Origin of the sequence: Bacillus sp. SORGH_AS_0510, assembly GCF_030818775.1 — a bacterium.
Lineage (GTDB): Bacteria > Bacillota > Bacilli > Bacillales > Cytobacillaceae > Neobacillus.
In genome coordinates this window covers 1,350,686-1,407,145 of sequence record NZ_JAUTAU010000001.1, presented here as the reverse complement: position 1 = coordinate 1,407,145, position 56,460 = coordinate 1,350,686, and the positions used below count along the sequence as shown (strand labels likewise).

The following is a 56,460-nucleotide window of genomic DNA, read 5'->3' as shown; positions in this document are numbered from 1 at the left end:
GTTTTGATAACGTGGTTCTGCCATCTTATGTTCGCGTGGCAGGTTCACCCAAAGCTGCAAAGAGTGAACGGTTTCTCCTTCTGCCGGGTCCTCGATGTGAATAACACCTCTCCCCGCAGTCATCCACTGAACGTCTCCTGGTCCAAGTTCCCCTTTGCCGGCTTTACTATCTTGATGCTCGAGTTTCCCCTCGATGACATAGGTTACGGTCTCGATTCCGCGATGTGGATGAAAATCAAATGTTCCTTTTTGAAACCAATCCTCCGCTAAGAAAAGAAAAGGGTCTGATTCTTTCATTTTATTTGGATCTAATACCATTCCTGCTATATGAATCGGACTATTTTGGCGATGATCAACCGTCCAAATTCGTTCAATGCCCCTTTGGTGTATTGAAGTCATCATTCTTCCTCCTTTGATATTCAAAATAATGGTAGCGCTGATTGGTGGGATTAGCAAATTAAATGACTGTGTCGGGGATTCGCCGATAGAATGCGGAAATTCGCCGATAGAACCCATGAATTCGCCGATAGAATGCGGAAATTCACCGATAACTTGGGCAAATTCGCCGATAGAAAAAACTATGTAATATTTTTTACAATAACCGATGAATTTCAGCAGGATTTTTAGAAACCTTTTAGAATTTATTAAGTTAATATGAAAGGAGTGATCATGTTTGATTATAAAAGAAAGGTCTATTCCTCTTAAGTTACTCATCTTACAGGCTTTATTGCGTCGTCTTCCTCTAAATCACGAGAAATATCAGCAAATTTTAGAAGAAGCGGGAAGACGCTCTGCTGGCTATCAAGGTGAAAAAGCTCTGGATTACTATTATCGGTCCCTTCCACAACAAAAGTACATGATTTTCCACGATTTAAACCTTCCTGATGGTGAATACAACTGTCAAATTGATACTTTTCTATTAACCCCAGAATTCGGCCTAATTATTGATGTAAAAAATATGGCTGGAAAATTAACTTTCGATACGGATAATGAACAGTTTATCCAAAATAACAATGACAAAGAAAAAGGTTATGATTATCCGATTGCACAAGCCGAACGTCACAAAAAATATATCCAAGAACTGCTTAAAGCCCATCATCTCCCACCTGTTCCAATCGATTATTTAGTCGTCATTAGCAACAGTTTTGCTTCCTATTTCGTTACAGGAAAAAATTCTTATAAAGTTAAACCTCGGATTTGTAAAGCTGATGTTATGCTACATCGAATTGAAAACGTGGAGAAAACGTTTACTACTCCCATCCTCACCAAAAAAGATCTCCGGAAGCTCAGCAGACTCCTACTAAAAATGAATACTCTCCCTACTTTTCAAATCCTTCAAAAATATGGTATTCGAAAGGAAGATTTGTTAACCGGTGTTTACTGTCCTTTCTGCAAGCATCTGCCTCTTGTTCGTAAAAAACAGCAGTGGTACTGCCCTGCGTGTGACTCCTATTCGAAAGATGCTCATATCGCTGCACTTATGGACTATTTTTTACTGGTTGATTTGAAAATAACTAATATGGAGTTTCGGAGGTTTGTTCGTTTAAATTCGATTCACATTGCAAGTAGGCTATTGCTTGCCTCAAATTTAGATTACACTGGGAAAAATAAAACACGTGTCTACTTTTTAAAGAATTTCCCTGCTTAAATCTCGATTCGCGAATAAACTACTAAGATTCGCGAATATCTGTTATTGATTCGCGAATAACCAACCCAAATTCGCGAATAAACGTTGAAAATACGCGAATAGAACAATTATTAATAAATCAAAGTCTCTTTTTAACTTCCTAAACCTCTGAAAAAGCACAAAAAGGACGCCACGACCGGCGTCCTTAACTTATTTTGCAAAAATTCACTTCTTAAACCTTCAAATCTCTACCCTCTTCAACGATATGGAAGATTAAATGCGCTAGATGCTGCATGGCACCGTATTCTTGCTCTTCTCCTTCGACTTCCTCGTAATCGATGTCATTTAAGTAGAGTGCCATAAATTCGTAGAAATCCTTTAACTGGAAAGAATAGCATGCAGATGGCTCCTCATTTTCCTCTTCATACTGCAGCACCATGTACGATAGATTTCCATCTGCATCCGCGCCATCAAAAAACACAAAAAGTCCGATGTTGGTGTCGATTTCAAAGAGATGTCTTGTTCCGCCTTCGGTCGCTTTCTCAAACTCCTCTTGATTCAGCTTTTGAATTTGCATTGCATCCACATTATCTTCTTGGTGAAAACTAACAATAAATGATTTCATATTTCCTCCTTACCCTTCTACTGTAATTTAAACACATATTCATAGGATACCCAGTAAAAGGCAGGATTCATTCTTTTTTCTAAAAATAACTATTCTTCTTCATTTCTCTCTTCACCATATTCCGCTAAGAGTGCATTCTCAGTTGTTGCAAAACGAGCCGTTTGGAGACTCATTTCGGGTTCCATCCCAAATAACTCTTCCATCGCCTTTTTCTCCCACTCTTGCTCTACACTCTTCCGTTCATTTTCTTGATTTTTCATTTAAATCACCTCTCTCAATCCTACTATTCATTCACTACGGTTATAAAAAATAGTTTCCTCTATTGTCTGCATCCCTCAGGCGTTACATTCCAATAAATAAAAAAATCCCTGAATTTTTCAGGGATTCCGCTTATCAACCTACTGGTGGTTGAATCGGATGATCACATGGTGTGGAATAAGCTACATTGTTTGATAACTTTTCGCTTTTTATATCAGCGTTAGATGTAAAAAGAATAAGCATTGAAACTGAAAATAGAAGTACAATATACTTTTTCATAGTATACCCCCTGTTATCTTATTTAAATATTTGACTGCTTCATTGACCAATCCGTTTTCATGGTAGTAATCTGAAAGCATTTTATAAAAACGGGTTAAGTCATCTGTATGTTCCTTTGCCTCTTCAAAATAAGGTATTACTTTTGTTTCTAAGTATTTAAACGCTTTTTGCGGTGAGGCCATATAAAATAAATAAAAATCTGCAAGTAGTCTATATTTTTTATTACCCAGCTCTTTTGATAGCGAGGCTACTTCTTGAAGACACTCTTTCGCTTTATCAAATTCTTTAAGATAATATTGCATTTCTCCAATTGAATAGAGCGTTACCAGATAGTGCTGATTAAAGTTAGATTGTAGATCCAAGCTTTTTTCATAGTAATATAATGCTTCCTTCACATTCTTCATCTTATTTTGTAGGTAGCCCATGTTATGATAAATTTGTGGGAGCATTTTTTCCTGTCTTAATAATTCTGCATTTCGGATTAAATGACGAAAACATCCTTCTGCTTCCTCATAAATCTTTGAATGAGTATAATTAATGCCTAAAAGCATCAGTGTGTGTAAAATACGTAAGAAGTTATGCTGATTCATAAAAATTTGTAGTGCCATTTTACCAAAGTGAATAGCGTGACCTGATTGTTCAAGGGAACTCTTTACAAGCGCTCGATGGTAAAGAAATTCACCACTGGTTGTTTCATGATCGTTTTCGGAATATAACGCTTCCAATATATAATCGGCATTTTTAAACTGACCTCTTAAGATTAAGAATATCGCATTAAAGTATCTAAATAAATAGTCCTCATGTTGGGAAAAATTCTTCTTTTGCTTGTATAATAAGTCACGTTGAAGCTCTGCCTCTCCAAACAATCCCTTGAATAATAGGTACCTATATTTATGTAATTCGCAGATATAAATATGCTTAGAGAAAGGAATAAGATGTTCTATCTCTTTAAATTTTTGGTAGGTTTCATCGACTTCGTCCCTAAGATAGAAATTAATACTTGCATTCAGTTCTCTTAAAAGAAGCTTAATCTGATCCTCCTTCTCTTCCATCTCCTCCAAACTAATATCCAACCGTTCCAGTAAAAGAGAAACTGTTTCCTCATTTGCTTCTTTGGAGTTATTTTCTATTTTGCTTAAGTGCGGGACAGAGCAAATCCCTTTTGCAAGCTCTGCTTGTGTGATTCCTCTTTGAGTTCGATAAAACTTAATCAGTGCCCCGAATTCCATATTAACCACCAGCATACCTTTCGTTTTTTTTACCATTTTACTACTATAGTAACTTTTTTTACAGATATTTTTCAGATAATTTTTAAAAGATTGAATAATTCATTCAAAAGCCACCTGGACACTACATCCAGATGGCCTTAATCATTATTTTACTCTAGGGAAGCCAAAGCCGGAGGCGTAATCATCGCCTGTAGCTGAGCCCGTTCCACCTTTAATATCATTTGCTTTTGCTCTGTTCTGCAGTTCAGCACGGAGCTGGCTGGCGGACCATGATGGGTTGGCAGACCAAATCTTTGCCGCAAGACCTGAGATGTGAGGAGTAGCCATTGATGTTCCGCTTATGGTGTTATAGCCTCCATCCTTCCATGTCGATTCAATCGCACGTCCTGGTGCAGAAACCTCTACATCCCGTTCTTGGATCACAAAGTCACCATCAGTTGCTGGATTCCCTCTTGATGAAAAATCAGCGACACGATACGTGCCATTTTCTTGTACATTTTCTAAAGCAGCAACGGCAACGGCATTAACTAATGCTCCAGGGTAACCTATCGTATTGTCACCAGGACCGTCATTCCCTGCCGCAGCGACAACAAGTACGCCCTTTCCATACGCATAATCAACGGCATTAGAAATTAACGAATCCTTCGAGCTTGATCCAAGTGACATCGAAATCACCACTTTAGAACCTGTACGAACAGCTTCATCAGCTACTTTATTAATAGCTGCTGCAATATCATCAGAATAACCGCTGCCACGATCATTCAATACTTTATAGGACCATAGTTTAGCTTCAGGAGCTACACCGTAAATTCCTTTTCCTGTGCTGCCGCCGTTAGCTAATACTGTTCCGGAGACATGTGTTCCATGTCCGTTACCATCTGAACAAGTTCCATCTACCCAAGATGTTTTTGTTTGCGAAAAATCCTGACATTGTTCAACACTGCTCGCTAAATCGGCATGATTTTTATTAACACCAGTATCGAGAACAGCTACTTTAATTCCACTTCCTCCGGATGTCTTTGTAATAGCAGGATCATTATAAATTGCCTGAATTCCCCAAGGTGTTTGATCACTTGGAACGCCGCCTGTTGAACCACCCGGTTTAGCTGCGGCTTCTTCCCTCATTGTTCCAATACTTATTGCAGGAACCTTTTCGATTGTTAAATTTTTGTTGTGTAAAAGTGCTTGATATTGCTGTGCATTGACTGTTGTTGTAAACCCTTTGGTGTCAAAATCCCAGCGTACCCCATAGTTCGCTTTCGCTTTTGCCTTTTCGGAGGCAGGTCCTTGAATTAATACCCTGTATGTCTCGTTACTGTTTGTTTGTTGGCCAAATGCCCCCGTTGCAAACATTGAAATTCCCATTACCACACTCATTACCGTAGCCCCAAGAACTCTCTTTCTCTTCATCAAGTTACTCCTCTCAAAATATGTTTACAGCACAATCACTGCCCCTTTATTTTATTTTGACTTTTCTGAAAATATAAGGACAAATAGTCCCACAAGAAGTTGGGAAAATTTTTGTGCTTACTACTAAAAAGACTCGAAAAAAATAAAAAAACCAGCCCAATAAAAGGCTGGCAATCTAGAAGTATTTCTTTTTCCAAAAGACGAATGCTGTTAAGCTAGCAAAAAAGACGGAGATCGTGAGTGGAATCACATAGGGGTGACGTATATGTTGAAACGGTATGTCTACGTTCATTCCATAAAAGCTTGCTACCATCGTTGGTAAGGCTAATATGATTGTAATGGAAGTTAAGAACTTCATCACGATGTTCAAGTTGTTTGAAATAATGGAAGCAAAAGCATTCATCATCCCGCTTAAAATTGAACGGTAGGTTTCAGCCATTTCTATTGCCTGTGTTTTTTCAATTATTACGTCTTCCAATAAATCCTTATCTTCCTCATACATTTTTAAATAGTTAAAGCGCAGAATTTTATCCAGGACGACCTTATTGGATTTTAGAGAGGTCGTAAAGTAAACCAAACTTTTTTCTAACGCTAGAAAGGCATATAGTTCTTTATTCTTCAATGATTGGTGAACGACACGTTCAATTTCATTTGTTTTCTTGTTAATTTGTTTTAAGTACCTTAGATAATAGGACGAAATGACAAATAAGATCTGCAGAGCGAAACGAGTTTTCTTAAAAGTAAAGAACTCTTTTACTCTGTTTTTCTTAAATTCTTCTAAAATCGGTGTATCCTTCAGGGAGACCGTGATAATACATTCATCTGTAAGGATAATACCAATCGGAATGGTCTCATAACCAGCAAAACCATTTTCATCATGAACGATATACGGAAAATCCACGATGATGTACACTCTGCCGTCATCTCGTTCTATCCTTGGACGTTCTTCATCATCCAATGCGTCTTTAATAATATCAACGTCTACCTGCGCATCATTAGAGACTCGGTTAATTTCTTCTGCTGTCGGAGCATGCATATTGACCCAGCAGCCTTTTGAAATCACATCAACTTTTTCTAACACTTTTGATTCTGTACTTTTAAAAATTTCTAACATGCAAAAACCTCCTCGCCTACTTGTTTTGAGGAAGCCAACAACCTTTTTTAGAGTTGATATTCTTGCTTTTATTCAATTCAATCCATTCAAAGACATTGACTTCCCCTCGCCTACTTGGGTCCGGGTCCACGGAATAACTCAAAAATATCAACTCCCTCTAAATTTTATATATCCTTACCTATCATATACCCTTATGCGCGAAAGTACAAAGGAGTTTTTTTATTTCTCTTCTGGAAAATACGGGTTTAAATGAATTAATACCTCTTCAATATTATCATATTGATTCATAAGCTTCTGTTTTATCGTCTTTGCCAGGTCGTGCCCCTGCTTGATTGTTTTAAAATGATCAATGGAAATTCGTAAATCAACCAAGACGTAATGTCCATGCTCTCTCGCACGAATACGATCAATCCGTTTCACCTCTTCAAACTGATTAATCACTGCGATATATTCCTGCAATGTTTCCGAGTTGATATTACGCTCTAATAAGATATCAAATGCTTCTGTCAACATTTCTTTGGCAATCTTAAAGATTAAGTATGCTACAAATATACTGGCTGCTTTATCACCATAGAGTAAGAAATGAATATCCATTCTCTCCCCAATAATAGAAAGCAAGACCCCAATGGCCGCTGCGATGGATGCCACAATATCTGCTTTGTGATCGAAGGCAATGGCCTCAATTGCCTTGCTTTTATGCTGTTTAGCAACCCTTAATGAGCTCCTGTATAAAATAATTTTAGTAATATAGGAGAATAAGGCAACCCACATAGCTAATAAGCTCGGTGATTCCACTTCATGGAAGAAGCCGCTAATTCCTTCATAAACCACATAAATGGAAACAAGGAAAAGTAAGATACCAATAACTCCTGAAACGATGACCTCTGCTTTTCCATGACCATAGGGGTGTTCCAGGTCTGCAGGCTTATTTGCAATTTTTATGACCAATAGCACGATGATGGACGCAAAGACATCGGCAGCAGAATGAATCCCATCAGCAAAGACAGCATCACTATTTCCATACCAACCGATCGCTAACTTCCCTACAGTCAAGATAATATTGCTGATTACACTGATCCAGGCAATTTTTTTAGCCAATGTTTCTCTCATTTCCATACAAAACCACCTTTTTATGCCTTATCCTTTAATATTATCCTTATCTTCCTTCATCATTTCAACTTCCTCAACCACTGAAATCCTGTTAATTTGATCATGTAAAAAATGAAATGCTTCGTCTAATTCTTCCCGTGATGGAAATTCGTTTTTTTTGTTCATCTTTTTCACTCCTTAGAAATTTATTTTTTTATGTGTAATCCATGAGTCAAAAGGGAAAAAATACCGATGTACTATATTTATTGAAGGAGTGGTTCATTTGGAAAAAAAGAGTACGAATAACAAAAGTGCAGAAATTGCAGGCCGAGTTTTTGATACAAGCGATTATCAAAAAGGGGATGCCCTTTCATCTGGACTTGCAACCACACATGAACAAGTAAGTGACACCTATATGGAAGGCGAAATTGGTGCCGTTGTTGATGGTGCTAAAGAACAGGAAACCAAAATCCCTCATAAAGGCTACGACGAAGAATAAACATCAGAGAAAACAGCTCTCAATCGAAAGCTGTTTTCTTTTTTTCGGGAGAATCATTTTATTTATCATCATCAACATATGGGTCATGTTCAAAAGCAGGTAAATCGCCGAAACTGGTCATGATCCCCTCTTCATCCAGTGCATTTTCGTATTGTTCATGCTGTGGATTAGGGTAAACCGTAATATTCTTTCCGTATATGTCGGTGCCAACAAAATTTTCATAATCTTCGACATAGCTGATGTTTTCATTTGCTTCCTCATATATGTCCTGATAGTCACCTTTTGGGAAGGCTAAATCAGATGGCGTCTCAGAGGTTCCCCATTGAGCAACGGTCTGCCATGAGTCTTCTGCATCAAAAGCAACGTTTTCGTCCTTTTCGTCCATATCAAACTTCCCGAAATCAGGCATCAGTACTCCTTCTTCAACGGGTCGATTATGAGAAACAATTTGGTCCGGACTATGTTCAATACAATAAGTGGTGTTTGGCAGAGCCTCTAATCTCTCGATAGGAATTTCCTTTCCACATACTTCACATGTACCATACGTTCCATTTTCCATTGCTTCAAGAGCATGATTGATATTTCTTAGCTGCAGCTCGTAATGTTCGTTTAAAGCGATATCCTTCTCGCGTTCATAAAGCTCTGTTCCCTCATCAGCAGGATGGTTATCATAACTGGACAACTCTCCCACCGATTCATGTGCATGACCTCTCTCTAACCCAAAGTGATCATTTTGATCTAAATGCTCTTCCACATCATTCTTTTCCTGCAATAATTGTAACCGTAACTCAGCTAACTGCTGTGTAGATAACATAGGATAAGCTCCTTTCATGAAAAGCGCATGTGAATCTGTTTTTCATTAAACATTTATACTTTATATTTTCATTTGTTTAGCGTTTGTTTATGTAACAAAAAATTGAATTCCATCAAAATCCAATCTTTCTGACTTCGATAAGTCAGAATAAGATTTGCTTGTGCGCGCATGTTAAAGGATATAATCCATGTGAAAGAGGAGATTGTAATGGTAAATGAAAATTTTCGTAAATTTAGAAATGTGCAGCAAAAACATAAGGGGGAATATCTCGGTTCAGATAAAGAACAAAAGCCTGGTTTTAATGACTCTGAGTATAATAACCAAGACAATACCGATAAATCACCAGGAGCGACTGGCCGTGACCTTCAATGAGTAAAGCAAAAACGGGTGGAGAAGAAAGCACTAACATGAAATGGTGGCAGCTTTCTCTATTCGGAGTGGGATGCACCATTGGAACCGGTTTTTTCCTTGGTTCCAGTTTAGCTATTAAGATGACGGGGCCCTCCATCCTAATCGCATTTGTGATCGCTGCAATTGGAACATACTTTGTTTTTGATGCTTTGTCTAAAATGACTTCCAAGGAACCTCTTAAAGGCGGTTTTAGATCCTATGCAAAAAAAGCGTATGGCCGATGGGCTGGATTTAGCAGCGGCTGGGTGTATTGGAGTTCGGAGGTACTTATTATGGGGAGTCAAATGACGGCGTTGTCGATCTTTTCCCGCTTTTGGTTTCCTAAAATCCCCTTGTGGATTTTTGCATCTATTTACGGCATTTTAGGAGTAACCGTAATACTAATTGGAATCGGACTCTTAAATAAAATAGAAAATATCCTTGCAATTTTAAAAATATCTGCTATTTTGATGTTCGTGATTATTGCCGCTCTAGCTATTTTTGGTGTCATTGATGGTAACAGGCCTATTTCCTATCCAAATAGCCAAAAAGATTTTTTTCCTCACGGGTTAAAAGGTCTATGGTCTGCGGTTATCTTTGCTTTTTATGCATTCGGGGGCATCGAGATTCTAGGATTAATGGCGACCAACTTAAAAGATCCAAGCGAAGCACCGAAAGCAGGAAAAGTAATGTTATTTATGCTCACCATCATTTATGTCCTTTCCATTGGATTAGCCGTACTCATGATACCGTGGAATGATGTTAATACAAAAGAAAGTCCGTTTGTCATTGCTTTAGATGCCTATCATCTTTCATTTGTGCCTCATTTTTTTAATGGCGCCTTAATTATTGCCGGATTTTCCACCATGACTGCTTCGCTATATGGGGTTACAAGCGTGCTAGTGACCTTAGGGGAAGAAGGAGATGCTCCGGCTTGCTTCGCTAAGAAGGGCAAACTAAAGGTACCTTTTTTCACCTTGCTTATTACCCTGTTAGGGGTCACAGCCTCCATCGTGGCAGCCTTGTTGATGCCAGATAAGATTTACGAGTACGTGACAACAGCGGCAAGCTTGATGCTTTTATATAATTGGATTTTTATCCTAGCTTCCTCTAGAAAAATATTGAAATTGAAGACCAAGGAAAAGATTTTATACTCCATTGGAGGGCTATTTATTTTAGTCGCAGTCACTGGTACCTTGTTCCATGATACAAGCAGACCGGGATTTTTTATAAGTTTGGTCTTTCTAGTTGTTATTGGTGTCATCACCTTTATTATGCAATTTAAATGGAATAAAGAAAGAAATAAAAGCAAGAAGAAGGTACTCAAACCTTGGCCGACTGCATAGAAAAGCCAGCGAACATTCGCTGGTTTTTTTAATTTATCCAAATATCACTTGAAAAGCCTGCATTCCAAAATAAATACCAAAACCAATTAAGGATACGCCTGAAAGAAGGGAGATCCCCACTAATAATTTGGAGGTTAAGAATGTGCGGAAACTGCTAGAAACGCCGGCCATCGTTATATCCCATAACAAAAGTCCAATGAAAATGGCACTGCTGTAAAGAATCAAATCGCTGCGGTCATAGGTAGCCGCTGTTTTGGCAAGTACCGAACCGTAAATACCCAACCAAAACAAAATCGTTAATGGATTGGATATCGACATAAGAAATCCAGAGAAAAAAGATTTTATCAGCGGTTCCTTTTCCCTCGTGTGCTCAAGGTTGATTTTTCCTGCATTCATAAAGGTCTCTATGCCCGTATACATTAGAACAAAACAACCAAAAAACCAAAGAAACGTTTGCATAAAGGCTGTTTCCAGAAACTGAACGACTCCTATGTAAACAACAAGCATATACACGCCATCTGCCACAACGGCTCCAACGCCAATTAACCAGGAGTGCATAAAGCCATTTCTTATTCCTCTGTCAATTTGAGCAGCATTGATGGGACCTATAGGCGCAGCTAGCGACAACCCCAATAAGATATAGCTTAAAAATACGTTCATTTTTATCGCTCCCCTTAATTCTAAACATAAAAAGCCTGTCTACCCATTTTTATTCAGAAAGGGAGGGTTGTACGACAAAAAAATAAAAAAGAGCCTTCCTTAGGAAAACTCTTTGCGAGACTTTATTTTAAATACAAAATATTTTTGTCCTAAATAATTACTTATCGTGTAAAAGATACTGCCTAAAAGCACCGAAACATTTTTTTCCGTTTCGGAACTAATGATTAACACCCTGCTTGTCCATTCTCCCACTTTTTCACTAACAAAATAAGAGGAAAAATAGCATAATAAAATTGTGATAAAAAAACGGGTCAGGCCTTTATGGTAAGCAACCGTGCTTTTAAAGGTAAAGGACCTGTTCAATAGAAAGCTCACACAAGCCCCTACCGCATTTCCTGTGAAGGTAGAAATCCAATACGAAGCTTCGGCTACATTTAGTAAAAACAACATTATAGCCAAGCCAACAGACGTATTCACCATGCCCACAAGCAAAAAGCGGACAAGTGAGTTATTAGTTAGAATCAGATACTTTTCTAAAATCAAGACTATATCCCTCATCTTCTATTGGCTGATTCAGCAAATGATGTCTTGCTTTTGCCAAATTAAAGGAATCGATATCCACGATGTACTTTGGTCGTTGCTTGGTTTCCTTATAGATTTTACCGACATACTCACCAATTAAGCCAATGGCGATTAATTGAAGACCACCAATTAACCAGATGGATGTGATAAGAGATGTCCAGCCCATTGTAGTATGACCCAAAAATTTCAGAGTTAAAAAATATCCTCCGAACAAGAGGCTCAAGAAAAAGGAAATGAATCCTGTTAACAAAACAAAGCGGATCGGTGAAATTGAAAAGGAAGTGATTCCATCAAAAGCAAAGCTAAGCATCTTTTTCAACGGGTACTTGGTCTCACCTGCCTGTCTTTCCAAGCGATCATAATAAACAATTTCCGATTGAAAACCAAGGAGCGGAACAATCCCCCTTAAAAACATATTTACTTCCTTAAACCGCTCTAACTCCTTTATGGCCCTTTTACTCATTAAGCGAAAATCTGCATGATTATAGACAAGGTCAACCCCCATCTTTTTCATAACTTTATAAAATCCTTGTGCGGTACTTCGTTTAAAAAATGTATCTGAATCCCTGCCTTTACGGACTCCATAAACAATTTCAAACCCTTCTTGAAACTTCTTGATAAAATCACGAATGACTTGGATATCATCTTGTAGATCTGCATCGATGGAAACTACACAATCCGAAAGTTCATTTGCGGCAAATAATCCCGCAAGCAGGGCATTTTGGTGGCCAACATTTCGCGATAATTTTAATCCTCGTACAAACTCACTCCGAAGTCCTTCTTTATAAATCATCTCCCATGTGCGGTCCTTACTGCCATCATCCACAAATAAGATTCTACTTTTTCTAGAAACAAGTGACTCATTGATTAAATCATGTAATAACCACTGGAGTTGATCCATTGTATCAGGCAAGACTTCTTCTTCGTTATAGCATGGTACAACTATAGTAAGGACTGGTTCCATCATCTGTTCAAAACCCCCGGTGTCTACAAAGTCTTATACAAGTAAATTTTCCATGCTGATTTTTTTGAAACAAATACTCGTTCCAACGAAAGCTGAATTTCTTCGGCATTATCGATTGGTAAAGCTGAAAAGATGTAGCGGCCGCCCATTTCTTTAAACACTTTTGTATTCAGCTGTAAATGTTTCAAATGTCGTTTTGAATCTTTTTTAATCATGTATCTCTTTCCCAGCTGTCCTGTAAACAGATAACATCGGCCGCCCCATTGGTCGAAATACTTACGAATGATTTTATTTTTAGCTAATTCCTTTTCAATTATTTTCCTAAATTGATGTTTATAGCTTAAAGGATAAAAATTATTATAGGTATCGAGAGTGTAAAATCCATTATACTGTGAGATTGCTGGATGGATACCGATACTTGCCACCCGGTACTCCTCTTGCCGAAGACCGATATGCTCCTTAATGTCCTCGAACAAATCCTCCGCAAAAAATTCCTGGACAGTCGGCTTTTGTTGATAAATGATTTCATCGTTAAACAAGCCTAAAACAAAAATTTGTAATAGAAGGAACCACTTTCCTGTCTTCCTCCAGCTTATACCTTGTAAAGAGATAATTTTTAAGGAAAGGGCAAAGCTGCTATAAATAACCATCGGTCTCAAAAAATGATAGCGTGCAAAATTAAAGGTATCCATGAAATGAAATCGTCTGGTTAATGGAAGCCAGCCTTCATAAAACCAAAAAGCATACCAAATGGATAACATGATATTCAACGCAAATAAAAACACAAACAGTCTTTCCTGCTTCCATAGGTTTTTTTTAAAAACAAAATACATAGCAATAAATGTGGCAGGAAGAATGAATAAGGTATGTACGGTCATGACATGAGTATGACCTAGCGTGTAGTTTTTTAAGGTGAGCCTTACTGCTTTCCAAAAAGATAAGTGGGCATGAAAATATTCATCCCTACTATTTGGCTCTGTTGTATACAGAAAAGAATAAACGAGACGATACTCCACAAGCATAAAAATAATAGTCATATAGGCAATGGCCGCCAAAAATCGAAGATTCCAACCCTTCCCCCGTAAACCATCAACTAGCCAGAAGAGGCCCATGGCACTTAAAAAAAAGAAGAAGCCTAAGACAATACTTGCGTAAAACGGAAGTAAAGTGAGGACAAGATAATCCTTCCAACTGCCACTTCCAGCTCGAATATTTAAGAAGGCCCACAGTGCTAATGGCATCCCTAAGGTGCTTAGCATTCCTGACGGCCAAAAAGGGGTTAAGGCAAAGGCAAGTGCACATCCGACCTGCAGATCTAACCATTTTTCACCCGGTAAAATATGTTTCTTTAACAATACATACATTCCGATAAAGGCAACCACTCTTGTTAATGCCTGACTGAGTCCATAGGCAATCATTGTTGGAAAAAGATCGTATAACCATACTATAATGCTGTATTCCGTCCCAAAAGCATTCCTCTGAAGTTGCCCGTTGATAATTTGAGGAATGGTTGCATCGACCTCACCAAACATTTGCCCACTTCTCGCAAGCACCTTATACCAAGCCAGATTAGAATCTAAGTTATCATGGACCCGGATATGTGCATGTTCCTGCAGAATAAATAGCGGTGAGAGATAGATCGCTAGTACAAGGAATGCAAAGAGGATTCGTCTCTGCTCTTTTTTCGTTTCAATACCCACTCTTCTACACCTCAAAATCTTCTTCTCAAAGAGACCTCCGTATTAAATTTTGCTGCATTGATGAAAATTATTCCTTTATCCTTACAAGTTAGGGAAAATGAGGATAATTCACATTTAAAGAAAATTATCATTAACGACAAAACTAGACAATTTCCATTATTTACATATTGGTGAGGTTACGTTAAAATAAATTTAATCACTAAAAATTATTTTAACGGTAAAATATATTTTGGAAGGATGAACATTCATGTTAAAGCTTCTTAATAACCGAGCTTATTTTCGATTTTGGGTTGGCCAAATTATTTCCCAACTTGGTGATGGATTTACACGGATCGCCATTGTCTACTTAGTCGCCACATTAACAAATGATCCTTTAGCCATCGGATTAGTGATTTTCGCTCAACTTCTGCCCACGGCCTTCTTTGGTATTTTCTTAGGGCCATTAGCGGATAAATACAACCGTAAATGGTTAATGGTCGGAGCTGATTTCTACCGTATGATTATCGTACTTCTCATGATCCCCTTCCACCACTCTGCCGCGGCATTAATTTTACTAATAGCTTTCCAAGGTCTTGGTTCCGCTCTTTTCGACCCAGCCCGTTCCTCATCCATTCCTGACCTAGTGGGAGAAGAAAATATTCAACAAGCCATTTCTTTGTCCCAATCGACAAGAGCCGCAATGGATATTATTGGTCCTTCCGTTGGTGCCTTATTAATGATGACAAACAATTATGATTTCATCTTTACCATTGATGCGGTTACTTTTGGTCTTTCAGCTCTTTTCATTCTAACTCTCCGAAATCTTGGAAAAGTAAAACATCCCAAAGACAACCATAAAGAAACTTATTTCAAGTCCATTCAATCCGGTGTTAAAGAAGTGTTAGGAATGCCGGCTTTACGATTTTTACTGATTCTTTTGTTTCCGATTACCTTTGTATGCGGAATCTTAAACACCAATCTTATCGCTGTGCTCACCAATCAATTTCATGTGTCCGCTTTTCACTTTGGTTTTATTGAGGCTGCTACCGCATTAGGAGTTATTTTTGGTGCAGGCTTTGCGGCACCTTTTGCACTAAAGAGGTTTAAACCAAGTACCATTTTTTTAGCCGGTACTGCAGTAATCGGCCTTTGGATGGTCGTCATCATCCCTGTAGACACCTTCCGTTTCCAATTTGGCCTTCTGCCTGTCTATATTTGGAGTATAATGGTAGGTATATTAAATGCCTTTTTGAACGTCCCATTGAGCAGTTTATTTTTAAAAGTTACACCTGCTGCCTTTAGAGGGAGGGGCTCCTCTTTATTAGGAATTACGGCAAGCACCTCCTCTATTATTGGCATTTTAGTAGGCGGGTGGTTGTCCAAAGAAATAGGTGTATTATATGGAACTGCTATTTCAGGCGGCCTTTTAATCATAGTAGCGGTCTTAATGCCACTACTTAAGGGATATAGAAGCCTTTCGGAACACAGTGAGGTAGACGCTGTCGGAAAAGCCAAGCAGCCTGCTGCAGTGAATTAATGTTGGAGGTACGGTTGTGAAAAAGATAGATGATATTGAAATTGCTAAGATGATGCTAGATGTAAGGAAACGGAGTATTCTTGATATTGCTGGCGAACCTGTGACCGTCAGCCAAATGGCGGAGGAATTAAATGAAAAACAATCACGTTTATATTACCATGTTAAAAAACTTGAGGAAGCTGGATTATTAGAGTTAGTGGAAACACGTCAGCACGGCAACTTAATTGAAAAATACTATCAAAGGACCAAGATTGCAGGAAAGAGATTTGAATTAGATGAAGCCTTGTTAAAAGACCATCATGATGCGGTTATGGAAGAAATCATGAAACTTCTTGAGCCTGGTCTAAAGCTGCTTCAATCGGAATTAAAAAAAGGGAAATCTGATCTTGATAAGCAAGTGAATCTAATGATTAGTTTGCCCACCATGACAGGGAAAGAGTGGGAATCTTCCCACGGGCGAATGCTTCGGTCGATCCGCGAAGATAATGGAGGAAAAGAACCCTTTGATGAATCAAACCTGCCGAAGCTCTCAGAAGAAGAACGTAATAAGAAGTCCAAATATGCTTATATCATGTTAAGCTATCGGGTCGAGGATGCTGAATAACCTTCTCTCAGGAAAGAGGCTGGCTCATTGGGGTCAGCCTCTTTCTTTTTTTGCGGTTAATGAGAACTGCCATTTTGGATAATAATAGGTACTATCGAATGGGAGGTGAAGAATATGTCAAACAAAGTTTATATAAGCTTTTTACGAATGCCGATCCTGATCCGGATACTATTAATGGCCATGCTTGTATTTCTTATTTTTGGCATTTCCATTCACTTTTTAGAACCTCAAACCTTTCCTACTATTTTTGATGGTATTTGGTGGGCCATCATTACCGCTTCAACTGTTGGATATGGCGATTATGTACCGCATTCTTTTTACGGAAGAATGACAGCATTAATTTTGATATTACTTGGTGCAGGATTAGTTTCCTCCTACTTTGGAACATTAGCTGCTACTGCTGTAACTACACAGAATGCCTTTTTCGAAGGGAAAATTCCGTTTAAAGGAAAGGGTCATATAATTATTATCGGCTGGAATGAAAGGTCGAAAGGATTAATCCATAGTCTGATTGAATTCCCACAGATGGTTGTTCTAATTGATGAAACACTTGCAACAAATCCTGTTAACTCAAACTATGTTCATTTTATCCAAGGTAAAGGCCATGTTGATGAAACGATAATAAAAAGTGATATAGTAAATGCTGAGAGAGTACTAATTACAGCCGACAGAGGAAATGATGAGCTTCAGGCGGATATGAATAGTATATTAACATTACTAACCATAAAAGGACTTTGTAGTGATGTTAAATGCATTGTTGAGATTCTAACTGCCGAACAAGTCGTTAATGCGTATCGCGCTGGCGCTGACGAGGTCATACAATCCAATAAACTGACAAGTGTTTTTATGATTCATAGTCTACATTCCAATGGGGGAGGGCTCTTGTCCAATGTAGTTCACCAGCTTCAGGAAAGGAGGTTTTCCTCGCGGTCAGTTGAGGAAACGTTAGTAGGGAAAACCTTTGGAGAATGCAATCAAGAATTAATGCTGAAAGGATTTCTTTTATTTGGAGTAAAAAGAGGGGAAGATATTGTGTTGAATCCTTCCCACTCCATTTTAATTGAGAAAAACGATGAATTGTTATTATTTAAATAAAATTACTCTTCTAAAAGAATCATTTCTAATTCTGAAACAAGGGACTTCCCGGTGTCTACATACTTTTTAGGAAAGCTCGCATCTTTATCAATTGGATCCTGAAATTGATTAATAGAACCTGAAAAGGTTCCTGTAGATGCATCATCGTCTAGATTTCCTTCATATATATGTGACAACAGAAACGGTCGTCCTAATTCTACGGTACAATTCCTAGCATCAAGCTGCCCGTCGATTGCAGAAAATGGTAACCTTAAAAATTGGTATCCATCTTCATCATTCAACTTATAGTCAAAAGCACCATGATCATAATCCCAGTTGCCGCCAATTGAATAGCCAATTGGCTTTAATTTTTGCTCGAGTTTAAATAAATCGAACTGCAACCCTTCAACCTTTGATGGTAATTCAATCATATTTACTACCCCCTTTAGTCATTAGGGTTAGTTTCTCCAAACAAAAGCGTTTCATAACAAAAGAGTACTGACGCATTATTTGCATCAGCACTCTTTCTCCACCTTATTTCAAACGCTTTTCTAATTCTGCTTTCTTCTCTTCAAATCCAGGCTTGCCTAGAAGGGCAAACATGTTAACTTTATATGCCTCAACACCCGGCTGGTCAAATGGATTGACACCTAGAAGATAACCGCTCATCGCACAAGCCTTCTCGAAGAAGTAGACTAGGTATCCAAACGTGTATTCATCCATTGCAGGGATAGATACAATTAAGTTTGGCACGCCACCGTCTGTATGTGCAAGCATTGTCCCTTCAAATGCTTTATTATTGACGAAATCCACTGTTTGTCCTGCCAAATAATTAAGACCATCCAAATCATTGTCAACCGCTTCAATTTTCAACTCATGACGAGGCTTTTCCACCTTAATAATGGTTTCAAATAAATCGCGGCGACCTTCCTGAACATATTGTCCAAGGGAGTGAAGATCGGTTGAGAAATTCGCTGAGGATGGGAAAATTCCCTTTTGATCCTTTCCTTCACTTTCTCCAAATAGCTGCTTCCACCATTCTGAGAAATACTGAAGGCCTGGCTCATAGTTAATCAGCATTTCAATCGTTTTCCCTTTGTTATAGAGGGCATTTCTAACGGCTGCGTACTGATAAGCAGGATTCTCTTCAAGCTCTGAATGTCCAAAGTCCTCTTGAGCTTGAGCAGCACCTTCCATCATTTTTTCGATTTTAGCGCCACTTACTGCTATTGGAAGAAGTCCTACAGCTGTTAAAACAGAATAACGACCACCGATATCATCTGCAATGACAAAAGTTTCGTAGCCTTCTTCTGTCGCAAGGGTTTTTAATGCCCCTCTAGCTTTGTCTGTTGTCGCATAGATTCTTTTGCGAGATTCTTCTACCCCATACTTTTCCTCAAGAAGCTTGCGGAAGATACGGAAGGCGATAGCAGGTTCTGTCGTGGTGTTCCAGATTTAGAAATCACGTTGATTGAAAAATCTTTACCTTCAAGAAGATCCATTAAATCTCTCATATAGGTGGAACTGATATTATTACCAACAAAGATGATTTGTGGGGTTTTACGCTGTTCCTTTGTTAGAGCATTATAAAAACTGTGCTGAAGCATTTCAATGGCTGCTCTTGCTCCAAGATATGAACCGCCAATTCCAATGACAAGAAGAATATCGGAATCGCCTTTAATTTTCTCAGCAGATTTCTGAATACGAGCAAATTCTTCTTTATCATAATTGGTTGGCAGGTCAATCCATCCTAAGAAATCATTTCCTGCTCCCGTTTTCTCATGTAAAGAATGGTGTGCTACTTTTACTGCATCACGCAGATATGTAAGTTCATGTTCCCCAAAAAAGGTTAGTGCTTTTGAGTAATCAAAACGAACGTGTGTCATGTATGATCCTCCATAAATTTATTTTTCAATAACCACTTTAACCAATGACGAGCGGATAATCAAGAAAGGTATCCTCTTGTAAGCGTACCCATTTTCGACAGTTTTAAAAAAATTGTCATTTTCCGTAAAAATTGAAAGAAAAAACTCGGACAATCTTTGTCCGAGTCTTCCTTCATTATAGTGATGCACGATAAATGGCTAAGGTGTCTTCTTTGTTCAACTTTTTAAAGTTACCGAATTCACCGTTTGCCATTGCACGGTCAGCCATTAATTCCAACTTGCTGTCATCAATGTCGTAATCTGCTAAACGAGCAGGTGCTTCAATGCTATTCCAGAATTCACGCAGCTTTTGAATTCCTTCAAGACCTGCTTCTTCAGCTGTCTTTCCTTCAGGGTTTACACCAAATACTCTTACTGCTAGCTGCTTAAATCTTTCTGGTTTTACTTCTAAATTGTGTCTCATCCAGTGTGGGAATAGGATAGCCAATCCGCCACCATGCGGAATATCATATACCGCTGATACCGCGTGTTCCAGATTGTGAGTGGCCCAATCCCCTCGATATCCCATATTTAAAATTCCATTTAATGCCATTGTACCGCTATATAAAATGGTTGCTCTATAATCGTAATTTTCAAGATCAGCTAATAATTTAGGTGCTGTTTCCATAATCGTCAATAGTAAAGACTCACACATACGGTCTTGGAAATCAGTATTTTCTTCCAAATGGAAGTAATGTTCAAGTACATGGGACATCATGTCCACAATTCCATAAATTGTTTGGTTCTTCGGTACTGTATATGTGTGTACAGGATCTAGAATGGAGAATTTCGGGAATGTTACTGGACTTCCCCAGCCGTATTTTTCATTTGTTTCCCAATTTGTGATAACCGATCCTGCGTTCATTTCCGAACCTGTTGCAGCAAGAGTTAGAACGGTTCCAAATGGAAGTGCTTCACGTGCGAACGCCTTCTTAACAACCAAATCCCAGGCATCGCCATCATATTTAGCCCCTGCAGCAATCAGCTTTGTACAGTCAATTACACTGCCTCCACCCACGGCTAAAAGAAATTCAATACCTTCCTTTTTACAAATCTCTACGCCTTTTCGAGCAGTAGAAATTCGTGGGTTTGGTTCCACACCTGAAAGTTCAAATACTTCTGCTCCTATTTCTTGTAAAAGTGCAGTAACCTTATCGTATAAGCCGCTCTTTTTAATACTCCCCCCGCCATAAACAAGTAATACTTTTTTTCCATATGCCGGTACTTCCTTTTTTAATTGTTCGAGTTGCCCCTTACCAAAGATTAACTTTGTTGGATTGTAAAAAATGAAATTTTCCATCGTATGCACTCTCCCTTTCATTAAACATTATTAGTTATTATCTTTTTTTTTGCAAAAATAATGATTATTAATTCATGAATAGTTTTGAAATAAATGATTCAAACTATTAAATGAAACCATCCTAAAGGAGGAAATTTTGATGAGTTCTATTCAACGTATTGCACTAGTTCTTACTATTATCGGCGCCATTAACTGGGGGTTGATTGGCTTCTTTCAATTTGATCTTGTTGCTGCAATTTTTGGAGGCCAAGATTCAGCTATCTCCAGAATTATTTACGGTTTAGTAGGTATTGCAGGTCTCATTAACCTTGGTCTACTCTTTAAACCAAATGAAGAGCGTGTAAGAGAGCCTGAAACTGACAGAGTTTAAGCACTACCGCAAAAGAGGCTGACCCAAGGGTCGGCCTCTTTTCTTATATCAATCCTCTAAATAAGGATGCCTCTGCCATTTTTCGTACCCCAACCATATATGCGGCTAACCGCATATCGATATGTCGTGTCATTGCCAAGTTAAAAATTTCATGGAAGGACTGTATGACTCTTTCACGCAGTCTGTTCTCAACCTCTTCCTCACTCCAGTAATATCCTTGGTTATTTTGAACCCACTCAAAATAGGAAACCGTAACACCACCTGTCCCTGCAAGGACATCCGGTACAAGCATAATATTTCGATCTGTTAATATTTTTGTTGCTTCAAGTGTCGTTGGACCGTTCGCAGCTTCTACTACAATTTTCGCCTTGATATTATAAGCATTTTCAACAGTGAGTTGATTGGAAACGGCAGCAGGTACTAAAATATCACATTCCTGTTCAAGCAGTTCTTGATTAGTTATTGCCCCTTCAAACAGGGTAGTCACTGTACCAAAACTATCTCGTCGATCCAGCAGATATTGAATGGGCAACCCGTCGGGATTGTAGATTGCACCGTAAACATCAGAAATCCCAACAATATTTGCACCTAACTCATGAAGAAACTTAGCAATAAAACTTCCAGCGTTCCCAAACCCCTGAATAATCACCCGTGCACCTTTAATAGAAATTCCTTGTTTTTTGGCAGCTTCTTCAATGCAAATAGTGACACCCTTAGCTCCTGCCTGTTCCCGCCCCTCTGATCCTCCAAGAACAAGGGGTTTACCAGTGATAAACCCAGGAGAATCGAATTGACGTAGTCGGCTGTACTCATCCATCATCCAGGCCATAATCTGTGCATTGGTATACATATCTGGCGCAGGTATATCCTTGGTCGGTCCGACAATTTGGCTAATTGCACGAACATATCCACGACTTAAACGTTCAAGCTCACCAAAAGACATCGTTCTTGGGTTACATATGATACCGCCCTTACCCCCGCCAAATGGTAAATCGGCAATACCACATTTTAAGCTCGTCCACATGGACAGTGCCTTGACTTCTTGTTCACTAACCTTAGGGTGAAAGCGGACACCGCCCATAGTCGGTCCAACCGCATCATTATGCTGGGCACGGAAACCTGTAAAGACTTTTGTAGAACCGTCATCCATCCGAACAGGGATACGTACCGTCATCGTTCTAAATGGCTCTTCTAATAAATGATACATTTCTTGATTAAGCCCTAGCTTTTTTAATGCATCGTGGATAACAATCTGTGTTGATGTAAGAAGGTTTACTATTTCCATTTTACCCTAGCACTTTGGCAATCCGCTCAATTGCCCAATTTAGCTCTTCCTTTTTGATGACAAGCGGAGGTGCAAATCGAATGACAGTATCATGGGTTTCCTTACATAGTAAACCGAAATCTTTTAGTTGCTCACAATAAGGACGGGCTGCTTCCGTTAATTCAACACCAATAAATAATCCTCTTCCGCGAACTTCTTTTATTTTTGGATTTTTAATCTCTTTTAGTTTGTTAATAAAATATTCACCGAGTTCTAACGATCTTTGAGCAAGCTGCTCATCAACTAGTACATCCAAGGCTGCAATTGAAACCGCACAAGCCATTGGGTTTCCTCCAAAGGTAGAACCATGTGACCCAGGATTAAATACCCCCAAGATGTCCTTATTTGCCACAACGCACGAAATTGGGAACACACCGCCACCTAATGCCTTGCCTAGGATATACATGTCAGGTTCAATATCTTCCCATTCACAGGCAAACATTTTACCCGTACGTGCTAATCCTGCTTGAATTTCATCTGCGATAAAGAGAACATTATTTGCCTTACATAGGTCCATTGCTTCTTTGATAAACCCTTCTGGTGGAATAACGATTCCAGCTTCTCCTTGAATAGGTTCGATTAAGAATGCAGCTGTATTTGGGGTAATGGCAGCTTTTAAAGCATCTAAGTCAACGTAGGGAATGAGCTTTATTCCCGGTAGCATCGGACCAAACCCTCGTTTATATTCTGGATCCGATGATAGCGAGACCGCCGTCATTGTTCTCCCGTGGAAGTTCCCTACACAAGCAATGATTTCAGCCTGATCTTCAGCTACCCCCTTGACATCATAGCTCCAGCGACGTGCTGCTTTTACAGCCGTTTCCACTGCTTCTGCACCCGTATTCATTGGAAGAACCATTTCTTTATTCGTTAATTGGCTTACTTTTTCATACCATGGGCCCAACTGGTCATTATGGAAGGCACGTGAGGTTAAAGTCACCTTGTCAGCCTGATCCTTTAATGCTTGAATGATTTTTGGGTGGCGATGACCTTGGTTTACGGCAGAATAGGCACTAAGCATATCCATATATTTGTTGCCTTCCGGATCTTCTACCCATACGCCTTCTGCATATGAAATGACAATTGGCAGTGGATGATAATTGTTTGCACCATATTTTTCTGTTTTTTCAATCAGCTCATTTGTATTGACGTTCGATTCCATAATTCATTCCTCCGATTCGATCCTGAAATTATGTATGTACACTACTATTGTAGCCGAGCCTAAAAAAAGAATGAACACTTCTATTAAACTTTTTCTTTTTTTTTATTTACTATGCTTTGTTAAACTGTCTGTTGATTTCCGCTCCAGGCGCGAACGGTTCGTGGGTGTTTAGCCTCCTCGGCGAAACGCGCCTGCGGGGTCTCCCCTGAACCATACTCTCACAGGACATTGAGTATGCTTCATCGAATCGACACCGCACGAAGGAAATGCGCTAGCATTTTCTAGAATCTTCGCCTTCCGCTCCAATCAACAGGATTTAAAATCAAAAATGTTCTTTAACATAGCCATTTAATAAAAAAGAAAGCCCAGGGCTTTACTATTTTTCATAGTAGGTCCTGGGCTTATAGAATCTTATTTTTTAATTAAATCTTCACGTTGTGATTGATCAATCCACTCTTGTAGCTTATCTTTTAACGTGTTAAAGCCTTGTTGGCCGTCAGCTTCAGGAATAATAGCTGCTGCTTGGCGCTTACGAGGTTTCTTCGCTTTCACTACTTGCTGTTGAACAGGTGCTTCTTCTGTTGCACGAATAGATAAACCGATCTTACCAGCACTTTCGTCCACCGATAATACCTTAACCTTGATTTCATCTCCAACTTTAAGGTGCTCATTAATATCCTTTACATAACCGTGCGTGATTTCAGAAATGTGGACAAGACCTTGTGTATTTTCGTCTAGAGCAACGAACGCTCCATATGGTTGAATACCTGTTACTTTACCCGTTACAATGCTGCCTGTTTCGATTTTTTCTGACATGAAAACACTCCTAAGAATTAAATTATTTATACCCTTATATACGCATTAAAAGATTATATCATAATAAATAGGTTTAATCAAAAAAGCTTATTGACCTAGAAGAAACTTTTAACAAAATGTTCATGAAGAGAATTAGTAAAAAATTTAGACAATGATATACTAAAGGTGAGAATAATAAAAGAGGTGAACGGTATGAGTACAATCGGCCACACCATTAAAACTTACCGGGAAAGGCTGAACATGAGCCAAGAGGAGCTGGCACAAAAGGTAAGAGTGGGGACACAGACTATTGAAAATTATGAATCTGGGGAACAGATTCCCAGCAACCAAACGATTTTAAAATTATCGACTGTTTTAGATATCCCTGCTTCTGAGTTATTAGCACATAATAATGAGAAATGATAACATTACCGCTTTTTTCTTTTTATCCATGTATAAATAAAGGAGAAACTGGAAAAGCTTATGACATAAAGCTTTCTAGTATTCCCCCTTTTTGAGAGGACAACCACTTTGGATTGTCCTTTTTTTTATTTGGCTCTGTTAAACGTTCCTGTTGATTTCCGCTCCAGGCACGAGCGGTTCGTGGGTGTTTCGGCGAGCCTCCTCGGAGAAACGCGCCTGCGGGGTCTCCCCTGGACCCATACTCCCACAGGAGTCTTCGTGCCTTCCGCTCCAATCAACAGGGTGTATAAATCAACACTGTTCTTTAACACAGTCTTTTATTTAGATTGAACATGATTCATTGGCTTTAATGAAGAGTAATTTCTCTGCTATGTACAAGCAGCTTTCCATTGGGATTAGCTTTTCAAATGAGAACTCGTAAATGGCTTGAATACGTGCTGCCAACTTATTCAAGTCGTCTAATTCATGGACAGCTTGAATAGTGTCAGCAATTTCCGTTTCATAGCCGCCCAGTTTTAATTGAAATGGATCCCACTCATTTAATGCGTCTACATATTGCAAATTTGTTTGAATCTCTTTTCTCATATTTTATCCCCAGCTCATCTTAGAAGTTTATTTTAATACATACTCAGCGAGCACACTTTGAAGTTCATAGATGTTTAAGTTTTTATTAAACTGTTTTTGTAATGGCAGGGCATTTCCTGAAATCCAGATTTTTAATTCAGCATCTAAGTCAAAGTTACCCGCAGTTTCAATACTGAAATGAGTAATGCTTTTATAAGGAATAGAATGATACTCAACCTTTTTACCGGTTAAACCTTGTTTGTCCACTAATATTAACCGCTTATTCGTAAAAATAAACATGTCACGAATCAGTTTATATGCTTTCTCAATTTGTTCATTTGGTGCAAGAACTCGTCCAAATTCTCTTTGCACTTCTGCAGCGCTCACTTCGGATGCATTTCCCATTAATCCATCTAAAAATCCCATGAATTTCACCCTCTCATGTTACTATTCTAAGTATACAAAATTATCTTAGTAAAGAAAACTGACAACAAAACTACTTCAAACAGGCTACAATTTGCGTTAGAATTTCTCCTGCCGGTATATAGGCATCCCCTCCACCTTGTGCAAAGGATTCATTTCCTCCGCCCTTTCCATTTATTTTCGGCAAAATTTCCCCAATTAATGTTTTCATATTTTCCTCTCTAGCTGCCCCCCTTGCACATACCAGTTGCATACGAGAATCATTAGTAGAGACAAAAATAGCGATTGCCTTATCATTTTCTGAAATTACCAAGCGGGCAAGTTTTTGAAGCTCTTGTATCGTTCGATTTTCAAATACCTCATCCACTATTGGTTCATTTTCTGATGCTTTCTTAACCAACAAATCTTTTGCTTCAAACTCAATCAGCTTCTCTCTTGCTTGCTCCAAATTCTTTTCCAGGCTTTTCCTATTCTCAATTAACCTAGCAGCAGCAACTGCCATCTCTTTTTCTGGAGCATTCAGTAGCTTAGTTAGTTCAAGCAGCACTTTATGTTTTTTCTCCAGCTGCTCAATTACTCGCGTGCCGCATACAAATTGGAGCCGAATCTTTTTCTTCTGTCTTTCCCAATCCAATATTTTTATAGCGCTTACTTCACCGGTTGTTTTCGGGTGTGTGCCACCACAGCCGTTATAATCAAAATCAGGGATAATAACAAGCCGAATATCCTCTTTTACCTTAGTCTCTTTTCGAAGAGCATATTGGGATAACTCTTCTTCTGTTACCCACTTCACGATAATATCTCTATTTTCATAGATGATGTTATTGGAAAGCGCCTCTGCCTTTCTCACTTCCTCTTCTGTTAGCTTTTCTGTTTCAAGATCAATGGTCACAATTTCTGAACCTAAGTGAAATCCAACCGTTTTGTATTGAAAAAGGTGGTCGAATGCTGCTGATAAGATATGCTGCCCACAATGTTGCTGCATATGATCGAACCGTCTTTCCCAATCAACTTCTCCTTCCATTACTCCTTCAGTATTCTGTAGTGGAGCTTCTAGGTAATGGCGAATTTCTCCGTCCTTTTCTTCAACATTTATAACCTTTTTTCCCGCTATTTTTCCTGTATCATACGGCTGGCCACCACCTGTTGGATAAAAAGCAGTCTGATTTAAAACAACATACCATGATTGATCCTCTTCCTGCTGTTGTTTTATAACTTCTGTAGAAAATTTCTTTATGTAAGCATCTTGATAATATAATTTTTGCTCCATTTACTAAACACTCCAATAGTTTATATTCATGTCGTAAATTTATTGTCTTGAAAAATCAGTCAAAAAGCAAGAAATAGAAAAAACCTGTCCCTTATGTGGACAGGTTTTCCCTCCTTCACTGTGACAGTTTCAATTACTTGCTATCTTTTTTCCGTTGACCTGTTGCTGGTGGCTTCTGACCTGGCATGGAACCACTCATCATCTGGGGAAATCCTGCTTGCTGTCCACCCATCATTGGCTGTTGAAAACCACCCATTTGCGGGTATCCTCCCATCATTTGTGGATACCCATGTTGATGATATCCGCCCATCATCTGAGGGAATCCTGCTTGCTGTCCACCCATCATTGGCTGTTGAAAACCACCCATTTGTGGGTACCCTCCCATCATGTGTCCAAATCCAGGTTGTTGGAAGCCTCCCATCATTTGTGGAAAGCCTGTTTGCTGTCCACCCATCATTGGCTGTTGAAAGCCACCCATTTGTCCTGGAAAGCCCATTTGTCCTGGAAAGCCCATTTGTCCTGGAAAGCCGCCAAATTGTCTTTTTTCCATATAATCGCCTCCTTACCGTCTCTCTGTAGTGTATGTCTCATTTATTGGATAAGCTTAGATATATGCCCAAAGTATAATAATTTTTTCCAAATAAAAAGCTACCCTATATGGGCAGCTAATCATATTATTCTTTTTCATCCTGCGCCTTTTTTTGTCCCTTTTTATTCTTAGATATTTCACCACATGCAATTCGGTTTCCTGAGTCCCCTGCTGGTTGGGTCATACCGTCATCTTTCCCTTCGGTAACTACGATAGCAGTACCTTCTTTTGTAAACAATGATTTCTTTCCATTCTTCAACGTTACATTTGGTGCCATGAGCTCCGCTGAAACTGACCCACTATCGTCAACAATTAAGTTTGGTAAATCACCCGCATGTGCGCCTTTTGGGTGTAGAAGCCCATGCTCTTTCTTTTCTGGATTAAAGTGGTTCCCCGCAGATTTGAAATCTGGTGCAACACATTTTCCCTTTTCATGAATATGAATCGCATGCTCTCCTGGTGGAAGTCCTTTCAAACTCACGGTCATTTTTATACCGCTTGATTGCTCCGCCATTGTCACCGTTCCTAAGGAATCCCCCGATGCATTGAACATTTCAACATCCAGTTTTTTTACTTCTTTTTCCACACATCCTGTCAGCAAAAGGAATGGAATTATTAACCAACTTTTTTTCATATGTATCCCCCATTGATAGGCAATTTGCACTTAGTATGGGCTTGAGGTATCGGACCTATTCACTTGGGAGAAAAGAAAAGCGCAAGCGCCTTGGTCAGCCCCGACAGGCAAATGTTCTTCGGCAAGGAAAGTCCGCCTTTTGACTTTTCTTGCCGAAGGTTATTTGACCCGAGGGGCTAGGCGCTGGAGCTGGCCAATTCTCGAAGTCGAAATATATACTTTCTTAAAATTTAAAAAGAGAAACAGCTAGGGTTAACTGTTTCTCTGTTCGGACTGATTATTTTTTAGAATTTGTTCTTCTAATTCTTTGGTCTTTTGAGCCTCACGTTTGGAAATTTTAATGATGAATCTCATTGTAAGAAGCGCACCAATCAAAAAGATGGTAAACGTGATCATTGCTGGAATATACTCTGATTTATCTTCTGGAAAGTATAAAAATAAGGCTAAAACGGATGGTAGAAACATTTTTCTTCTCCCTTTCTAAAAGGAATAGCTCTAAAAGTTAATTATAGCAAAAAAAACGTTTCTTACCAATGAATCATTTTACCGTTCATTATTAGGCCATGGTAAACTTGCGTGTTGATTTCCGCTCCAGGAGCGAGCGGTTCGTGGGTGTTTCGGCGAGCCTCCTCGGAGAAACGCGCCTGCGGGGTCTCCCCTTAACCATACTCCCACAGGAGTCTTCGCTCCTTCCTCTCCAATCAACAGGGGATAAAACTAACAATGGTCTATTACACAGCCTTATTTTATAACGTTAATTTTTTTGATGATTACGTCTTTTTCAGGCTTGTCTTTTGGGTCAACGGGTGTGCTGGCGATCTTATCAACGACATCCATTCCCTCAATCACTTGCCCGAATACGGTATGGCGATGGTCGAGCCATGGCGTACCACCGTTTTTATCGTATGCCTCAATCATTTCTTTCGGATATCCAGCCTTTTCCATTTCCGATTTCATAGCTGGATCGAGTGATGTCTTTTGTACGATGAAGAATTGACTTCCATTGGTATTCGCTCCAGAGTTCGCCATTGAAAGAGCTCCACGAATATTAAAGAGATTATTAGAGAATTCATCTTCAAAAGGGTTGCCGTAAATACTTTCTCCGCCTGTTCCGTTTCCGCTAGGGTCTCCGCCTTGTATCATGAAATCGTTTATCACTCTATGAAAAATGAGTCCATCATAGTAACCTTCTTCACTGTGCTTAACAAAATTTTCAACTGCTTTTGGTGCATATTCAGGGAATAATTTTATTTTAATTTTCCCCATCGTCGTTTCCATTTCAACCAATTTCTCATTTTCTGCAACTTCAGTAGTTAGCTGAGGATACACTGTATTCGACACCTGTTGGTCTCCTTCCTTTTGTTCTGTTTTTGGAGCGGCCGTTTTCACTTTTGCCTCTTCCTTCTTCTCACTTGTCCCACATGCCGCCAATAATAGAACAATGGTCATGATGGTCATAAATATTTGTAAGTTCCTTCTCACTTAGCTTCCCTCCAATTATGTACTTTAAACGAATGAATAATATTTCACACATTGTTTTTAATTTACTATTTTTCAGTATAAAATGGAAGAAACAATTGTTGATTGGAGTGGTAATTGTGGCGGAATTACAAATTGGTGATATTGTTACAGGGATTTATAAAACCGGAAAATATGTTGGTGAATTAACGGAGATTCGGCCGCAGCATTATTTAGTGCGAGTATTAGGGGTTCTTAAACATCCAATGCAAGGGGATCTACACAATCCAAAGGATTCAGATGTTATAATTTTTCATGAACGACGTGCGCTTGCCTATAGAGAACAAACGAATATACCAAAACAGATGGTTAAACACTTTGAAGGTGAGATACCGGATTACCAAGTATCTTTAAAAGAGGCTATCGCAAAGATGAAAAAAGAACTTGAGGAAACTTCCTCTGATTGGGCTGAGATGAGCTTACAGGCTCTCGCTACATTAGAAAAAGATTATAAGCTATAGAAAATAATTTAGGCCAAATCAGTTTGAATGATTTGGCCTTTTATGCAAATTCATTTAATAGCTTTGAAAAATCAACGCGATCCCCAATGGTTGTTGGTTTTGGTTTCTCCAAGTATTTTTTATCCTTTTCCACGAGTTTGAATATATTGTAGGTAGTCAATGCATCGTCTAGTGCCCGGTGATGCCGGCCTGTCCCCTCTTTGCCATACTCCTGCACAGCTTTCCATAGGCCCGTTTGATTTTGGTCGCCAAAGAATCGTTTATACTCCATTGATAAATCCAATTCAGATGCCTTGAAAGGAAACGCCACACCTGCCTGTAAACAATTATGCCTTAGAACTTTCATATCCATATTTCCCCAAGTTACAATGGTGGTTTCATGATTATTTTTATTGAACTCCTCTAGCTTTTTCACAAGTTCATAAATGGATAACCCCTTGTCAACCTGCTGCTGTGAAATATGTAAGAATGATTTGCAGCGTTCTGATAGTTTAGGAAATTTATGAGGTGTAACATATGAAGAGAATTGCTCCGTTACTTCTTCATCAACGACAGCCACAATTCCAACCTCGATGATTTCTGCATAAAAGTCCTTCACACGCATATTTCGCTCTGGCATTGTAAATTCAAAATCGATAAATAAATATTGCCTTTTTGTTCTCATTTTTATTCACCACCATTCTTTTCCATCTTACTACCATTATATAAAGAAACCTGTACAAAAAATTGTGCTTTTTTTCTATTTTTTTTTATATCTTTGATTATATCATGAATTCAATTTAAATTTTTTAAATTTTTGTACAATAAACAGAAAAAGAATGGAAAAAATCCATTCTTTTGGCATATCCGCTATTTTTTAATTTTTATCACTGCCATCGTACATCTTGAAACACAAATTAGACGGTCTTGTTCATCAGTTATTTTAATATCCCAAACCATCGTTGATTTTCCTTGATGAAGAATAGTTCCTACTGCAGTAACCATACCTTCGGTTTTTGGACGTACATGGTTGGCGTTTATTTCTAATCCAGCAACTCCTTCCGTTTCTTTATCAACCAATTCATACGCTCCGATACTAGCAACTGTCTCGGCTAAGGCAACAGATGCTCCACCGTGAAGTAATCCAAATGGTTGGCGAGTTCGTTCATCTACCGGCATAGTCGCAATGACCCTCCCAGCATCTAATTGTGTGATATTTATTCCGAGCGCTTCAATTAATGTGTCCTTAATCATTTTTATCCCTCCAGTATGTAAATCTATTCTATCTAACCTATTCTGCATTTCTTAATTATTTCCTTTTATAAACAAGTGCCTAAATGAAAAAAACAGCCCCTAGAGCTGTTTTTAACCTGTTTTTTAATAATAACCTGGATATCCCATTGGTGGATAGCCCATTGGTGGATAGCCAAATGGTGGATATGGGTAGCCGTAAAATGGCCGAGCTGCAAAAGAAGCTCCCAATCCGCCTCCAAGTAACCCACCTAAAAAGCTAAGTCCGCCAATTGCTAATGGCAATCCAAAACCAAATCCAATAAATCGTTGATCCTGTACAGGGTACGGGCTTCGATAAGCGTACATGCCGCATTACCTCCTTTTTCATCTATACTTGCCTACACTATTGCATATGCAAATAGATGAGGTTTGGAGTGGGCGAAACCGCCTGTTTAGCCCTGTATGTTCTATTTTCCGATTGGTTCGAACCGTTCGACAAATAAGGCTAGCGTACGAGACATAACTCCTGTTGCCCCTGAAGGTCCTAAGTCATAGGCTTTTGAGGATGTAGCTGTTCCGGCAATGTCAAGGTGTACCCAAGGAGTTCCTTCAGCAAACTCACCAATAAACGCACCAGCCACTAGCGCATGGCCCTCACTACCTGGTGAGTTATTTAAATCAGCTACCTTGCTGTTTCTTACCCGTTCAATTTCTGTTTCAAATAATGGCAATTGCCACATTTGTTCTCCCGCTTCCATTGATGCTTCCAACACTTGCTCATACAATCCCTCATGGTTCGTCATTGCACCGGTTGTATGCAGCCCTAGTGCAGTGATAACCCCTCCTGTTAAGGTTGCAACATCGACTAGATATTCAGCCCCATGATGCTTTGCATATGTCACTGCGTCCGCCAATACAAGACGACCTTCAGCGTCTGTATTGAGCACCTCAATCGTTTTTCCACTCATAGAGGTAATGACATCGTCTGGCTTAAACGCTCCGCCACTAATCATATTATCCGTTGATGGAATAACAGCTACTACGTTTTGCTCCGGTCTAATCTCTCCGATAATCTCCATGGCACCAAGGACAGCTGCTGCCCCTCCCATGTCCGTTTTCATTCCTACAATACCGGCTTTGGTTTTTATGGAATACCCACCTGTGTCAAAGGTAATGCCTTTACCAACTAAACCAATAACATCTTTCCATTCGTCTTTTCCTTGATATTTTAAAACAATCATTTTCGGCGGTTCGGTAGACCCCTGATTCACTGCAAGAAACGCACCCATACCGAGCTTTTCTATTTCATCTTTATCTAAAATTTCCACTTCGAATTCATATTTAGCTGCAAGTTCATTAGCATAGTTGGCCAAATCCGTTGCTGTAAGTAAATTGCCTGGTGTGTTCACAAGTGATCTTGCTGAGTTTGTACCTTTTCCAAAAGCATACCCAACATTCAAGGATGCCTGAACATCCTCTGGATCATTTGTTGTACAATAAACAGATATATTCTCTAATTTTTTCTCTGGTTCATTCGACTTTTGCTTATAGCCTGCAAAATCGTAGGTAGACAACGCAAACGCCTCACTTAAAGCATGGGCTGCATCTAAACCGTCTACTTTTTCTGTAGTAAAAGAATCTAAGTAAATGGCGGTTTCAACAAGCTTGTTGGCTTTAATCTCTTTAAAAAGCTTACCAAATGCTGTTTTCATCTTTTCAAAGGTTACCTCTTTTTCTTTTCCTAAACCAACAAACCAAATGCGTTTCGCTGCAATTTTGCCAAAACTATGTACTTTCGTCACATTTTTTAATTTTGCAGAAAGGTCACCGTTCTTTACGAGCTCTGTAAGATGTCCATCAAACTTCTCATCTAGTAAAGTTAATGAACCTGTAAATTTCTCCGGTTTATCGAAAAGACCGATAACCAACCCTTCATGTTCTGTTGATAAATCTAGTTCTGTTTTTACGTAAAACATACTCCTGCTTCACCTCCGTGTATTCCATTTAATTATAACGAAAACGTTTTATTATTTCGACTAACTAATTATTATTCTTAGCGAAAAAAAAAAAACAGGCACACGGCCTGCTTTTACCTTTTCTCAGAACTTATATACTGTTGGCGAAAAACCTGCAGAGCCTTATCTTCATTTAATGCCTGTAATTGCTCCTCAGTTAGTTTGCCATCTCCTTTTTGAACTACATATACGTCGACCTGTTTTTTGCCCCATTTGTTATAAACATCTTCAACTGTTTCGTAATAAAGGTCCAGCTCGTTCCCTTTAATGGCTCCTCCTTTATCCGCAACTACACCATATCCATAGCCTGGAATAAAAAGGACCGTTCCAATAGGGAAAACGTTTAAATCAGCAGCCACAGTGGAAAACAAATCACGTTTTACTTTTACTCCGGAATATGTAATTCCATACTCAGGGTGCCCTTTTGTTTTACCAGTTGATTCGATGCCTGCTGTATAACCAGTAGCAGTAACTGTATATTTAGGATACTTTGACCAATCAAAAGCATCTTCTAGCGATGGCGACGTCGTGTTTGAAGCAGTTACAGTTGTTGAAAGCTCAGACGCAAATTGAGTAATAAGTGTTTTTGCATTTACGCCGGAAATGGATTGAAAGGTTGCTAATAATGCCATCAAGAAAAGACATCCAAGAGCAAAGCGTTTAATCCAATTTTTTGTTTTATTCATTAAAATTTTCACTCCTCCAAAATATTCATTCCCAAGCTGAAGGGAATTATTCAAAAAAGGAGTGAGAATTTTTGCCAAAAGGCGTTTTTAATAATGGTCTGTTGATTTCCGCTCCAGGCGCGAGTGGTTCGTGGGCGTTTCGGCGAGCCTCCTCGGCGCTAACGCCTGCTGGGTCTCCCCTGACCCGCACTCCCACAGGAGTCTTCGCTCCTTCCGCTCCAATCAACAGTTGTCAAAACACATTTTCTGCATTAAAAAAGACTCTTTACCTTTTGGTAAAAAGTCTTAGAACATTTGGTAACCATTTTTACGTAGTAGTTTGATGGTGAAGCCTGCAGCAATGGCTCCTGCAAGTCCGCTTACAAGGATAAGAATATCTGCAGTGGCTAAAGAACTGAATTTATGTCCTAGTTCTTGGAAGGCAACTTTACTGTTAGTAAAATATTCAACAAATGGGACTTTATCTACAATTAAAATTGCCACAACAGGGTACACTAGTGCCATTACCCATGACATTCTTAGTAGCATATTTAGAATAAAACCAATTCCAAAAAATAAGACAAAAAATAGCACAATCGATATGATTAACACAACAATGCTCATTTGCATCCGAGATTCCTCCCTTTATACATCAACTTTTAGTGTACTGAATGTCTAAAAGGGAGTCAATAAAAATCGAAAAGTATAAGCGCCTTGGTCAGCCCCGACAGGCAAATAACCTTCGGCAAGAAAAGTCCGCCTTTGGACTTTTCTTGCCGAAGGTTATTTGACCCGAGCTGTACCAATCATCGCTTTATCAAGCCATGATTGGTACAAGATACTCAAGGAGATTATTCAGGATGAAAACTGGCTAGGCGCTGGAGCTAGACAATTCTCGAAGTCGAATTTTATACTTTCTATTAGTACAAAAAAAAGCTCTTCGAAACGATCCGAAGAAGCAATGTAGAGCATTCTATTTAAATTCACCTAGTACCCTATTCTTTTTTCTTTCCAGATCCTCCGCAACAACTGCAAGTTTCCGACCCACCAAGTAGAAGCTGAAAATATCCATAACCCGAACAATACTCACACTTTTTTGTATCCAAGCTCTTCACTGTCATCTTGATCATCCCCTTTAAATTATTTACTTAATTTTCTGATAATATAACAAGGAACTAGAAAAAAGAAAAGAGCGGAATTGAACCAAATTCGGAAAAGAAAACGGATACATCGAAAGTTTTCTTTCATTTTCTAAGCGTTACTTAAATTTTCAAAAAATTACAAAAATAATTTATAAGCTGAATAACCAAATTGATCTCCTGGATTCAGACCATCAATGCCAGGCTTACTGCTATGCTCATTTTGTTCGATTAGATAGTGTAAAAGGATAGATGCATCCTTTTCATCAAGAAGCTCTTTTGGATCCATAAATCTTGCCTCATATAATTCATTTTCCTGATGAATGATTCTTTCTGTAACTTCCAGAGGTTCAAGCACGAATACAAGCATATTATCACTAATCTCTTCTTTTATTACACCTGTTCTTAATCCAATTAACCCTTTAACCGTACAAGTAAGCCCGGTCTCTTCCTTCACTTCCCTAACCACAGCTTCGTCGGCCGTTTCTCCCTCCTCAACAAACCCGGCAGGCAGGGACCACTGTCCTTTTAATCCCCCATATCTCTTCTTGACTACAAGCCATTGTCCTTCGGATGATTTAACGATGCCTGATACAGCTAACCACACCTTACCTCGTTTTTCACGACTGCTCATACCAACACTCCTAGCAAACATCTTTCCTCTAATATATCAAAAAAAGGACAGAAGATTCTCTGTCCTTTTCCAACAACATATATTTTTAGAATACGTTAAATTTACCTTTTTTCAATACAAGACCTGCTCCACCGATCATATAAAGTGAGCGATTATCGATTACTTTTTTCATGAAGGAAGCTTTAGCACCAGTAATCTTCTTACCGAATACAACACCAATTGCATCATCTTCGCCAAGAGAACAAACTGTCCCTTTATTGTCAAAAGTAAATGATTCTAGTTCAGACTTGTTGCGAACTAATGCCGCAATGTTACGAGCAACTACTTCACCCTGCTGCATAGCGATTTGTGCCGTGGGTGGGTATGGACGGTTGATTTCTTCATTGATGACAAGTGAGCTGTCACCAACGATGAATACGTCGTCATGTCCTGGTGCACGTAAATCAGGTTGTACCTTTACACGGCCTCTCATAGCTTCGAAGCCAGACTTTTCGATAATAGAGTTACCACGAACACCAGCTGCCCAAACCACAGTGCCAGCCTTAATTTCGCGAGGCTCCTCTTCTCCTTTAGCTACAATGATACCATCAGGAGTTGCTTCTTTGATTGCCGTTCCAATTAAGAATTCAACGCCTTTACGCTCTAATTGGGAAACCGCATAATTCACAAGCTCAGGATCAAATCCTGGTAAAACTGTTGGAGCAGCTTCTACACAGATAATCTTTACCTTATGGAAATCAACATCGTATTCATGACATAATTCAGGAATTCGATTAGTTAACTCACCTAAGAATTCGATACCTGTAAATCCTGCACCGCCAACTACAATGGATAAACGATTATCTTGCTTCTCTTCTTCCATATTGTATGTTGCAAATTGATATTCAATATGCTCACGTAATTGACGAGAAGAATTCACATTTGTAATACCGAAAGCATATTCCTTTAAGCCTTTGATTCCGAATGTTTCAGGCTCTCCACCTAATGCAATCACAAGGTAGTCATAATCGACTTCACCTTTATCTAAAATTACCTTCTTCTCTTCTCTGTTGATTTCAACCACTGTATCTTGAACAAAATCAACCTTGCTACGATCAATTACATCTCTAATATCATAACGAACACGATCATGATGCAGCGTACCAGCAGAAGCCTCGTGTAACCAAGTTGTTTCATAATGGTAGTCGTTCTTATTTATTAATACGATATCTGCTTCATTTACACCGATTAACTTTTGTAAACGAACTGTTGTCATAAGTCCGCCGTAACCAGCACCGATAATAACGATTTTAGGCTTTCTCAAAGTGATCACTTCCACCTTTTATAATAATATTTTTGAATAAATTTCTCTTTTTCTTATCTTCCACTGCTAAGGCCATTTTTATTTTGTTTTATACAAAAATGTTTGTGATATTATTCACGAATGGTTTCAAAGAAAAAGATCAAACTGATTAGCACAAAGAAGTGAAAAGATTAATAAAAATTGACAGAATAATAAAACTTGTTACATCATTCACATAAATGTGCGTTTTTCGTCACAAATTCTTAACAATATATCCACAATACATCTTATGCTACTTTAACACTATTTTCAAGCGGATTTTTAAATTATTTACCTTAAGAATATTATAAATTACACTATTTTATTACTAATAACTTATTGTTTAAATTGGTAGAAAGTTGTGAGGATTCCCTAGTTTTATGATATTATAGTGAGTGGAGTTTGTTACTACTAGTTGGGGGGATACGGAGTGCAAGAAAATCAAACAGTTTATGATATTACCATAATCGGAGGAGGCCCTGTTGGTCTATTTACTGCCTTTTACGGCGGAATGAGACAAGCATCAGTGAAGATCATTGAAAGCTTACCGCAACTTGGAGGTCAATTATCGGCTCTTTATCCGGAAAAATATATTTACGATGTAGCTGGATTCCCTAAAGTCCGTGCTCAAGAATTAATCAACAACTTAAAAGAACAAATGGCTAAGTTTGATCAAGCCATTGCTCTTGAACAATCTGTTGAGAAGTTAGAAAAACTAGAAGATGGTACATTTAAATTAACAACTAATAAAGAAGTACACTACTCTAAGACCGTTATTATCACGGCAGGAAATGGAGCATTCCAACCGCGCCGTCTGGAATTAGAAAGTGCACAACAATATGAACACAAAAATCTATATTACTTCATCGAAGATTTAAATCAATTTGCAGGTCAAAAGGTAGTGGTCTTCGGAGGCGGAGATTCCGCAGTTGACTGGGCATTAATGCTTGAGCCGATTGCTGAAAAGGTAACGATTGTTCACCGTCGTGATAAATTCCGTGCCCATGAACATAGCGTAGAAAACCTATATAATTCCAAAGTGGATGTAAAAACTCCATTTGTACCTGCCGAATTAATCGGGGATGATAATGGAATTAAACAAGTCGTTCTTTCTTCTGTTAACGGCGAAGCAAAAGAAATCCTTGATGTAGATGCTGTTATCTGTAACTATGGATTCGTTTCTTCCCTTGGACCGATTAAGGAATGGGGTCTTGAAATTGAGAAGAATTCAATCGTAGTCAATTCCAAAATGGAAACCAATGTCCCAGGTATTTATGCAGCTGGAGATATTTGTACGTATGATGGAAAAGTGAAGTTAATTGCTTGTGGTTTTGGTGAAGCACCAACAGCCGTAAACAATGCAAAAACATACATTGATCCAAAGGCAAAAGCACAGCCATTACACAGCTCTTCTATGTTTAAACAATAAGAAAAGCGCAAGCGCCTTGGTCAGCCCCGACAGGCAAATGTTCTTCGGCAAGAAAAGTCGCTCTTTGACTTTACTTGCCGATGGTTATTTGACCCGAGGGGCTAGGCGCTGAAGCTGGACAATTCTCATAGTTGAATTTTATTATTTTGTAAAAAAAGGCGCCATTTCGGCGCCTTTTTTAATTGTATTTAACATTCTTCCGGTGTACCTGTAGCTGTTGCGGTACGGAAGGATGAGCCACATCCGCATGATGCGATGGCATTTGGATTATCGATTGTAAAGCCGCCGCCCATCATGGATTCTTTATAGTCAATTTTTGTTCCTTGTAGGATAGGAGCACTTTCTTTATCAACAAGTATCTGTATGCCATATTGTTCGAGCTGGAGGTCCTCTTCTTTCACCTCATGGTCAAAGCCCATGCCGTAAGATAATCCACTGCATCCGCCTCCCTTTACGCTTACACGTAAGAATGCACCTTCTTCTTCGTTGTGCTTTATCATCTCTTTAATGTGCAGTGCTGCTGCTTCAGTTAATATAACAACTTCCTTACTCATGAAAATTCCCCACCTTTCCAATCTATTTAAAACATTGGATTTTCTTCTAGGTATTGGTAAATGTTGTCAACTAGTTCATCAGGTGTCTCACCTGTTACTACTTCTCCATTAACGAGTGCATATAATTTGGTTGCACATTTTCCACAATATCCAAGGCATCCATATTCAATAATATCCAAGTTAGGATCTCTTTGTAATTTTTCAAGTGCTTTTTGCGCACCATTCGCCAGATTGCTAATACAAAATTCAATGATAGGTTGAATCACTAGTTTCACCTCTCCACACATAGATATGCTACTCTATTTCATTCTCCCCGTCAATTACCACGCACTACGCTTTACTGTCAAGAATAGTATGAAAAATGTTGTTATTTGTACACATTTTAGTTATACTCTTATGTGGTAAAGAAACATAATATTATTCTAATATTTTAAAATTGCAAGCGCTAACCATTTTTGTGAAAACCGGACAAGAAAAGCACAAGCGCCTTGGTCAGCCCCGACAGGTAAATGTTCTTTGGCTAGAAAAGTCCGCCTTTTGACTTTACTTGCCGAAGGTTATTTGACCCGAGGGGCTAGGCGCTGGAGCTGGACAATTCTCAAAGTCGAATTTATCATTCTTATAATGTAAACAAAGGGGAATTAATAATGAAAAACCTTGTCATTCTCGGTGGTGGATACGGTGGAATGAGGATTTTGCACGAGCTTTTGCCGAATCATTTACCAGAGGACGTTACCATTACACTCGTTGACCGCGTGCCTTACCACTGCTTAAAAACAGAATATTATGCATTAGCCGCTGGAACCATTTCAGATACAGAAGTTCGTGTTGCTTTTCCGGAACATCCACGTTTAGTTGTAAAATACGGAGAAGTAGTTGGAATTAACACAGCTGAAAAAAAGGTTGAATTAAAAAATGAAAAACCTATTACCTATGATGACCTAGTTATCGGCCTAGGCTGTGAGGATAAGTATCATGATGTTCCGGGTGCAGAACAATTTACCTATAGTATACAGAGTATCGATAAGTCACGTCACACTTACTCTGTATTAAACAACCTCGCTCCTGGTTCTGTTGTTGCCATAGTAGGGGCAGGTCTTAGTGGAGTAGAGTTAGCTAGTGAATTGAGTGAAAGCCGGGAAGACTTACAGATCAAATTATTTGATAGAGGGAATCATATTCTATCCTCATTTCCTGAACGTTTAAGTAAATACGTCGAAAATTGGTTTGTTAAAAACAATGTTGAAATTATCAACAATTCAAATATCACTAAAGTCGAAGAAAAACGTTTATACAATCACGATGTGCCAATGGATTGTGAAGTGATTGTATGGACAGCTGGAATCCAGGCAAGTAAAATTGTCCGCGAAATGGCTGGGGAAAAGGACCGGATGGGAAGATTGCTTCTCACTCCACGCCACCACCTGCCAACAGATGAACATGTTTTTGTTGTAGGTGACTGTGCAAGCCTTCCACATGCTCCAAGTGCTCAATTAGCTGAAGGGCAGGCAGAACAAATTGTGGAAGTGTTAAAAAGCCGTTGGAAGGGTGAAGAGCCGCCTGCTTCCTTCCCGCCAATAAAACTAAAAGGGATCTTAGGCTCTCTTGGTAAAAAGCATGGCTTTGGATTAATGGCGGAACGCCCTATTACAGGACGTGTAGCACGTCTTTTAAAATCTGGTATTTTATGGATGTACAAATTCCATAATGGATGATGAAACCATGAGGTTGGCCTTAAAAGGTCAGCCTCATTTTTATACAAAGATGAAAATTCTTCTTTTTTAATGAGGAAAAATAATAAAATAGTCCTCACTATCATCTTATTCAAATAATTAACAATTGTTATACCTTGTCTTTTTTCACCAAAGTAAAAAGCATTCCAACGAGCGGAATGCTTCTAGTTTTACAAAGGTTGATAGCCGTATTTTTCTAGTTCTGAGAAGATCGTTTTCAACCTTGGATTACCTTCACCGACGACTTTATCTTTTATCACGACAACAGGATAAAACATATCCTCATCAATTACTCTTTGTGCAAAAGTAAGTTTTTCCTCATCACCTGCAGGCTGGAGAATATCAACATAGACCATTTTAACAGGCTGATCAGGAAACTTTCTTGCAATAGCTGCTTCCAACCATTCAAAGGTTTCTCTAGAAGAAGGTAGATTCACACAGCTCGGACATAATTGTTCTGCACCATAAAGGACAATTTCTACTTCAGTTGTATTCATTGCATCATCCTGCCTTTTTAATTGGCTGTGTTAAAGAACATTCTTGTTTTATACCCTGTTGATTGGAGCGGAAGGCACGAAGACTCCTGTGGGAGTATGGTTCAGGGGAGACCCCGCAGGCGTGTTTCTCCGAGGAGGCTCGCCGAAACACCCACGACCGTTCGTGCCTGGAGCGGAAATCAACAGGCAAGTTTAACAGAGCCCTTTTTCTTTTATTTTACTTTATTCTTACTATAAAAACTAAGAAAATGTCTTTAAATGTGTGCTTTACTAATTTCTGAGAATGGATTTTTAGCACTAATCACATTATAATAAATGTAGGAAAGGAGTCGATTAACAGTGGAAGAACAACAAATGTTTGAACAAGTTCAAGAAGTATTAGATAAATTACGTCCATTTCTTCTTCGCGATGGCGGGGATTGCGAATTAGTAGATGTAGAGGATGGTATTGTTAAGCTCCGCTTATTAGGTGCATGCGGAAGCTGCCCAAGTTCAACCATCACATTAAAAGCTGGAATTGAAAGAGCACTTTTAGAAGAAGTTCCAGGCGTTGTTGAAGTAGAACAAGTTTTCTAATTCGATACGATTTAAAAAGCGATTGCTATCCAGCAATCGCTTTTTTGCATGGGTATGGTCACGCTTTGACTAAGGGTTTCCAGTCTTTATTCACCAACGTCTTAGGTTCTTTTCCTTCGATCACTGCTTGAATATTTGTCAGACAAAGCCTCAACATTTCCATTCTTGTTTCAACACTTGAACTCCCAATGTGTGGCAGCGCAACTACGTTAGGAAGCTGCAATAATGGATGATCAGCACCAATTGGTTCTTTTTCAAAAACATCAAGGCCTGCACCAGAAATGTCGCCAGCAACTAATGCCTCAAAGAGAGCCTGTTCATCAACGACTGGGCCTCTTCCTGCGTTGATAAAAATAGCCGACTGCTTCATTTTCCTAAACACATCACGAGTGAACAAGTTTTTTGTTTCATTTGTAAGTGGAGTTAGGCAGACAATAAAATCTGATTTTTCTACTAATTCATCAAAGGCCACATAAACCGCTCCAAGCTGTTGTTCCACTTCTGGTTTACGTGAACGGTTATGGTATAAAATGTTCATCTCAAAACCGGTTGCCCGTTTTGCAACAGTCTCACCAATTTTCCCCATGCCAACGATACCAATGGTTTTGTGATGGATGTCATGGCCAGCCAATAACAAGGGGCTCCAGCTTTTCCATTTGCCCTCTTTTACTAACTCGGAAGCTTCCATTAGCCTTCTTGCAGTAGCCATTAACAAGCCAAATGTTAAATCTGCAGTAGTGTCTGTTAATACATCGGGTGTGTTGCAAATCGCGATTCCCTCTCTGGTGGCAACCTTTAAGTCAATATTATCGAAACCAACAGCAAGGTTGGCTACTACTTTTAACTGTTTTCCAGCGGTTAAAATACTTTCATCAATAGAATCTGATAACATGGTTAGCAAGGCATCTGCCTTCTTTGCTTCAGTTAGCAGTAACTCCCTTGGAACTGGAATATCCTCATGTTCCCACATGTTTACTTCATAGTTTGGCAGTAGTGGTTTAACAACTTCGTCTGGAAGCTTCCGTGTAATAAAAACGTATGGCTTCATGCTGCATTCACTTCCTTAATTATTCTGATACACTTTATTATTTTACCATAAGTTTGGAATTACGTTATTTAATTAGTTCGAATACTTAAAATCATGTCAGTAACCACTCTAGTTGGGGGATGTTAAGTTGTCGGACGGGTGCACCAGCCATGTGAAAGAATCCAGCAAGAAAGCGTTCATAGTCACTTGTTTGTCGTAGTATTTTACTTAAGCGTTCCTCTAATACCTTCTTATCCTGCTCAGAACGAGTGATATAATAGCTCTCGATACAATCGTAATAATGAAGCGGGAAAATCAAACGAGAGTATAATAACCTCCAGGAAAAAGAAGTTAAGGGGGTCACACTTTGGTATTCGCTAAAAAACTGTTGTACGTCTACATCGTAGGTCTGGATATTACGAAAGTATCGTTCCCTTGTCCATTCAGCTAAATCACGGCTCCGATGGTCAAACACCCAATCGAATGGATTCTTGATCATGTAATGGTCACCCCATGTCTTTTGAGTAAAACGTTCATGACAAACGGTGCCTCCATCAGCTTCGGTTGGTTCATCATCCATCTCCGAATCCACCAGATATTGAATAGCGTTCTCTGTAAGTCCAAGGTAATATGGGAATGAGTCAATGAACAATCGTTCAAATTCATCTTCAGGTGTTTGAAAAAGGAGATTATTCCAAACCTTTTCCATTTGTTCAAGCCTTTTTTCCCATAGTGATTTCCATTGTCCAATTCTGCTCGATCTTTCAATCTGAAATGGGACCAGTCTGCCCCGCTCATGAAATTTAGCTAATTTCCGTCCTAGTTTGATCTTTCGTTGATCTTCGATTTGCCGATTGGCCAATACACAATATTTATTTTGTTCCCATGTGGTTATTAATTGTCCGTCCTTAGATGGTAAAATAACCGGGACATGTTGATCACCATAGTTTCTTAAATGTTCTGCGATTTTCTCAAGTTCTGTAATATCATCTTCTTCTTTACCGGAGGGGTTTGAGACTAAGTACAACCATCCATTTCCTCTCAGTGCCTCATACCTGTCTAGCTTCACGTATTCCTCAACAGTAATACCATACTGGTTTTCAAGTAACTTTTTAAGCATACTCCCACCTCGTATCCAGACATCTATAACCTCATGTATATGTTTAGTTGTTTAAAAACTTGTTTTTTGCTCAGTTTTTTTCAAAGGAATAATAAATGGTGGGATGGAGAAAATATAATTTTGGTTTACTCCTTTTACATAAAATTGCATATCTTATGGAAAAAGAGTATATATATAGTGAAAATCCAAAGAAAAGGTGATTAGAGGATGGCAGACCACAAAAAAGTAGATCTAACTGAAGAAACAGCTCGCAAATGGTTAAAGGAAAGAGGCGTCGAGGTTCAGGACATGGCAGACTTAGTATTCTTTTTGCAGGAAAAGTACCATACAAACCTGAAAATGGAAGACTGTATAGCCAACGTAGAACGTGTTCTGTCAAAACGTGAAGTTCAAAATGCCATTATCACAGGAATTCAGCTTGATATGCTTGCAGAAAAAGGGATGTTAGAGGAGCCTCTTCAATCAATTATTGGATCCGATGAAAGCCTGTATGGAGTAGATGAAATTCTTGCGTTTTCTATTGTAAATGTTTACGGCTCTATCGGTTTTACGAATTATGGGTACATTGATAAATTAAAGCCTGGGATTTTAGCTCATTTAAATGATAAATCCACCGGTGAATGTCATACATTTTTAGATGATATTGTCGGTGCCATTGCAGCCGCTGCCTCAAGCAGACTAGCACACCGTGCTGCCCGACAAGAAGAAAAAAGAGAAAAATAAGGGGGTCAGTCCCCCGCCGCTGTAAAGCGGCGGGGGACTGTCCCCTTTATAGCTTCCATTGATCCAACGAATCCACTACGTGTGTTGGCTTACGGTCGTAGCCAGTAAGTAATTCTTTTGTAGTTACTCCTGTATGGACTAAAAGGGTGTCCATTCCTGCATTCATTCCTGCTAATATATCGGTATCATAATAATCCCCGACCATCAGTGTTTCCTCTTTTGAGGTACCCAGTACCTTTAGAGCTTGTTCCATTATAATCGACTCTGGTTTTCCAATAAAAATTGGCTTAGTTTGTGTAGAGACAGATATGACAGAGGTTAAGGACCCATTCCCAGGCAGCAGTCCTCTTTCAGTTGGAATGGCTATATCGCCATTCGTCGAAATAAATGTTGCTCCATTACGTACCGCTAGACATGCCACAGCTAATTTTTCATATGTAATCGAGCGGTCGATTCCTATGACGACATAATCAGCGTCTTCTTCAGCAAAAGAAAAGCCTTTCTCTTCAATAGCTGTCTGAATCCCCTCTTCACCAATCACATATACAGAAGCATCTTTCTTTTGTTCGTAGATGAAATTGGCGGTTGCCTGGCTTGTTGTGAATACCAAGTTCTCCTCCGCCGGAATATCAAAACTCACCAGTTTTTCAGCTACTTGCGCGGGTGTTCTTGATGAGTTATTCGTGACAAACAAATACGGAATTCCATTGTCACGTAGATTTTTTACAAAATCAGATGCGGCTTCAATTCGCTCTGATCCTCTATACATAGTTCCATCCAGGTCAATTAAATAGCCCCTATACTTTTTCATATGATCACTCCCATTAGTATCCTACCCAAATTTTATTAAAAGAAAAAGACCGTTAGTGAACGGTCTTCATTAGTTTTTAAATGCAGATACGGGACCTAATTCATTGGTCAAATATTCACGAATATTGCCCGCAAAAGTTACTAACTCATTTAGATGTGCTGAAAACTGCTGGTAAAGCTCTACATGATCGACTGAAATATATTCCTGAACGAGATTCTTTCGATACTGAATTAAAATCTTTAAATGATCTCCTGTCTCAGCGGAAATAACTTTTTCATCAACTAAGATATCAATAATGTCATCATAACTGCCAGGATCTCTCATGATAAATCCGTCAATCATGGCATTTCCGACATCCAGGACAGACTCAATCATCATTTGATTCAACCGTTCTAAAGCCGCTTTCTCTAAAGCTGTTGTCCATTCCTTTTGCTGTGAGAAGAGGTGAATAAGTTTTTCTAAATAGACGAGTGTTGCTTCTATTTTTTCCCTGTCTACAAAATACATAGAATTCCACTTCCTTTTTCTAAGTTGCAATAGCCGGTACTAACGCGGTTGGTCGTGCATAAAAATATCCTTGAGCTAAGTCTACGTTATTTCTTGTCAATACAGATGCCTCATCCGCATTTTCAATTCCTTCAGCAACCACTAGGGAACCTGCTTCTCTTGCTACCAGCATGAGCCCTTTTAACATCGATTCCTTAATTGAATTTTTATCTATATTCTGAATAACGGAACGATCAATTTTAATGATATCTGGCATGATATCACTTATAATACTTAAACTTGAATAGCCTGCGCCAGTATCATCCATGGCAATTTTATAGCCCATTAAGCGCAGCATTTTTATATTATAAATAAAATTTTTTAAGCCTTCAATCGAATCATTTTCTGTAATTTCAAAGGTGATTTGCTGTGGTGGTATTTCTTTGAATTGCTTCATTAATTTTTTTAAATCACGAGTAAACCGGATATTTCCAAGTGTGAGCGGAGTACAATTCACAAAGATATTCTTCCGGCACTTGGCAGCCTTTATTTGCTCCAGCACTTTTTCAATCACAATCATTTCTAAATCATAAAGTAATCCCGTTTGTCTGGCTACTGAGAACAACGGCAAAGGACTTTCTAGAACAGAGCCCGTTGGACCACGGGTAAGCATCTCCCAAGCGTGGACCTCACCAGTAGCAACATCAAAGATAGGCTGTGCTAATAATTTTATTTCCTTTTTAGAAATAATCTTTTTCATTAAATAGACCATTTCATCAAATTCAGACTTCACCTTTTTTTCAGCCATAGCAATCGCCTGTCTATGTGCTCTTGCAATTGAGTCTTGTATCGACAAATACTTTTTTTCCACAAACATATACCCAGTCCTAAAGACTGGTTGGAGAAAAGGATATGCCATATGCAGATTTTTTTCTACACTATAGACGATTTTTTTCATAGCCAAATCAATTTCAGAGAGAGAATGGCGTGAATAATCCACTTTTATGTACAATGTTAGTCCATCACCGTAAAAGTCATCAAGCATAATCACATCCTGTTTATCTACGCCTTGCTCAACAGCTGAGCGAAAGAACTTCTTTGTATGTTTGATAAACTGATGGCTTTGGGTCTGTCCTAACTGCTCTGTCAACTCAATCATATCTTTTAAATGAAAGACAACAACTGCTACCTCGCATCCCTCAGTAAAAGCAGCCTTTACCCCTTCTAAAACAGGATTTCTTAAAATGAATTGGGGTGGATAAAAGCGCATAGTTGACAGAGGTAGTATAATCTTTCCCCATTTAACAACATTTTTGACTTTTTCTTTGTAACGACGGACCATTTAATTCATCCCTCTCAGAAGCCAACATACATGATTTACGTATATTGTAGCATAATTTGACATGATTCGTGTTTTTTTATCCATAAATTTCTAGTAAAAATTATGAATATTCAATACTCCCCTCCTTCCCATTTATTTGTTACTATATAAGAGATGCGTAAAAGTATGAATCAAAGGAGAATATTTCATGAACGAGCGCTTTTTCTTATATGATGATACAGAAAATACGAAAACAAGATTTGTCAGCTTTGTTGGAGAAAACCAACGTTTTGATTTAGCGATTGTCCAAAGTGACCGTCATTACGGTAAACACTTGGTTCTTGATATGCAAGGAAACCGCTTTGCTATTATTGGATTGGATGATTTACAAGAAGAGGGCTATTTAGAATATGCATTTCAATTAAGTGAAGCAGATGCCGAAGAATTACGTGGCTTTTTAATGGAATTAGTTTAGGGTTCATAATTACACACTTTTTTTCAAATAATAGTTGGTAAAGGAGTGTGTATATCATGGCAGATAAAGATTCAGAACAATATCATGATTTTTCAAATGTGGAAGCACAAAGAAATTTCCTAACTGTTGAGGATCTTCCTGAAGGCGCCTATGGAGCTCCTCGAGGAAAATTCCAACCAGTAGAAAATAAAAGCACTCCCTGGGAAAAGGGACAACGTTACTATAGTGCATTTAATTATGAATATAAATCTCTGCATGAAGGTTTGCCTAGACAGATGGACGGAGCACACCCGCCTCACGATGATCCTGAAACGGAGACACAGGCGCCTTACAACGAATAAAACAAAAAGAGGATGTCCCGAAACAAAGTGTCAGACCCCACAACCTCATATTTATAGCTGAACTTTTCCTAAAGATTCACTATATATGAGAAATAAACGTGAGGTCAGACCCCTTGGGACATCCTCTTTTATTTTTTCACTTTTTTTAAAACAAAGTATGCACAGCCAAAGTTGCAATATTCATAAAGGTATTCACTTAACGTGCTTATTTTTGTATCAAAAGTAGCTTTTTGATTTTGGTCATCAAAGAATCCCTTTAGGCGAAGCTGCCCGTATCCCCAATCACCTACAACATAATCATACCTAGATAAAATATCACTATACCTTGATTTAAAAGCCTCTTCATTATACCCATCCCGATATTCTTGAAGAATTTCATAAGCGGTATTGTTTATTACGATCATACTTTTCACCTCAGTTATCCCAGCCATTTCCTACTACCCATTATAACCGATTCCCCATCAATTACTAAGAAAAAAAAACAGAACATTGGCCATTCTAATAAAAGGAGGTGTTTATGTTGAAAAAATTTATCATAATCGCTGGATTATGTAGCATAACAGCTTTAACTGGATGTAGTAAGGATATGGGAAATCGCGATGTCTATGAAGAAAGCGGAAATACCATTAATGTAAATAACAAACGACACGATCTTTACAATGAGGGAGCAAGCCGTGGGGTTCGAAATGTTAGTGACAATTATGGATTTGTCCGTCACCAAAAAAGCCCATTGATGAACGATAATACTGCAAATGACGGCTATACCGCTTTAAACCGTGAGCAGCTTGCCAATATCATTAGTAAATATAGTGTAAATAATCCTAATGTACACGATGTGGCCACTCTTGTTACTGACCAGGAAGTGTTAATTGCCTATGATACAGACACAAAAGATCGAAATAGAACTGCCGACCAAGTGAAGAAAACAGCATTGTCAGTTGTACCAAGATACTACCACGTATATGTAACAGATAATAAAACATTAATGCGCGACGTTGAAAACCTGGCGAACCTTGACTCTAACAGTCGAAATTCTCGTCACGCAGTTACAGAGCTTATTGCACAAATGAAAAAATCCCCTCAAGGTATGCGTTTGAATGCAAGTGAAAATGAAAATGGCGAAACCGCTGACGATATGAATCTTAAGAGACCTAACATGCATAAGTAAGTAAAAATAATAACAAAGAGAGGTTGACCTCAGTCTCAACCTCTCTCATTATTTTTATGCTTCCTTTGCTTCTTTTTCTCCAAGTAACTGCTTGTGTTTCGCTGCAGCATTTACTTGCTCGTCTGCATGATAAGATGACCGAACAAGTGGACCTGCTTCACAGTGACTGAAGCCCTTACTTAGTGCAATCTCTTGTAATTCTTTAAACTCATCAGGATGGTAGTATTTTTCCACTTTTAAATGACTCTTTGTAGGTTGTAGGTATTGACCAATAGTCATAATATCTACATGGTTTGCTCTTAAATCATCCATCACTTCTAGAATTTCTTCTTTTGTTTCTCCAATTCCGATCATTAAACTTGATTTGGTAGGAATGCTTGGCTGCATTTCTTTCGCACGACGAAGGAATTCAAGTGAACGATCGTATTTTGCACGGGCTCTTACTCTTGGTGTTAAACGTCTAACCGTTTCAATATTATGGTTTAAGATATCTGGTTTCGCATCCATTAACATCCTTAGGTTCTCTTCTTTTCCACCCATATCGGAAGGGAGTACCTCAATGCTAGTAAATGGGTTTTTGCGACGAATAGCACGAACGGTTTCAGCAAAAACAGCAGCGCCGCCGTCCTTTAGATCATCACGAGCTACCGCTGTAACAACCACGTGCTTTAAGTTCATAAGTTGAACAGAATCCGCCACTCTCTCCGGCTCTTGTAAATCCAATTCAGTTGGTAGCCCAGTCTTAACCGCACAAAACCGGCAGGCACGCGTACAGGTGTCACCAAGTATCATGAAGGTTGCAGTACGTCTTACTGCCCAGCATTCATGAATGTTTGGACAGCGAGCTTCTTCACACACAGTATGAAGATTCTTTTCACGCATCATTTTCTTTAGCCCTGTGTACGTCTCGTTTGTATTAAGCTTTATTTTAAGCCACTCAGGCTTTCGCAGAATTTCTTCTTTCTTACTCATTATTACACCCCTTAAAATCCCATTCATATGTATGGTAAGTGAGTTCTTCATTTGTCACTTTACCATACTAGTTAAGGAACGACAAGCAAGTAGATTATTATTGCATTACCAATTATTAGCGATAATGAAATAGCTTATTATCCATAAACTAAACATGTACATTAATTGGGAAGGAGGATTCCTTTTGCGGGCTGTTCTGATTATTGGAACTTTCCTTTTATTTTTCACCTCTTCCCTTGCACTGAGGAATGCTCATGCAGAGGAACCTGATCCATATCAGGAAAGAATGAAGCTTTATAAAAAGGTTGAAACGGTCACTCAAATTCCATGGTATTATTTAGCAGCCATCGATCAATACGAAAGAAGCATCCGACAAGTCCGCAGAGACTTGCCCAAGCCAGATAGCGTAATTGGGATCTACTTTCGTCCCGAGCAATGGGCAGGTCTAACCAATCCCAATCCTGATGAAGTGAATCCAGCTGCTATTCAATTTTTTGATGGGATGGGTGTGGATGGAGACGGAGATGGAAAAGCAAGCCTTAAGAGCGATGAGGACGTATTATACGCATTTGCCCATTATCTTCTTTCTTACGGAGTAGACCCTGATAATATAAAAATCGGTCTGTGGAATTACTATCATCGTGATAGAACAGTGGGAATTATTGCTGGTAAGGCTAAGATATACCGACATTTCGGACGACTCAATTTAGATACCCAAGTATTCCCAGTCCCTATTCGCAGCAATCATAGTTATCGGAGCACTTGGGGAGATGCACGCGGCTGGGGTGGAAGAAGAATTCATGAAGGTACAGATATCTTCGCAGGGTACGGGGTACCCGTTCGCGCAACGAACTATGGCATAATCGAGATGAAAGGCTGGAATAAATTTGGCGGTTGGAGAATCGGCATTCGTGATATTAATAATACGTATCATTATTTTGCCCATCTCAGCGGATTCGCTAAAGATTTAAAAGTCGGGCAAATCGTTGAACCAGGAATGGTCATTGGCGGTGTGGGCAGCTCCGGATACGGTCCTCCAGGAACCTCTGGAAAATTCCCACCGCATTTACATTACGGAATGTATAAGGACAATGGGATTACAGAGTGGTCCTTTGACCCCTATCCTCATTTAGCCAAGTGGAAACGTCTAGAACGAATAAATTTGCGTAAAAAATAGAGGCTGACTCCTGGTCGGCCTCTTACTAATTTCCAGACTTTTTCGTTTCGGATTTGGTTTTGGTGTCGGTATTCTTTTCTGGTATTTGAATAGATGGCGTGACACTGCCTCCGCCTCCATTGTAGAATTGCGGAACCTCTCCCTCTACCAATGAACCACCTACTGGTATGCTTTGTTTTAACTTAGTAATTTTAGTTGCAAAAGGAGTAATAATTTGAACGGACACTACTATATCAACAGAAACCTCTACCCACGTATTATTGATCCCCATTTCCTTTGTTTGGATATGGACATCCGGTTCTACTTCACCAATGGCATGAAATTTGACTGGTATTTTGGGTCCAATATTCCCCAACAAAGAAATATTTGTTGCTTGACCTAATGGAACATACCAGACAATTCCGTCCTCCTTTGCCGTATTTTCCGTTTCGATTTCTACATCCGTCTCTAGTAAGGCAATTTCACCCCTTTTGGCTGTTTTTAGGTTCTTTTGAATTTGCGCAGTTGTTTCAGCCAATACACGATTGATTAAATCTGTATTCAGTTGGGCATTTTGCCCTTTTCCATTACTCCCTGGCACAATTTTAATTACCTCATTGTTGTCTCCCACATTTGTTGTTCGCTTGGTAATGGCCCGATTAATGACCAGCGACGCAATATTTCGCGTTTCTGATTCTGCATATCGCATTAAAGTCGGTTCAATCCCTCTATTAACGAGCCATAAGCCAGTTGCCGTCGAAAAAAGAAAAAATACAAAGGTTAGCAGCATGACATATCGGAAAGGCAGCGGTCCTCTTTTAGTAAGGCGCCTGCGAAATTTGGCCAAAGACAATCACCCCTTCATGCTATATGTATGCTGTGAAAAGGTGAACTAGCCCAATAAAAGAGGCTATATTGATTATTTAATCCTGTTGATTGGAACTGAAATCAACAGACAAATTTAACAAAGTCATACAATAAAGTAGTTCTAGCCCCTGGCTACTTCTACTTTTTGCTTCTACTTGCTCTAAAAAATAGATCTAAACATTGGCTACTTCTACTTTTTACCTTTTCTTGCTCTAAAAAGTACATCTAGACACCGGCTACTTCTACTTTTTGCTTCTGCTTGCTCTAAAAAATAGATCTAGACATTGGCTACTTCTACTTATTACCTTTTCTTGCTCTAAAAAGTACATCTAGACACCGGCTACTTCTACTTTTTACTTCTGCTTGCTCTAAAAAATAGATCTAGAAAAATATCTATGACTGTGGCTGTAACAAATTTTATGACAAATCTAAAAAAAAGCCTGCTGTCCTCAGCAAGCTTTTAAACCATCTTCAATAAAGCATCCTTACCAATCATACCTTGGTGAATTCCCAATTCTTCCGCTTCAAATGTGACTGATTCCAGTGGAGCATTTAGAAGCTGATCAATAGTTCTTACACCGACAGCTCGGCCGGCAATAATTTTACGGTCCTTTAATTTTTCATTTAATAATCCTACATCTAAAGCACCGCACATAATATATCCCTTATCGCTTGTCACTGCAAGCAATGTTGTTTTTGGAAGTAAAACAGATACAGCCAAAAAGGTATGGCCGTTAATTTCAATTGGCGAAAGATCAATCAATTTCCCTACACTCCTTTCCTCACTATCACTCTATGATGAGTTCGGAAAAAGAGTGTATTGTTATTTTTCCAGCTTCCACTTTAATAAGTCCCGTAAAAACTCAGGCAAGAAATACGTTTTTTCTTTTTTCGGAAGGATATCTTTGAAAAAATGTCCAAAGGTGAACATATCAGGGAGAGCTAGTTTATAAGTCCTTTCAAGCTCCAATTTGCTCCCATTGATCGAAATCCCATCATCAAGAAAGTCAATTTGGTCATAAACAAACATTCCTAACACCTTTCCCCTAAATCCTAAACCCTTTATGTGTTTATGGTGTAACGCTTCGTCCTGTGTCTGCTCGAGGATGGAGGTCAATTCTATACCCGTAACCTCAATGACACACGGATTAATCGGATGTGGACAAACAGAGAGCAAATCATACTCTGTTACCTCCCCTGATAATGAGCCAAGCAGGAGTCCCGCATTTACCACCGCACAATCTGCCTGACACCATTCCCTTAATGCTTCACAAAGCAAGATAGAAAAGTTTGTTTCATGAAAGGGATCACTTTGTAATGGTACGGAAATGGACGTAATTTTCTCGCTTAACATGTCCTTTCCTTTTTCTAAAAAGAAATCAATCTTTTTTTGTTCATCTGCAACAGCCGGCAGCTTGTTGAATTCGTATAGAATCGCATCTTTTTGAACAAGCTCTTTTTTCTCATTTAATTGAAGTGTCACATGACCGACGAAGTTTCCATGCTTTCCTGCTGCACCAAGTAAAACATTTTTAATCATCTCTCCATGTTCAAGGAAATGATGGGTATGGGCACCTAAAATTACATCGATTTCAGGAAATTGTGCAGCAATTTTTTCATCGTCATGTAATCCTAGGTGGGAAAGAAGAATCAGAACGTCTGCATTTTCTTTCATATACGGGACCCACTTTTTCAATTCTTCCATTGGGTCTGTCATTTGCCAGCCCAGTAGTTCATAGAGATGAGTAAACGGTGCTGTTAATCCTAATACCCCTATTTTTGTCCCTTGAATTGTATGATAAATTTTATAAGGATGAGCCCATGAAGGATATTCAGCTTCATTTGTATAAAGGTTAGCAAGTAACACGTCAAATTTTGCTTCATCATACAGATGATTCAAATCATTGAACGGAAGATTAATCCCCTCGTTATTTCCAATGGTCACAGCTGTATACTGACACTCGTTTAAAAGAGCTACATTTCCCTTGCCCATTGTTGCATCTGTAAAAGGATGCCAACGATCAAGAAAGTCTCCGATATCAAATAAGAAAACCTCTTCCCCTGTCTTCTGGAGCAGCTCTCGCTTTTCTATGAGAAACTGTTGAATCCGCGGCCAGTGCTCTAAATGGCTGTGTATATCATTCGTATGAAAAATATGTATTGTTTCCATCTTTCACCTTTACCCTGTTATTCCTTGATACATTAATCTTACTCCTACAACGATTAGAATAATTCTTATAATCCAGACAATCGTTTTGCTTTTTAGCTTCGTATTTAAGAATACTCCTACCTTAGCACCTATCCAAGCACCAGGCACTAATGCCAATGCATAAAGCCAATTCACATTGCCCAAAGCGATATGTGTGATGGAACTTAAGATCGCTGTGGGTAGAATCATAAACATAGATGTCGCCACTGCAACATGTGGCGGGAAGAAAAACAAAATAATCATGGTCGGAACCATTAAGGAGCCGCCGCCAATTCCAAAAATTCCGGACAGAAATCCAACGACAAAGGATATTAGAATGGCAACAATGGGACTGAAACCATATTCAAAGTTTCTTCCGATATTATCAGTAAATTGCCGAATAACTCCCTTATCTTTACGAAAAGGAAGAGGTTTCAATTTATCTTTGATCATTAAAACAAAAGATACAAAAATAATAAATAATCCAAAATAAAGATTAAATGAATGCAAATCTAGTTTCTCTGTAACCCATGCACCAAGAATGCTACCGGGGCCACTTCCAATTAAGAAAATTAATCCACTCTTATAATCAACCGTTTTTAGTTTCATATAAGCAAGTGTGGAGGAAAGGCCAGTAAAAATCATGGTAAAAAGGGAGGTACCAACAACCACCTGTGGTGTAAGGTGGCTGAATTCAGGCAGGGTAGCTAAGTATAGCAAGGCAGGTACAACAATGATACCTCCTCCCATACCAATCAAGGATCCTAGTGAGCTTGCCAGTACCCCCACTATCACCAATATTATCCATTCCATAACTTCACCTTCTAATGTCTATGTTAAAATAAATCTAGTTGCCTTGGGGCGAGTCCTTCGTAGTCTATGTCTAAAAGTTTCATCATATCCTTCGCGTTATCTGCTGCATCTCCACCAGAGTTATTATTGAACAAAAGGTAAACATGTTCAGTTTCTCTGGTAAGCTTCAGAATTGAGTCTCGCCATTCCTCTAATTCTTTTTGATTGTAACGATAAAGATAACGTACCTCTCGCCAGTTTTCTGCGTTCCTCTTTTGCCAGCCATGAACATTTCGGCCGTGGAATCTTACTAGGACCATATTGTTGCCTGCGGCGGTTAAAACGGTGGGAACAGAGCCTTGACCCGCCTGTGGTTCATCGCAAATACTGTGAATCCAATTCTCTTGTTTCATAAAATCAAGGGTCTTTTGTTGATATGGAGGGGCAAACCATGATTGGTGCCTGAATTCTAATGCACAAGGAATGTCATCCATTTGTTGTTTACACCATCGCAAGTAATCAACATTTTCTCGTTTGCAGCTAAACCACGGGGGAAATTGAAATAGGACCATAGCGAGTTTATTTTTTTCTATATAGGGCTGTAAAGAGTCTTTAAAGGCCAGAAACATCTCTTGTTTGCTTTCAAAGGGAATCTCCCCACGAATATGCCCAGTCATGCCTTGATAGGCTTTAACGATGA

66 protein-coding genes and 3 pseudogenes (2 of these 69 only partly in view) are annotated in these 56,460 nt (G+C 38.9%); 18 read left to right on the top strand and 51 right to left on the bottom strand.

Translation table 11 applies throughout. The features are described 5' to 3' along the window. Nucleotides 1-402, bottom strand: the 5' portion of a protein-coding gene (locus tag QE429_RS07125) for a pirin family protein (protein WP_307285701.1). The gene continues 441 nt to the left of window position 1, outside the view; only the first 402 of its 843 coding nucleotides appear in the window; the start codon lies at nucleotides 400-402; the stop codon falls past the left edge of the window. A gap of 271 nt (nucleotides 403-673) precedes the next feature. Here QE429_RS07125 and QE429_RS07120 point away from each other — a divergent pair, with 271 nt between their 5' ends. Beyond that, nucleotides 674-1,648, top strand: a complete 975-nt coding sequence (locus QE429_RS07120) for an NERD domain-containing protein (RefSeq protein WP_307285699.1) — start codon at nucleotides 674-676, stop codon at nucleotides 1,646-1,648. A 211-nt stretch (nucleotides 1,649-1,859) separates the two neighbouring features. Here the strand turns inward: QE429_RS07120 and QE429_RS07115 are convergent, their stop codons facing one another. The 8 genes from QE429_RS07115 to QE429_RS07080 all read right to left on the bottom strand — a co-directional run bounded on the left by QE429_RS07115 (nucleotide 1,860) and on the right by QE429_RS07080 (nucleotide 7,817). Further along, nucleotides 1,860-2,252 (bottom strand): cytosolic protein, encoded by a 393-nt coding sequence (locus QE429_RS07115; protein WP_307285696.1) that lies wholly within the window; start codon nucleotides 2,250-2,252, stop codon nucleotides 1,860-1,862. A gap of 89 nt (nucleotides 2,253-2,341) precedes the next feature. Continuing rightward, nucleotides 2,342-2,512: a hypothetical protein gene (locus QE429_RS07110; RefSeq protein ID WP_307285693.1), complete on the bottom strand. Its 171-nt coding sequence runs from the start codon at nucleotides 2,510-2,512 to the stop codon at nucleotides 2,342-2,344. A gap of 133 nt (nucleotides 2,513-2,645) precedes the next feature. Beyond that, nucleotides 2,646-2,789 carry a hypothetical protein gene (locus QE429_RS07105; protein ID WP_307285691.1) on the bottom strand — a complete coding sequence of 48 codons (144 nt, stop codon included), beginning with the start codon at nucleotides 2,787-2,789 and terminating at the stop codon, nucleotides 2,646-2,648. Next, nucleotides 2,786-4,018: a tetratricopeptide repeat protein gene (locus tag QE429_RS07100; RefSeq protein WP_307285689.1), complete on the bottom strand. Its 1,233-nt coding sequence runs from the start codon at nucleotides 4,016-4,018 to the stop codon at nucleotides 2,786-2,788. Before QE429_RS07100 ends, QE429_RS07105 begins: the two co-directional genes overlap by 4 nt. 144 nt (nucleotides 4,019-4,162) lie before the next feature. Next, nucleotides 4,163-5,428 (bottom strand): S8 family serine peptidase, encoded by a 1,266-nt coding sequence (locus QE429_RS07095; RefSeq protein ID WP_307285687.1) that lies wholly within the window; start codon nucleotides 5,426-5,428, stop codon nucleotides 4,163-4,165. Nucleotides 5,429-5,603: 175 nt separating this feature from the next. Continuing rightward, nucleotides 5,604-6,542: a magnesium transporter CorA family protein gene (locus tag QE429_RS07090; RefSeq protein ID WP_307285684.1), complete on the bottom strand. Its 939-nt coding sequence runs from the start codon at nucleotides 6,540-6,542 to the stop codon at nucleotides 5,604-5,606. A 219-nt stretch (nucleotides 6,543-6,761) separates the two neighbouring features. After that, a complete protein-coding gene (locus tag QE429_RS07085; protein ID WP_307285681.1) occupies nucleotides 6,762-7,658 on the bottom strand; it encodes a cation diffusion facilitator family transporter in 897 nt (298 codons plus the stop codon). A 21-nt stretch (nucleotides 7,659-7,679) separates the two neighbouring features. Next, a complete protein-coding gene (locus QE429_RS07080) occupies nucleotides 7,680-7,817 on the bottom strand; it encodes a hypothetical protein (RefSeq protein WP_307285679.1) in 138 nt (45 codons plus the stop codon). Between the two features lie 97 nt (nucleotides 7,818-7,914). On the opposite strand from QE429_RS07080, the gene QE429_RS07075 reads away from it, so the two are divergent. Continuing rightward, the gene (locus tag QE429_RS07075) at nucleotides 7,915-8,130 is read left to right on the top strand and encodes a YozQ family protein (RefSeq protein WP_373463182.1); all 216 of its coding nucleotides are present in this window, start codon (nucleotides 7,915-7,917) and stop codon (nucleotides 8,128-8,130) included. A gap of 58 nt (nucleotides 8,131-8,188) precedes the next feature. Here QE429_RS07075 and QE429_RS07070 read toward each other — a convergent pair whose 3' ends face one another. Continuing rightward, nucleotides 8,189-8,944 (bottom strand): yteA family sporulation protein, encoded by a 756-nt coding sequence (locus QE429_RS07070; RefSeq protein ID WP_307285674.1) that lies wholly within the window; start codon nucleotides 8,942-8,944, stop codon nucleotides 8,189-8,191. Nucleotides 8,945-9,133: 189 nt separating this feature from the next. Here QE429_RS07070 and QE429_RS07065 point away from each other — a divergent pair, with 189 nt between their 5' ends. Beyond that, nucleotides 9,134-9,316, top strand: a complete 183-nt coding sequence (locus tag QE429_RS07065) for a hypothetical protein (RefSeq protein WP_307285671.1) — start codon at nucleotides 9,134-9,136, stop codon at nucleotides 9,314-9,316. Next, nucleotides 9,313-10,680: an amino acid permease gene (locus QE429_RS07060; RefSeq protein ID WP_307285669.1), complete on the top strand. Its 1,368-nt coding sequence runs from the start codon at nucleotides 9,313-9,315 to the stop codon at nucleotides 10,678-10,680. The genes QE429_RS07065 and QE429_RS07060 overlap by 4 nt, the downstream gene beginning before the upstream one ends. Before the next feature lie 33 nt (nucleotides 10,681-10,713). On the opposite strand, the gene QE429_RS07055 is transcribed toward QE429_RS07060, so the two are convergent. The 4 genes from QE429_RS07055 to QE429_RS07040 form a co-directional block, all read right to left on the bottom strand. Further along, nucleotides 10,714-11,340: a LysE family transporter gene (locus QE429_RS07055; RefSeq protein WP_307285667.1), complete on the bottom strand. Its 627-nt coding sequence runs from the start codon at nucleotides 11,338-11,340 to the stop codon at nucleotides 10,714-10,716. Nucleotides 11,341-11,439: 99 nt separating this feature from the next. After that, entirely contained in the window at nucleotides 11,440-11,898 is a 459-nt protein-coding gene (locus QE429_RS07050; protein WP_307285664.1) for a GtrA family protein, read from the bottom strand. Then, on the bottom strand, nucleotides 11,852-12,889 hold the full coding sequence (locus QE429_RS07045) for a glycosyltransferase family 2 protein (RefSeq protein ID WP_307285661.1): 1,038 nt from the start codon (nucleotides 12,887-12,889) through the stop codon (nucleotides 11,852-11,854). Before QE429_RS07045 ends, QE429_RS07050 begins: the two co-directional genes overlap by 47 nt. Nucleotides 12,890-12,909: 20 nt before the next feature. Continuing rightward, complete coding sequence (locus QE429_RS07040) at nucleotides 12,910-14,586, bottom strand: DUF6044 family protein (RefSeq protein ID WP_307285658.1); 1,677 nt, start codon at nucleotides 14,584-14,586, stop codon at nucleotides 12,910-12,912. A gap of 247 nt (nucleotides 14,587-14,833) precedes the next feature. Between QE429_RS07040 and QE429_RS07035 the strand changes: the two genes are divergently transcribed. From QE429_RS07035 to QE429_RS07025, 3 genes are all read left to right on the top strand, one after another. After that, a complete protein-coding gene (locus QE429_RS07035) occupies nucleotides 14,834-16,102 on the top strand; it encodes an MFS transporter (protein WP_307285655.1) in 1,269 nt (422 codons plus the stop codon). A gap of 16 nt (nucleotides 16,103-16,118) precedes the next feature. Further along, complete coding sequence (locus QE429_RS07030; protein WP_307285653.1) at nucleotides 16,119-16,706, top strand: winged helix-turn-helix domain-containing protein; 588 nt, start codon at nucleotides 16,119-16,121, stop codon at nucleotides 16,704-16,706. 114 nt (nucleotides 16,707-16,820) lie between these two features. Beyond that, the gene (locus QE429_RS07025) at nucleotides 16,821-17,801 is read left to right on the top strand and encodes a potassium channel family protein (RefSeq protein WP_307285651.1); all 981 of its coding nucleotides are present in this window, start codon (nucleotides 16,821-16,823) and stop codon (nucleotides 17,799-17,801) included. A gap of 2 nt (nucleotides 17,802-17,803) precedes the next feature. Here the strand turns inward: QE429_RS07025 and QE429_RS07020 are convergent, their stop codons facing one another. The 3 genes and pseudogenes from QE429_RS07020 to QE429_RS07010 all read right to left on the bottom strand — a co-directional run bounded on the left by QE429_RS07020 (nucleotide 17,804) and on the right by QE429_RS07010 (nucleotide 21,005). Then, a complete protein-coding gene (locus QE429_RS07020) occupies nucleotides 17,804-18,211 on the bottom strand; it encodes a YugN-like family protein (protein ID WP_307285648.1) in 408 nt (135 codons plus the stop codon). 103 nt (nucleotides 18,212-18,314) lie between these two features. Beyond that, nucleotides 18,315-19,666: pseudogene (locus tag QE429_RS07015) on the bottom strand (glucose-6-phosphate isomerase). Between the two features lie 175 nt (nucleotides 19,667-19,841). Then, nucleotides 19,842-21,005 carry an iron-containing alcohol dehydrogenase gene (locus QE429_RS07010; RefSeq protein WP_307285645.1) on the bottom strand — a complete coding sequence of 388 codons (1,164 nt, stop codon included), beginning with the start codon at nucleotides 21,003-21,005 and terminating at the stop codon, nucleotides 19,842-19,844. A 139-nt stretch (nucleotides 21,006-21,144) separates the two neighbouring features. On the opposite strand from QE429_RS07010, the gene QE429_RS07005 reads away from it, so the two are divergent. Then, nucleotides 21,145-21,375, top strand: coding sequence for a DUF378 domain-containing protein (locus QE429_RS07005; protein WP_307285642.1), 231 nt, complete (start codon nucleotides 21,145-21,147; stop codon nucleotides 21,373-21,375). Between the two features lie 43 nt (nucleotides 21,376-21,418). Here QE429_RS07005 and QE429_RS07000 read toward each other — a convergent pair whose 3' ends face one another. The 3 genes from QE429_RS07000 to yugI all read right to left on the bottom strand — a co-directional run bounded on the left by QE429_RS07000 (nucleotide 21,419) and on the right by yugI (nucleotide 24,677). After that, a complete protein-coding gene (locus QE429_RS07000; RefSeq protein ID WP_307285639.1) occupies nucleotides 21,419-22,660 on the bottom strand; it encodes a Glu/Leu/Phe/Val family dehydrogenase in 1,242 nt (413 codons plus the stop codon). A gap of 1 nt (nucleotide 22,661) precedes the next feature. Next, on the bottom strand, nucleotides 22,662-23,861 hold the full coding sequence (locus tag QE429_RS06995) for an ornithine--oxo-acid transaminase (protein WP_307285636.1): 1,200 nt from the start codon (nucleotides 23,859-23,861) through the stop codon (nucleotides 22,662-22,664). 411 nt (nucleotides 23,862-24,272) lie between these two features. Next, nucleotides 24,273-24,677, bottom strand: a complete 405-nt coding sequence (gene yugI / locus QE429_RS06990; protein WP_307285634.1) for a S1 domain-containing post-transcriptional regulator GSP13 — start codon at nucleotides 24,675-24,677, stop codon at nucleotides 24,273-24,275. 192 nt (nucleotides 24,678-24,869) lie between these two features. Here yugI and QE429_RS06985 point away from each other — a divergent pair. Continuing rightward, a pseudogene (locus tag QE429_RS06985) lies at nucleotides 24,870-25,064 on the top strand (helix-turn-helix transcriptional regulator); the annotation flags it as partial. 336 nt (nucleotides 25,065-25,400) lie between these two features. Here the strand turns inward: QE429_RS06985 and QE429_RS06980 are convergent. The 7 genes from QE429_RS06980 to QE429_RS06950 all read right to left on the bottom strand — a co-directional run bounded on the left by QE429_RS06980 (nucleotide 25,401) and on the right by QE429_RS06950 (nucleotide 30,041). Further along, on the bottom strand, nucleotides 25,401-25,664 hold the full coding sequence (locus tag QE429_RS06980; RefSeq protein WP_307285631.1) for a DUF1871 family protein: 264 nt from the start codon (nucleotides 25,662-25,664) through the stop codon (nucleotides 25,401-25,403). Between the two features lie 27 nt (nucleotides 25,665-25,691). After that, nucleotides 25,692-26,069 carry a PH domain-containing protein gene (locus QE429_RS06975; protein WP_307285628.1) on the bottom strand — a complete coding sequence of 126 codons (378 nt, stop codon included), beginning with the start codon at nucleotides 26,067-26,069 and terminating at the stop codon, nucleotides 25,692-25,694. Between the two features lie 70 nt (nucleotides 26,070-26,139). Beyond that, entirely contained in the window at nucleotides 26,140-27,336 is a 1,197-nt protein-coding gene (locus tag QE429_RS06970) for an alanyl-tRNA editing protein (protein ID WP_307285625.1), read from the bottom strand. A 133-nt stretch (nucleotides 27,337-27,469) separates the two neighbouring features. Beyond that, entirely contained in the window at nucleotides 27,470-27,886 is a 417-nt protein-coding gene (locus tag QE429_RS06965) for a hypothetical protein (protein ID WP_307285623.1), read from the bottom strand. A 124-nt stretch (nucleotides 27,887-28,010) separates the two neighbouring features. After that, nucleotides 28,011-28,559, bottom strand: a complete 549-nt coding sequence (locus QE429_RS06960) for a superoxide dismutase family protein (RefSeq protein ID WP_307285620.1) — start codon at nucleotides 28,557-28,559, stop codon at nucleotides 28,011-28,013. Nucleotides 28,560-28,811: 252 nt separating this feature from the next. Beyond that, nucleotides 28,812-29,024, bottom strand: coding sequence for a hypothetical protein (locus QE429_RS06955; RefSeq protein WP_307285617.1), 213 nt, complete (start codon nucleotides 29,022-29,024; stop codon nucleotides 28,812-28,814). A 276-nt stretch (nucleotides 29,025-29,300) separates the two neighbouring features. Then, nucleotides 29,301-30,041, bottom strand: coding sequence for a peptidylprolyl isomerase (locus QE429_RS06950; RefSeq protein WP_307285615.1), 741 nt, complete (start codon nucleotides 30,039-30,041; stop codon nucleotides 29,301-29,303). A gap of 116 nt (nucleotides 30,042-30,157) precedes the next feature. On the opposite strand from QE429_RS06950, the gene kapB reads away from it, so the two are divergent. Further along, complete coding sequence (kapB, locus tag QE429_RS06945; RefSeq protein WP_307285611.1) at nucleotides 30,158-30,538, top strand: kinase-associated lipoprotein KapB; 381 nt, start codon at nucleotides 30,158-30,160, stop codon at nucleotides 30,536-30,538. 40 nt (nucleotides 30,539-30,578) lie between these two features. On the opposite strand, the gene kapD is transcribed toward kapB, so the two are convergent. The 9 genes from kapD to QE429_RS06900 all read right to left on the bottom strand — a co-directional run bounded on the left by kapD (nucleotide 30,579) and on the right by QE429_RS06900 (nucleotide 37,506). Further along, entirely contained in the window at nucleotides 30,579-31,202 is a 624-nt protein-coding gene (gene kapD / locus QE429_RS06940; protein ID WP_307285608.1) for a 3'-5' exonuclease KapD, read from the bottom strand. A 185-nt stretch (nucleotides 31,203-31,387) separates the two neighbouring features. Next, nucleotides 31,388-31,771 (bottom strand): hotdog fold thioesterase, encoded by a 384-nt coding sequence (locus QE429_RS06935; protein WP_307285605.1) that lies wholly within the window; start codon nucleotides 31,769-31,771, stop codon nucleotides 31,388-31,390. Nucleotides 31,772-31,894: 123 nt separating this feature from the next. After that, nucleotides 31,895-32,116 (bottom strand): hypothetical protein, encoded by a 222-nt coding sequence (locus QE429_RS06930; RefSeq protein ID WP_307285603.1) that lies wholly within the window; start codon nucleotides 32,114-32,116, stop codon nucleotides 31,895-31,897. A 101-nt stretch (nucleotides 32,117-32,217) separates the two neighbouring features. Beyond that, nucleotides 32,218-33,726 carry a leucyl aminopeptidase gene (locus QE429_RS06925; RefSeq protein ID WP_307285600.1) on the bottom strand — a complete coding sequence of 503 codons (1,509 nt, stop codon included), beginning with the start codon at nucleotides 33,724-33,726 and terminating at the stop codon, nucleotides 32,218-32,220. 113 nt (nucleotides 33,727-33,839) lie between these two features. Beyond that, a complete protein-coding gene (locus QE429_RS06920) occupies nucleotides 33,840-34,451 on the bottom strand; it encodes a 3D domain-containing protein (protein WP_307285599.1) in 612 nt (203 codons plus the stop codon). A gap of 285 nt (nucleotides 34,452-34,736) precedes the next feature. Next, nucleotides 34,737-35,060: a YuiB family protein gene (locus QE429_RS06915; protein ID WP_307285597.1), complete on the bottom strand. Its 324-nt coding sequence runs from the start codon at nucleotides 35,058-35,060 to the stop codon at nucleotides 34,737-34,739. 365 nt (nucleotides 35,061-35,425) lie between these two features. Continuing rightward, nucleotides 35,426-35,551, bottom strand: coding sequence for a YuiA family protein (locus QE429_RS06910; RefSeq protein ID WP_373463181.1), 126 nt, complete (start codon nucleotides 35,549-35,551; stop codon nucleotides 35,426-35,428). 157 nt (nucleotides 35,552-35,708) lie between these two features. Continuing rightward, nucleotides 35,709-36,203, bottom strand: coding sequence for an NUDIX domain-containing protein (locus QE429_RS06905; protein WP_307285594.1), 495 nt, complete (start codon nucleotides 36,201-36,203; stop codon nucleotides 35,709-35,711). 85 nt (nucleotides 36,204-36,288) lie between these two features. After that, a complete protein-coding gene (locus QE429_RS06900; RefSeq protein ID WP_307285588.1) occupies nucleotides 36,289-37,506 on the bottom strand; it encodes an NAD(P)/FAD-dependent oxidoreductase in 1,218 nt (405 codons plus the stop codon). Between the two features lie 448 nt (nucleotides 37,507-37,954). On the opposite strand from QE429_RS06900, the gene QE429_RS06895 reads away from it, so the two are divergent. Beyond that, entirely contained in the window at nucleotides 37,955-38,953 is a 999-nt protein-coding gene (locus QE429_RS06895) for an NAD(P)/FAD-dependent oxidoreductase (RefSeq protein WP_307285584.1), read from the top strand. A 188-nt stretch (nucleotides 38,954-39,141) separates the two neighbouring features. Here the strand turns inward: QE429_RS06895 and erpA are convergent, their stop codons facing one another. Continuing rightward, nucleotides 39,142-39,507, bottom strand: a complete 366-nt coding sequence (erpA, locus tag QE429_RS06890; protein WP_307285582.1) for an iron-sulfur cluster insertion protein ErpA — start codon at nucleotides 39,505-39,507, stop codon at nucleotides 39,142-39,144. Nucleotides 39,508-39,533: 26 nt separating this feature from the next. Next, entirely contained in the window at nucleotides 39,534-39,773 is a 240-nt protein-coding gene (locus QE429_RS06885; protein WP_307285579.1) for a YuzB family protein, read from the bottom strand. Between the two features lie 381 nt (nucleotides 39,774-40,154). Between QE429_RS06885 and QE429_RS06880 the strand changes: the two genes are divergently transcribed. Then, nucleotides 40,155-41,222: an NAD(P)/FAD-dependent oxidoreductase gene (locus QE429_RS06880; protein ID WP_307285577.1), complete on the top strand. Its 1,068-nt coding sequence runs from the start codon at nucleotides 40,155-40,157 to the stop codon at nucleotides 41,220-41,222. A 188-nt stretch (nucleotides 41,223-41,410) separates the two neighbouring features. Here the strand turns inward: QE429_RS06880 and QE429_RS06875 are convergent, their stop codons facing one another. Further along, a complete protein-coding gene (locus QE429_RS06875; protein ID WP_307285574.1) occupies nucleotides 41,411-41,737 on the bottom strand; it encodes a YuzD family protein in 327 nt (108 codons plus the stop codon). 345 nt (nucleotides 41,738-42,082) lie between these two features. Between QE429_RS06875 and QE429_RS06870 the strand changes: the two are divergent. Next, nucleotides 42,083-42,313: pseudogene (locus tag QE429_RS06870) on the top strand (NifU family protein); the annotation flags it as partial. Between the two features lie 58 nt (nucleotides 42,314-42,371). Here the strand turns inward: QE429_RS06870 and QE429_RS06865 are convergent. Beyond that, nucleotides 42,372-43,361, bottom strand: coding sequence for a 2-hydroxyacid dehydrogenase (locus QE429_RS06865; protein WP_307285572.1), 990 nt, complete (start codon nucleotides 43,359-43,361; stop codon nucleotides 42,372-42,374). Nucleotides 43,362-43,452: 91 nt separating this feature from the next. Next, nucleotides 43,453-44,460: a spore coat putative kinase YutH gene (yutH, locus tag QE429_RS06860; protein ID WP_307285570.1), complete on the bottom strand. Its 1,008-nt coding sequence runs from the start codon at nucleotides 44,458-44,460 to the stop codon at nucleotides 43,453-43,455. 207 nt (nucleotides 44,461-44,667) lie between these two features. Here yutH and QE429_RS06855 point away from each other — a divergent pair, with 207 nt between their 5' ends. Next, nucleotides 44,668-45,183, top strand: coding sequence for a phosphatidylglycerophosphatase A family protein (locus QE429_RS06855; protein WP_307285565.1), 516 nt, complete (start codon nucleotides 44,668-44,670; stop codon nucleotides 45,181-45,183). 46 nt (nucleotides 45,184-45,229) lie between these two features. Here the strand turns inward: QE429_RS06855 and QE429_RS06850 are convergent, their stop codons facing one another. The 3 genes from QE429_RS06850 to QE429_RS06840 form a co-directional block, all read right to left on the bottom strand. After that, on the bottom strand, nucleotides 45,230-45,994 hold the full coding sequence (locus QE429_RS06850; RefSeq protein ID WP_307285563.1) for a TIGR01457 family HAD-type hydrolase: 765 nt from the start codon (nucleotides 45,992-45,994) through the stop codon (nucleotides 45,230-45,232). 69 nt (nucleotides 45,995-46,063) lie between these two features. Continuing rightward, nucleotides 46,064-46,501 (bottom strand): DUF86 domain-containing protein, encoded by a 438-nt coding sequence (locus QE429_RS06845; protein ID WP_307285561.1) that lies wholly within the window; start codon nucleotides 46,499-46,501, stop codon nucleotides 46,064-46,066. A 19-nt stretch (nucleotides 46,502-46,520) separates the two neighbouring features. Then, the gene (locus QE429_RS06840) at nucleotides 46,521-47,822 is read right to left on the bottom strand and encodes an EAL domain-containing protein (protein WP_307285558.1); all 1,302 of its coding nucleotides are present in this window, start codon (nucleotides 47,820-47,822) and stop codon (nucleotides 46,521-46,523) included. A 187-nt stretch (nucleotides 47,823-48,009) separates the two neighbouring features. Between QE429_RS06840 and QE429_RS06835 the strand changes: the two genes are divergently transcribed. Continuing rightward, entirely contained in the window at nucleotides 48,010-48,276 is a 267-nt protein-coding gene (locus tag QE429_RS06835; RefSeq protein ID WP_307285556.1) for a DUF3055 domain-containing protein, read from the top strand. 56 nt (nucleotides 48,277-48,332) lie between these two features. Then, a complete protein-coding gene (locus QE429_RS06830; protein ID WP_307285554.1) occupies nucleotides 48,333-48,617 on the top strand; it encodes a cytosolic protein in 285 nt (94 codons plus the stop codon). Between the two features lie 128 nt (nucleotides 48,618-48,745). Here the strand turns inward: QE429_RS06830 and QE429_RS06825 are convergent, their stop codons facing one another. After that, nucleotides 48,746-49,021, bottom strand: a complete 276-nt coding sequence (locus QE429_RS06825) for a YutD family protein (RefSeq protein WP_307290740.1) — start codon at nucleotides 49,019-49,021, stop codon at nucleotides 48,746-48,748. A gap of 116 nt (nucleotides 49,022-49,137) precedes the next feature. On the opposite strand from QE429_RS06825, the gene QE429_RS06820 reads away from it, so the two are divergent. Next, nucleotides 49,138-49,785 carry a YhcN/YlaJ family sporulation lipoprotein gene (locus QE429_RS06820; protein WP_373463234.1) on the top strand — a complete coding sequence of 216 codons (648 nt, stop codon included), beginning with the start codon at nucleotides 49,138-49,140 and terminating at the stop codon, nucleotides 49,783-49,785. Between the two features lie 54 nt (nucleotides 49,786-49,839). On the opposite strand, the gene lipA is transcribed toward QE429_RS06820, so the two are convergent. Continuing rightward, nucleotides 49,840-50,757, bottom strand: coding sequence for a lipoyl synthase (gene lipA / locus QE429_RS06815; protein ID WP_307285548.1), 918 nt, complete (start codon nucleotides 50,755-50,757; stop codon nucleotides 49,840-49,842). A 184-nt stretch (nucleotides 50,758-50,941) separates the two neighbouring features. Between lipA and QE429_RS06810 the strand changes: the two genes are divergently transcribed. Beyond that, a complete protein-coding gene (locus QE429_RS06810) occupies nucleotides 50,942-51,934 on the top strand; it encodes a M23 family metallopeptidase (protein ID WP_307285545.1) in 993 nt (330 codons plus the stop codon). A 25-nt stretch (nucleotides 51,935-51,959) separates the two neighbouring features. Here QE429_RS06810 and yunB read toward each other — a convergent pair whose 3' ends face one another. The 5 genes from yunB to QE429_RS06785 all read right to left on the bottom strand — a co-directional run. Next, on the bottom strand, nucleotides 51,960-52,760 hold the full coding sequence (gene yunB / locus QE429_RS06805; protein ID WP_307285543.1) for a sporulation protein YunB: 801 nt from the start codon (nucleotides 52,758-52,760) through the stop codon (nucleotides 51,960-51,962). 480 nt (nucleotides 52,761-53,240) lie between these two features. After that, nucleotides 53,241-53,543: a YunC family protein gene (locus QE429_RS06800; protein WP_307285541.1), complete on the bottom strand. Its 303-nt coding sequence runs from the start codon at nucleotides 53,541-53,543 to the stop codon at nucleotides 53,241-53,243. 60 nt (nucleotides 53,544-53,603) lie between these two features. Beyond that, entirely contained in the window at nucleotides 53,604-54,950 is a 1,347-nt protein-coding gene (locus QE429_RS06795) for a bifunctional metallophosphatase/5'-nucleotidase (protein WP_307285538.1), read from the bottom strand. 9 nt (nucleotides 54,951-54,959) lie between these two features. Continuing rightward, nucleotides 54,960-55,781, bottom strand: coding sequence for a sulfite exporter TauE/SafE family protein (locus QE429_RS06790; RefSeq protein WP_307285535.1), 822 nt, complete (start codon nucleotides 55,779-55,781; stop codon nucleotides 54,960-54,962). A 23-nt stretch (nucleotides 55,782-55,804) separates the two neighbouring features. Beyond that, on the bottom strand, nucleotides 55,805-56,460 hold the 3' portion of the coding sequence (locus QE429_RS06785; protein ID WP_307285532.1) for a DUF72 domain-containing protein. The gene runs 190 nt beyond the window's last position; only the last 656 of its 846 coding nucleotides appear in the window; the start codon falls outside the window, past its right edge; the stop codon is at nucleotides 55,805-55,807.

Coding starts and splice junctions, on each gene's coding strand:
- QE429_RS07115 (WP_307285696.1), bottom strand. CDS start 2,252: ATGAAATCATTTATTGTTAGTTTTCACCAAGAAGATAATGTGGATGCA.
- QE429_RS07110 (WP_307285693.1), bottom strand. CDS start 2,512: ATGAAAAATCAAGAAAATGAACGGAAGAGTGTAGAGCAAGAGTGGGAG.
- QE429_RS07105 (WP_307285691.1), bottom strand. CDS start 2,789: ATGAAAAAGTATATTGTACTTCTATTTTCAGTTTCAATGCTTATTCTT.
- QE429_RS07100 (WP_307285689.1), bottom strand. CDS start 4,018: ATGGAATTCGGGGCACTGATTAAGTTTTATCGAACTCAAAGAGGAATC.
- QE429_RS07095 (WP_307285687.1), bottom strand. CDS start 5,428: ATGAAGAGAAAGAGAGTTCTTGGGGCTACGGTAATGAGTGTGGTAATG.
- QE429_RS07090 (WP_307285684.1), bottom strand. CDS start 6,542: ATGTTAGAAATTTTTAAAAGTACAGAATCAAAAGTGTTAGAAAAAGTT.
- QE429_RS07085 (WP_307285681.1), bottom strand. CDS start 7,658: ATGGAAATGAGAGAAACATTGGCTAAAAAAATTGCCTGGATCAGTGTA.
- QE429_RS07080 (WP_307285679.1), bottom strand. CDS start 7,817: ATGAACAAAAAAAACGAATTTCCATCACGGGAAGAATTAGACGAAGCA.
- QE429_RS07070 (WP_307285674.1), bottom strand. CDS start 8,944: ATGTTATCTACACAGCAGTTAGCTGAGTTACGGTTACAATTATTGCAG.
- QE429_RS07060 (WP_307285669.1), top strand. CDS start 9,313: ATGAGTAAAGCAAAAACGGGTGGAGAAGAAAGCACTAACATGAAATGG.
- QE429_RS07055 (WP_307285667.1), bottom strand. CDS start 11,340: ATGAACGTATTTTTAAGCTATATCTTATTGGGGTTGTCGCTAGCTGCG.
- QE429_RS07050 (WP_307285664.1), bottom strand. CDS start 11,898: ATGAGGGATATAGTCTTGATTTTAGAAAAGTATCTGATTCTAACTAAT.
- QE429_RS07045 (WP_307285661.1), bottom strand. CDS start 12,889: ATGATGGAACCAGTCCTTACTATAGTTGTACCATGCTATAACGAAGAA.
- QE429_RS07035 (WP_307285655.1), top strand. CDS start 14,834: ATGTTAAAGCTTCTTAATAACCGAGCTTATTTTCGATTTTGGGTTGGC.
- QE429_RS07025 (WP_307285651.1), top strand. CDS start 16,821: ATGTCAAACAAAGTTTATATAAGCTTTTTACGAATGCCGATCCTGATC.
- QE429_RS07020 (WP_307285648.1), bottom strand. CDS start 18,211: ATGATTGAATTACCATCAAAGGTTGAAGGGTTGCAGTTCGATTTATTT.
- QE429_RS07010 (WP_307285645.1), bottom strand. CDS start 21,005: ATGGAAAATTTCATTTTTTACAATCCAACAAAGTTAATCTTTGGTAAG.
- QE429_RS07005 (WP_307285642.1), top strand. CDS start 21,145: ATGAGTTCTATTCAACGTATTGCACTAGTTCTTACTATTATCGGCGCC.
- QE429_RS07000 (WP_307285639.1), bottom strand. CDS start 22,660: ATGGAAATAGTAAACCTTCTTACATCAACACAGATTGTTATCCACGAT.
- QE429_RS06995 (WP_307285636.1), bottom strand. CDS start 23,861: ATGGAATCGAACGTCAATACAAATGAGCTGATTGAAAAAACAGAAAAA.
- yugI (WP_307285634.1), bottom strand. CDS start 24,677: ATGTCAGAAAAAATCGAAACAGGCAGCATTGTAACGGGTAAAGTAACA.
- QE429_RS06980 (WP_307285631.1), bottom strand. CDS start 25,664: ATGAGAAAAGAGATTCAAACAAATTTGCAATATGTAGACGCATTAAAT.
- QE429_RS06975 (WP_307285628.1), bottom strand. CDS start 26,069: ATGGGATTTTTAGATGGATTAATGGGAAATGCATCCGAAGTGAGCGCT.
- QE429_RS06970 (WP_307285625.1), bottom strand. CDS start 27,336: ATGGAGCAAAAATTATATTATCAAGATGCTTACATAAAGAAATTTTCT.
- QE429_RS06965 (WP_307285623.1), bottom strand. CDS start 27,886: ATGGAAAAAAGACAATTTGGCGGCTTTCCAGGACAAATGGGCTTTCCA.
- QE429_RS06960 (WP_307285620.1), bottom strand. CDS start 28,559: ATGAAAAAAAGTTGGTTAATAATTCCATTCCTTTTGCTGACAGGATGT.
- QE429_RS06955 (WP_307285617.1), bottom strand. CDS start 29,024: ATGTTTCTACCATCCGTTTTAGCCTTATTTTTATACTTTCCAGAAGAT.
- kapD (WP_307285608.1), bottom strand. CDS start 31,202: ATGAGAACAAAAAGGCAATATTTATTTATCGATTTTGAATTTACAATG.
- QE429_RS06935 (WP_307285605.1), bottom strand. CDS start 31,771: ATGATTAAGGACACATTAATTGAAGCGCTCGGAATAAATATCACACAA.
- QE429_RS06930 (WP_307285603.1), bottom strand. CDS start 32,116: ATGTACGCTTATCGAAGCCCGTACCCTGTACAGGATCAACGATTTATT.
- QE429_RS06925 (WP_307285600.1), bottom strand. CDS start 33,726: ATGTTTTACGTAAAAACAGAACTAGATTTATCAACAGAACATGAAGGG.
- QE429_RS06920 (WP_307285599.1), bottom strand. CDS start 34,451: ATGAATAAAACAAAAAATTGGATTAAACGCTTTGCTCTTGGATGTCTT.
- QE429_RS06915 (WP_307285597.1), bottom strand. CDS start 35,060: ATGCAAATGAGCATTGTTGTGTTAATCATATCGATTGTGCTATTTTTT.
- QE429_RS06910 (WP_373463181.1), bottom strand. CDS start 35,551: ATGACAGTGAAGAGCTTGGATACAAAAAAGTGTGAGTATTGTTCGGGT.
- QE429_RS06905 (WP_307285594.1), bottom strand. CDS start 36,203: ATGAGCAGTCGTGAAAAACGAGGTAAGGTGTGGTTAGCTGTATCAGGC.
- erpA (WP_307285582.1), bottom strand. CDS start 39,507: ATGAGTAAGGAAGTTGTTATATTAACTGAAGCAGCAGCACTGCACATT.
- QE429_RS06880 (WP_307285577.1), top strand. CDS start 40,155: ATGAAAAACCTTGTCATTCTCGGTGGTGGATACGGTGGAATGAGGATT.
- QE429_RS06875 (WP_307285574.1), bottom strand. CDS start 41,737: ATGAATACAACTGAAGTAGAAATTGTCCTTTATGGTGCAGAACAATTA.
- QE429_RS06865 (WP_307285572.1), bottom strand. CDS start 43,361: ATGAAGCCATACGTTTTTATTACACGGAAGCTTCCAGACGAAGTTGTT.
- yutH (WP_307285570.1), bottom strand. CDS start 44,460: ATGCTTAAAAAGTTACTTGAAAACCAGTATGGTATTACTGTTGAGGAA.
- QE429_RS06855 (WP_307285565.1), top strand. CDS start 44,668: ATGGCAGACCACAAAAAAGTAGATCTAACTGAAGAAACAGCTCGCAAA.
- QE429_RS06850 (WP_307285563.1), bottom strand. CDS start 45,994: ATGAAAAAGTATAGGGGCTATTTAATTGACCTGGATGGAACTATGTAT.
- QE429_RS06845 (WP_307285561.1), bottom strand. CDS start 46,501: ATGTATTTTGTAGACAGGGAAAAAATAGAAGCAACACTCGTCTATTTA.
- QE429_RS06840 (WP_307285558.1), bottom strand. CDS start 47,822: ATGGTCCGTCGTTACAAAGAAAAAGTCAAAAATGTTGTTAAATGGGGA.
- QE429_RS06835 (WP_307285556.1), top strand. CDS start 48,010: ATGAACGAGCGCTTTTTCTTATATGATGATACAGAAAATACGAAAACA.
- QE429_RS06830 (WP_307285554.1), top strand. CDS start 48,333: ATGGCAGATAAAGATTCAGAACAATATCATGATTTTTCAAATGTGGAA.
- QE429_RS06825 (WP_307290740.1), bottom strand. CDS start 49,021: ATGATCGTAATAAACAATACCGCTTATGAAATTCTTCAAGAATATCGG.
- lipA (WP_307285548.1), bottom strand. CDS start 50,757: ATGAGTAAGAAAGAAGAAATTCTGCGAAAGCCTGAGTGGCTTAAAATA.
- QE429_RS06795 (WP_307285538.1), bottom strand. CDS start 54,950: ATGGAAACAATACATATTTTTCATACGAATGATATACACAGCCATTTA.
- QE429_RS06790 (WP_307285535.1), bottom strand. CDS start 55,781: ATGGAATGGATAATATTGGTGATAGTGGGGGTACTGGCAAGCTCACTA.